The sequence below is a fragment of the Mesorhizobium sp. M0833 genome (genome assembly GCF_040319905.1).
GTDB lineage: Bacteria > Pseudomonadota > Alphaproteobacteria > Rhizobiales > Rhizobiaceae > Mesorhizobium.
The window spans coordinates 111,239-165,778 of the sequence record NZ_JAMYOQ010000012.1; the positions used below are offsets into that span (position 1 = coordinate 111,239).

Annotated in this window: 60 protein-coding genes (2 of these 60 only partly in view); 31 read left to right on the forward strand and 29 right to left on the reverse strand. The window is 62.3% G+C overall.

All coding sequences use genetic code 11. The features are described from left to right. Positions 1-354: the 5' portion of a peroxiredoxin gene (locus NKH98_RS16050; protein ID WP_352820831.1), read on the reverse strand. It extends 114 nt beyond the left edge of the window; the window shows 354 of its 468 coding nt (coding positions 1-354); the start codon lies at positions 352-354; the stop codon falls past the left edge of the window. Between the two features lie 96 nt (positions 355-450). Here NKH98_RS16050 and NKH98_RS16055 point away from each other — a divergent pair, with 96 nt between their 5' ends. After that, positions 451-3,825: an AsmA-like C-terminal region-containing protein gene (locus NKH98_RS16055; RefSeq protein WP_352899729.1), complete on the forward strand. Its 3,375-nt coding sequence runs from the start codon at positions 451-453 to the stop codon at positions 3,823-3,825. Positions 3,826-4,088: 263 nt separating this feature from the next. Here NKH98_RS16055 and NKH98_RS16060 read toward each other — a convergent pair whose 3' ends face one another. Then, on the reverse strand, positions 4,089-4,952 hold the full coding sequence (locus NKH98_RS16060) for a LysR family transcriptional regulator (protein WP_352899732.1): 864 nt from the start codon (positions 4,950-4,952) through the stop codon (positions 4,089-4,091). 98 nt (positions 4,953-5,050) lie between these two features. Here NKH98_RS16060 and NKH98_RS16065 point away from each other — a divergent pair, with 98 nt between their 5' ends. Beyond that, positions 5,051-5,713 (forward strand): FMN-dependent NADH-azoreductase, encoded by a 663-nt coding sequence (locus tag NKH98_RS16065; RefSeq protein WP_352899734.1) that lies wholly within the window; start codon positions 5,051-5,053, stop codon positions 5,711-5,713. 478 nt (positions 5,714-6,191) lie between these two features. Here the strand turns inward: NKH98_RS16065 and tyrS are convergent, their stop codons facing one another. After that, positions 6,192-7,445 (reverse strand): tyrosine--tRNA ligase, encoded by a 1,254-nt coding sequence (gene tyrS / locus NKH98_RS16070; RefSeq protein ID WP_352896650.1) that lies wholly within the window; start codon positions 7,443-7,445, stop codon positions 6,192-6,194. Between the two features lie 231 nt (positions 7,446-7,676). Between tyrS and NKH98_RS16075 the strand changes: the two genes are divergently transcribed. Both NKH98_RS16075 and NKH98_RS16080 read left to right on the forward strand, forming a co-directional pair. Beyond that, on the forward strand, positions 7,677-8,405 hold the full coding sequence (locus tag NKH98_RS16075) for a glycosyltransferase family 2 protein (protein ID WP_352477338.1): 729 nt from the start codon (positions 7,677-7,679) through the stop codon (positions 8,403-8,405). Continuing rightward, positions 8,398-8,730 carry a lipid-A-disaccharide synthase N-terminal domain-containing protein gene (locus NKH98_RS16080; RefSeq protein WP_023674681.1) on the forward strand — a complete coding sequence of 111 codons (333 nt, stop codon included), beginning with the start codon at positions 8,398-8,400 and terminating at the stop codon, positions 8,728-8,730. The genes NKH98_RS16075 and NKH98_RS16080 overlap by 8 nt, the downstream gene beginning before the upstream one ends. Before the next feature lie 39 nt (positions 8,731-8,769). Here NKH98_RS16080 and NKH98_RS16085 read toward each other — a convergent pair whose 3' ends face one another. Together NKH98_RS16085 and NKH98_RS16090 are read right to left on the reverse strand one after the other, a co-directional pair. Continuing rightward, complete coding sequence (locus NKH98_RS16085) at positions 8,770-9,438, reverse strand: FMN-binding negative transcriptional regulator (RefSeq protein ID WP_352896652.1); 669 nt, start codon at positions 9,436-9,438, stop codon at positions 8,770-8,772. A gap of 6 nt (positions 9,439-9,444) precedes the next feature. Beyond that, positions 9,445-10,119: an alpha/beta hydrolase gene (locus NKH98_RS16090; RefSeq protein ID WP_023674683.1), complete on the reverse strand. Its 675-nt coding sequence runs from the start codon at positions 10,117-10,119 to the stop codon at positions 9,445-9,447. Between the two features lie 255 nt (positions 10,120-10,374). On the opposite strand from NKH98_RS16090, the gene NKH98_RS16095 reads away from it, so the two are divergent. From NKH98_RS16095 to sufA, 8 genes are all read left to right on the forward strand, one after another. Continuing rightward, positions 10,375-11,553 (forward strand): cysteine desulfurase family protein, encoded by a 1,179-nt coding sequence (locus NKH98_RS16095; protein ID WP_352896654.1) that lies wholly within the window; start codon positions 10,375-10,377, stop codon positions 11,551-11,553. 187 nt (positions 11,554-11,740) lie between these two features. After that, positions 11,741-13,258, forward strand: coding sequence for a Fe-S cluster assembly protein SufB (gene sufB, locus NKH98_RS16100; RefSeq protein WP_254817626.1), 1,518 nt, complete (start codon positions 11,741-11,743; stop codon positions 13,256-13,258). A gap of 295 nt (positions 13,259-13,553) precedes the next feature. Further along, complete coding sequence (locus NKH98_RS16105; protein ID WP_352703036.1) at positions 13,554-13,895, forward strand: GIY-YIG nuclease family protein; 342 nt, start codon at positions 13,554-13,556, stop codon at positions 13,893-13,895. Between the two features lie 102 nt (positions 13,896-13,997). Beyond that, the gene (gene sufC, locus NKH98_RS16110) at positions 13,998-14,753 is read left to right on the forward strand and encodes a Fe-S cluster assembly ATPase SufC (RefSeq protein ID WP_254817628.1); all 756 of its coding nucleotides are present in this window, start codon (positions 13,998-14,000) and stop codon (positions 14,751-14,753) included. Positions 14,754-14,796: 43 nt separating this feature from the next. Then, the gene (gene sufD, locus NKH98_RS16115) at positions 14,797-16,065 is read left to right on the forward strand and encodes a Fe-S cluster assembly protein SufD (RefSeq protein WP_352899740.1); all 1,269 of its coding nucleotides are present in this window, start codon (positions 14,797-14,799) and stop codon (positions 16,063-16,065) included. A 124-nt stretch (positions 16,066-16,189) separates the two neighbouring features. Then, positions 16,190-17,431, forward strand: coding sequence for a cysteine desulfurase (locus tag NKH98_RS16120; RefSeq protein ID WP_352899813.1), 1,242 nt, complete (start codon positions 16,190-16,192; stop codon positions 17,429-17,431). A 5-nt stretch (positions 17,432-17,436) separates the two neighbouring features. Further along, positions 17,437-17,832, forward strand: coding sequence for an SUF system Fe-S cluster assembly protein (locus NKH98_RS16125; RefSeq protein WP_352477345.1), 396 nt, complete (start codon positions 17,437-17,439; stop codon positions 17,830-17,832). 109 nt (positions 17,833-17,941) lie between these two features. After that, on the forward strand, positions 17,942-18,322 hold the full coding sequence (gene sufA / locus NKH98_RS16130) for a Fe-S cluster assembly scaffold SufA (RefSeq protein WP_006206001.1): 381 nt from the start codon (positions 17,942-17,944) through the stop codon (positions 18,320-18,322). A gap of 35 nt (positions 18,323-18,357) precedes the next feature. On the opposite strand, the gene NKH98_RS16135 is transcribed toward sufA, so the two are convergent. Then, complete coding sequence (locus NKH98_RS16135; protein ID WP_352477346.1) at positions 18,358-18,855, reverse strand: GFA family protein; 498 nt, start codon at positions 18,853-18,855, stop codon at positions 18,358-18,360. Positions 18,856-18,945: 90 nt separating this feature from the next. On the opposite strand from NKH98_RS16135, the gene NKH98_RS16140 reads away from it, so the two are divergent. Then, entirely contained in the window at positions 18,946-19,269 is a 324-nt protein-coding gene (locus tag NKH98_RS16140; protein WP_254817632.1) for a TfoX/Sxy family protein, read from the forward strand. Positions 19,270-19,303: 34 nt separating this feature from the next. Here NKH98_RS16140 and NKH98_RS16145 read toward each other — a convergent pair whose 3' ends face one another. Further along, entirely contained in the window at positions 19,304-20,236 is a 933-nt protein-coding gene (locus tag NKH98_RS16145; protein ID WP_352899743.1) for a carbohydrate kinase family protein, read from the reverse strand. Positions 20,237-20,513: 277 nt separating this feature from the next. Here NKH98_RS16145 and recA point away from each other — a divergent pair, with 277 nt between their 5' ends. The 3 genes from recA to NKH98_RS16160 all read left to right on the forward strand — a co-directional run bounded on the left by recA (position 20,514) and on the right by NKH98_RS16160 (position 25,376). Continuing rightward, entirely contained in the window at positions 20,514-21,611 is a 1,098-nt protein-coding gene (gene recA, locus NKH98_RS16150) for a recombinase RecA (protein ID WP_023674696.1), read from the forward strand. 260 nt (positions 21,612-21,871) lie between these two features. Continuing rightward, a complete protein-coding gene (gene alaS, locus NKH98_RS16155) occupies positions 21,872-24,538 on the forward strand; it encodes an alanine--tRNA ligase (protein WP_352506438.1) in 2,667 nt (888 codons plus the stop codon). Positions 24,539-24,596: 58 nt separating this feature from the next. Beyond that, on the forward strand, positions 24,597-25,376 hold the full coding sequence (locus NKH98_RS16160) for a PhzF family phenazine biosynthesis protein (protein WP_352506568.1): 780 nt from the start codon (positions 24,597-24,599) through the stop codon (positions 25,374-25,376). A 128-nt stretch (positions 25,377-25,504) separates the two neighbouring features. Here the strand turns inward: NKH98_RS16160 and NKH98_RS16165 are convergent, their stop codons facing one another. Genes NKH98_RS16165 through NKH98_RS16175 form a run of 3 tightly spaced genes read right to left on the reverse strand, consistent with a single transcriptional unit; the run spans position 25,505 to position 27,943 of the window. Next, entirely contained in the window at positions 25,505-26,086 is a 582-nt protein-coding gene (locus NKH98_RS16165) for a demethoxyubiquinone hydroxylase family protein (RefSeq protein ID WP_352899746.1), read from the reverse strand. A 15-nt stretch (positions 26,087-26,101) separates the two neighbouring features. After that, positions 26,102-26,722: a glutathione S-transferase family protein gene (locus tag NKH98_RS16170; protein ID WP_352899749.1), complete on the reverse strand. Its 621-nt coding sequence runs from the start codon at positions 26,720-26,722 to the stop codon at positions 26,102-26,104. Between the two features lie 9 nt (positions 26,723-26,731). Next, entirely contained in the window at positions 26,732-27,943 is a 1,212-nt protein-coding gene (locus NKH98_RS16175; protein ID WP_352506435.1) for an NADP-dependent isocitrate dehydrogenase, read from the reverse strand. 206 nt (positions 27,944-28,149) lie between these two features. Between NKH98_RS16175 and NKH98_RS16180 the strand changes: the two genes are divergently transcribed. The 4 genes from NKH98_RS16180 to NKH98_RS16195 all read left to right on the forward strand — a co-directional run bounded on the left by NKH98_RS16180 (position 28,150) and on the right by NKH98_RS16195 (position 30,976). Beyond that, positions 28,150-29,016 (forward strand): RNA methyltransferase, encoded by an 867-nt coding sequence (locus NKH98_RS16180; protein ID WP_352690855.1) that lies wholly within the window; start codon positions 28,150-28,152, stop codon positions 29,014-29,016. A 78-nt stretch (positions 29,017-29,094) separates the two neighbouring features. Beyond that, positions 29,095-29,739 (forward strand): DUF805 domain-containing protein, encoded by a 645-nt coding sequence (locus tag NKH98_RS16185; protein ID WP_352506433.1) that lies wholly within the window; start codon positions 29,095-29,097, stop codon positions 29,737-29,739. 159 nt (positions 29,740-29,898) lie between these two features. Further along, a complete protein-coding gene (murI, locus tag NKH98_RS16190) occupies positions 29,899-30,711 on the forward strand; it encodes a glutamate racemase (RefSeq protein WP_352477507.1) in 813 nt (270 codons plus the stop codon). A 76-nt stretch (positions 30,712-30,787) separates the two neighbouring features. Further along, on the forward strand, positions 30,788-30,976 hold the full coding sequence (locus NKH98_RS16195) for a DUF3008 family protein (protein ID WP_023674705.1): 189 nt from the start codon (positions 30,788-30,790) through the stop codon (positions 30,974-30,976). A gap of 90 nt (positions 30,977-31,066) precedes the next feature. On the opposite strand, the gene NKH98_RS16200 is transcribed toward NKH98_RS16195, so the two are convergent. After that, positions 31,067-31,279, reverse strand: coding sequence for a hypothetical protein (locus NKH98_RS16200; protein ID WP_023674706.1), 213 nt, complete (start codon positions 31,277-31,279; stop codon positions 31,067-31,069). 380 nt (positions 31,280-31,659) lie between these two features. Here NKH98_RS16200 and rpsD point away from each other — a divergent pair, with 380 nt between their 5' ends. The 4 genes from rpsD to NKH98_RS16220 all read left to right on the forward strand — a co-directional run bounded on the left by rpsD (position 31,660) and on the right by NKH98_RS16220 (position 34,591). Beyond that, the gene (rpsD, locus tag NKH98_RS16205; protein ID WP_352506432.1) at positions 31,660-32,277 is read left to right on the forward strand and encodes a 30S ribosomal protein S4; all 618 of its coding nucleotides are present in this window, start codon (positions 31,660-31,662) and stop codon (positions 32,275-32,277) included. A gap of 158 nt (positions 32,278-32,435) precedes the next feature. Next, positions 32,436-33,317 (forward strand): tRNA 2-thiocytidine(32) synthetase TtcA, encoded by an 882-nt coding sequence (gene ttcA / locus NKH98_RS16210; protein ID WP_352506567.1) that lies wholly within the window; start codon positions 32,436-32,438, stop codon positions 33,315-33,317. After that, positions 33,307-34,134 (forward strand): inositol monophosphatase family protein, encoded by an 828-nt coding sequence (locus tag NKH98_RS16215; protein ID WP_352506431.1) that lies wholly within the window; start codon positions 33,307-33,309, stop codon positions 34,132-34,134. The genes ttcA and NKH98_RS16215 overlap by 11 nt, the downstream gene beginning before the upstream one ends. A gap of 49 nt (positions 34,135-34,183) precedes the next feature. Next, positions 34,184-34,591 carry a UCP034077 family protein gene (locus NKH98_RS16220; RefSeq protein ID WP_254817643.1) on the forward strand — a complete coding sequence of 136 codons (408 nt, stop codon included), beginning with the start codon at positions 34,184-34,186 and terminating at the stop codon, positions 34,589-34,591. Between the two features lie 18 nt (positions 34,592-34,609). Here NKH98_RS16220 and NKH98_RS16225 read toward each other — a convergent pair whose 3' ends face one another. Then, positions 34,610-35,809: a multidrug effflux MFS transporter gene (locus NKH98_RS16225; protein WP_352899816.1), complete on the reverse strand. Its 1,200-nt coding sequence runs from the start codon at positions 35,807-35,809 to the stop codon at positions 34,610-34,612. A gap of 207 nt (positions 35,810-36,016) precedes the next feature. Continuing rightward, positions 36,017-36,352: a Grx4 family monothiol glutaredoxin gene (gene grxD, locus NKH98_RS16230; RefSeq protein WP_023674712.1), complete on the reverse strand. Its 336-nt coding sequence runs from the start codon at positions 36,350-36,352 to the stop codon at positions 36,017-36,019. 162 nt (positions 36,353-36,514) lie between these two features. Between grxD and NKH98_RS16235 the strand changes: the two genes are divergently transcribed. Then, complete coding sequence (locus tag NKH98_RS16235) at positions 36,515-37,321, forward strand: phosphodiester glycosidase family protein (protein WP_352477360.1); 807 nt, start codon at positions 36,515-36,517, stop codon at positions 37,319-37,321. A 12-nt stretch (positions 37,322-37,333) separates the two neighbouring features. Here NKH98_RS16235 and NKH98_RS16240 read toward each other — a convergent pair whose 3' ends face one another. From NKH98_RS16240 to NKH98_RS16250, 3 genes are all read right to left on the reverse strand, one after another. After that, positions 37,334-37,567: a BolA/IbaG family iron-sulfur metabolism protein gene (locus tag NKH98_RS16240; RefSeq protein ID WP_023674714.1), complete on the reverse strand. Its 234-nt coding sequence runs from the start codon at positions 37,565-37,567 to the stop codon at positions 37,334-37,336. A gap of 86 nt (positions 37,568-37,653) precedes the next feature. Then, positions 37,654-39,891, reverse strand: coding sequence for a phosphoribosylformylglycinamidine synthase subunit PurL (gene purL, locus NKH98_RS16245; protein WP_352804903.1), 2,238 nt, complete (start codon positions 39,889-39,891; stop codon positions 37,654-37,656). A gap of 148 nt (positions 39,892-40,039) precedes the next feature. After that, positions 40,040-41,452, reverse strand: a complete 1,413-nt coding sequence (locus tag NKH98_RS16250) for an aminotransferase-like domain-containing protein (protein WP_352506428.1) — start codon at positions 41,450-41,452, stop codon at positions 40,040-40,042. A gap of 92 nt (positions 41,453-41,544) precedes the next feature. Here NKH98_RS16250 and NKH98_RS16255 point away from each other — a divergent pair, with 92 nt between their 5' ends. Continuing rightward, entirely contained in the window at positions 41,545-41,790 is a 246-nt protein-coding gene (locus tag NKH98_RS16255; RefSeq protein ID WP_352738039.1) for a DUF1127 domain-containing protein, read from the forward strand. Here NKH98_RS16255 and NKH98_RS16260 read toward each other — a convergent pair. Genes NKH98_RS16260 through purC form a run of 6 tightly spaced genes read right to left on the reverse strand, consistent with a single transcriptional unit; the run spans position 41,770 to position 45,318 of the window. Continuing rightward, the gene (locus NKH98_RS16260; protein ID WP_502894264.1) at positions 41,770-42,456 is read right to left on the reverse strand and encodes a Pr6Pr family membrane protein; all 687 of its coding nucleotides are present in this window, start codon (positions 42,454-42,456) and stop codon (positions 41,770-41,772) included. The two genes, NKH98_RS16255 and NKH98_RS16260, sit on opposite strands and share 21 nt — an antisense overlap. Positions 42,457-42,460: 4 nt before the next feature. Continuing rightward, a complete protein-coding gene (locus NKH98_RS16265; protein ID WP_352896679.1) occupies positions 42,461-42,871 on the reverse strand; it encodes a hypothetical protein in 411 nt (136 codons plus the stop codon). 2 nt (positions 42,872-42,873) lie between these two features. Further along, entirely contained in the window at positions 42,874-43,539 is a 666-nt protein-coding gene (locus tag NKH98_RS16270; RefSeq protein ID WP_352477367.1) for a glutathione S-transferase family protein, read from the reverse strand. Positions 43,540-43,570: 31 nt separating this feature from the next. Continuing rightward, complete coding sequence (gene purQ / locus NKH98_RS16275; RefSeq protein WP_023674723.1) at positions 43,571-44,239, reverse strand: phosphoribosylformylglycinamidine synthase subunit PurQ; 669 nt, start codon at positions 44,237-44,239, stop codon at positions 43,571-43,573. A gap of 1 nt (position 44,240) precedes the next feature. After that, positions 44,241-44,483, reverse strand: a complete 243-nt coding sequence (gene purS / locus NKH98_RS16280; RefSeq protein WP_254817733.1) for a phosphoribosylformylglycinamidine synthase subunit PurS — start codon at positions 44,481-44,483, stop codon at positions 44,241-44,243. 40 nt (positions 44,484-44,523) lie between these two features. Further along, positions 44,524-45,318, reverse strand: coding sequence for a phosphoribosylaminoimidazolesuccinocarboxamide synthase (gene purC / locus NKH98_RS16285; RefSeq protein ID WP_023674725.1), 795 nt, complete (start codon positions 45,316-45,318; stop codon positions 44,524-44,526). A 270-nt stretch (positions 45,319-45,588) separates the two neighbouring features. Between purC and NKH98_RS16290 the strand changes: the two genes are divergently transcribed. Both NKH98_RS16290 and NKH98_RS16295 read left to right on the forward strand, forming a co-directional pair. Next, positions 45,589-45,909 (forward strand): DUF1476 domain-containing protein, encoded by a 321-nt coding sequence (locus tag NKH98_RS16290; RefSeq protein ID WP_352506423.1) that lies wholly within the window; start codon positions 45,589-45,591, stop codon positions 45,907-45,909. A 118-nt stretch (positions 45,910-46,027) separates the two neighbouring features. Next, a complete protein-coding gene (locus tag NKH98_RS16295) occupies positions 46,028-46,801 on the forward strand; it encodes an HpcH/HpaI aldolase family protein (RefSeq protein WP_352899755.1) in 774 nt (257 codons plus the stop codon). On the opposite strand, the gene NKH98_RS16300 is transcribed toward NKH98_RS16295, so the two are convergent. After that, a complete protein-coding gene (locus NKH98_RS16300) occupies positions 46,798-47,346 on the reverse strand; it encodes an RBBP9/YdeN family alpha/beta hydrolase (RefSeq protein WP_352649238.1) in 549 nt (182 codons plus the stop codon). The genes NKH98_RS16295 and NKH98_RS16300 overlap by 4 nt on opposite strands. Before the next feature lie 271 nt (positions 47,347-47,617). Between NKH98_RS16300 and NKH98_RS16305 the strand changes: the two genes are divergently transcribed. Then, positions 47,618-48,430 (forward strand): VOC family protein, encoded by an 813-nt coding sequence (locus NKH98_RS16305; protein ID WP_352899758.1) that lies wholly within the window; start codon positions 47,618-47,620, stop codon positions 48,428-48,430. A gap of 5 nt (positions 48,431-48,435) precedes the next feature. Here the strand turns inward: NKH98_RS16305 and NKH98_RS16310 are convergent, their stop codons facing one another. Genes NKH98_RS16310 through NKH98_RS16325 form a run of 4 tightly spaced genes read right to left on the reverse strand, consistent with a single transcriptional unit; the run spans position 48,436 to position 51,612 of the window. Then, positions 48,436-49,008: an RBBP9/YdeN family alpha/beta hydrolase gene (locus tag NKH98_RS16310; protein WP_352899761.1), complete on the reverse strand. Its 573-nt coding sequence runs from the start codon at positions 49,006-49,008 to the stop codon at positions 48,436-48,438. Continuing rightward, positions 49,008-50,315 (reverse strand): adenylosuccinate lyase, encoded by a 1,308-nt coding sequence (gene purB, locus NKH98_RS16315; RefSeq protein ID WP_352477371.1) that lies wholly within the window; start codon positions 50,313-50,315, stop codon positions 49,008-49,010. The genes NKH98_RS16310 and purB overlap by 1 nt, the downstream gene beginning before the upstream one ends. A gap of 59 nt (positions 50,316-50,374) precedes the next feature. Beyond that, positions 50,375-50,875 (reverse strand): hypothetical protein, encoded by a 501-nt coding sequence (locus NKH98_RS16320; protein WP_352477372.1) that lies wholly within the window; start codon positions 50,873-50,875, stop codon positions 50,375-50,377. 11 nt (positions 50,876-50,886) lie between these two features. Continuing rightward, positions 50,887-51,612, reverse strand: a complete 726-nt coding sequence (locus NKH98_RS16325) for a DUF2259 domain-containing protein (protein WP_352899763.1) — start codon at positions 51,610-51,612, stop codon at positions 50,887-50,889. A 244-nt stretch (positions 51,613-51,856) separates the two neighbouring features. Between NKH98_RS16325 and NKH98_RS16330 the strand changes: the two genes are divergently transcribed. Next, positions 51,857-52,111 carry a DUF2171 domain-containing protein gene (locus tag NKH98_RS16330; RefSeq protein WP_352899765.1) on the forward strand — a complete coding sequence of 85 codons (255 nt, stop codon included), beginning with the start codon at positions 51,857-51,859 and terminating at the stop codon, positions 52,109-52,111. 45 nt (positions 52,112-52,156) lie between these two features. Here the strand turns inward: NKH98_RS16330 and NKH98_RS16335 are convergent, their stop codons facing one another. Both NKH98_RS16335 and NKH98_RS16340 read right to left on the reverse strand, forming a co-directional pair. Continuing rightward, positions 52,157-53,176, reverse strand: a complete 1,020-nt coding sequence (locus NKH98_RS16335) for a P1 family peptidase (protein ID WP_352899821.1) — start codon at positions 53,174-53,176, stop codon at positions 52,157-52,159. Positions 53,177-53,190: 14 nt separating this feature from the next. After that, positions 53,191-54,264, reverse strand: a complete 1,074-nt coding sequence (locus NKH98_RS16340) for a branched-chain amino acid ABC transporter substrate-binding protein (RefSeq protein ID WP_352477374.1) — start codon at positions 54,262-54,264, stop codon at positions 53,191-53,193. A gap of 180 nt (positions 54,265-54,444) precedes the next feature. On the opposite strand from NKH98_RS16340, the gene NKH98_RS16345 reads away from it, so the two are divergent. Next, positions 54,445-54,540: the beginning of a flavin reductase gene (locus NKH98_RS16345; RefSeq protein ID WP_254817660.1), read on the forward strand. Its footprint extends 399 nt past the window's final position; only the first 96 of its 495 coding nucleotides appear in the window; its start codon is at positions 54,445-54,447; its stop codon lies off the right edge, out of view.

A 54,540-nucleotide genomic window follows, 5' to 3' on the forward strand; every position in this document is an offset into this window, starting at 1 on the left:
TCCCATATAGGTGCGGCCGTAGAGCTTCTTTTCCACCCACAAATGGTAAGCCTCGATCACTTTGCGCTCTTCGTCGGCGACAAGATCGACGCTCAGATCGTACTTCGCCTTGAATTTGTCGTGTTTCTTGGCGCTGTCCGGCGAGAGCCCGATGACGACAGCGCCGGCCTTTTCGAACTCTGGCTTCAACTGCGAAAAGCCAATCGCCTCGTTGGTGCAGCTAGTGGTGTCGTCCTGTGGGTAGAAATAGAGTACGATGGGTTTTCCCAGCACTGCGGCGAGGCTGAGTGAACCGCCGCCGTCGCGTGGAAGATCGAATTGCGGCGCAACATCGCCCACGTCGAGGTCAGCCATACCGATGCCCTTGTTTGAAGTTACGCGCCAGGCTGCACCGATATAATGTCGAGCGGGGATTCGTCCACGATCGAATTCGTTTCAACGGAAGATTGCGTGGATCAGGAGCTACCGCAGCACGAGAAGATCAGGTTCAGGCGTGACGAGATCACCGACCTGGGAACCTTTCCGTCCGCGTGCCGCGTCCCGCCGCTCGGCCAGGCGTCGATTGGTCGCGGCGTCCGTTTGATGGCGCGGCTGTTTGCCGGCCTCGTCGCCCTTGTGCTGCTGGCTGCCGCCGGCGTCTACGCGATCGGCGTGTCCGGCTTCGGCTCGGAGCGGCTTCGCGCGGAAGCCGAAACGGCAATCGAGAAATTGGCAGGCTTCGATGTCGACGTTGCCGTCGGGCCGGCCCGGCTGACGCTTGACGGGTCGAGCTTCATTGCGCTGCAGGTCAGCGACGTCAGCCTCAAGACCGCCGACGGAACACCGATGGCCGACGCCGGCCGGGTCCGCTTTGGCATCCGGCTGATCCCGTTGCTTTCGGGCGAGGTGCGGCTGACCAGCGCCCGGATTTCCGACGCGCACATCGTCATGGCGGCAATGCCGTCCGGCGGTAACTGGACGGCGGAGCTGCGCAACCAGGACGGCCTCATCGATCCGGAAAAACTTTCCGCCGCCGTCTTCGCCAACCTCAACCGTGCGCTTGATGCGGTGCGCGAGGATTCGATGCGCCAGATCGATCTGCGCAACGTCGAGCTGGCACTGCCCGAGGCCGGATCGGTCGAGTCGGTCACCATCGCCGACGCCTCAGTCTCGCAATCGGGACCGGGAAGCATGGAGTTTTCATCCGACGCGGATGTCGACGGCAGGGCGCTCACCATCGCCGCTTCCGCCACCCGCGATCCGGCGACGCGACGCATCACCACGCTGGACGCCAGTATCCAGGCAGCGGACGCCGACACTGCGGCAGGTGGCAAATTGGGTGCGATCGCCTTGAAGCTGGCGGGGTCGGAAGGGACCGGCGACAACGGTTCGCGGCTGACCGCTGCCCTGTCGCTGACCGGATCGGTGCTCGATCTCGGTTCGCGCGGCCTGCTTCCGGCCGATATCGATCTCGATGCGACGCTCGTCGCCGGGTCGAACAAGATCCAGGTCGACAGTTTGCTGCTGAAAACCGGCCGCTCGACCTTCGATTTCGCCGGTTCGATCGGGCCGAAGCCGGCTACCGGCACAGCCGGCGAGGAGCCATCCTATCGTTACGACCTGACCAGCGACGGTTCGACCCTGGCGCCTTCGGATTCGCCGGAGCCGGCGCTCAGCTTCATCGCCCGTATTGCCGGCGTCTACCAGCCGACGAGCCAAAAGCTGATCGCCGAGCAGATCGGCGTCCGGTCCGGACCCGGCAGCGAAGTGCTGGGCACGGCTTCGGTTTCATTCGTCGCCAACCAGGCGCCGGGCATATCGGTGGCGCTCAATGTCCACGACATGCCGGTCTCGCACGTCAAGCAATTATGGCCGTGGTTTTCGGCGCGCAATGCCAGGCTGTGGGTGCTTAAGAACCTGTTCGGCGGCCGCGTCGTCGATGGCAGCCTGCAGTTCCAGGTCGTACCCGGACGGCTCGGCAACGGCGTGCCGCTTTCCGCCAATGAAGTGTTCGGCCGGTTCCAGGTCGAAGGATCGCGCTTCGATACGGCCGGCCGCATTCCGCCGATCCGCGATGCCGTCGGCGTCGTCGGCTTCCACGGCAACGACGTCGACGTCGCGCTGTCGTCGGGCAGCGTCTATATACCGAGCGGCCGCACCGTGGCGGCAAGCAACGGCACGCTCACCGTCAAGGCGGCGAACCATCCGCCGGTGATCGGCGCGCTCGACATCGATGTCGCCGGCGAGGCGCCGGCAATCGCCGAACTGGCATCGTTTGACCCGATCAACGCCATGCGCCATGTCGGCCTGCTGCCGGACGACCTGTCCGGCACGGTGACCGGCCACGTCAAGGCTGATATTCCGCTGCAGTCCGGTGTCGACTCGTCCAAACTTGATTGGCTGGTGGCGCTCGACTACAAGGACCTGTCGCTGACCAAGCCGTTCGAGGGCCAGACGGTCAGCCATGCCGACGGCTCGATCACGGTCGCGCCCGACCGGGCGGTGATCTCGGCCAAGGCACTGCTCAACGGGATTCCGGCCGAGCTCGACCTGATTGAGCCGCTGAGGGATGGCGGCCCGCCGCGCAGTCGTAAAGTAGCGCTGGTGCTCGACGACAAGACGCGCGCCACCGCCATGCCTGGCCTGTCGACGCTGCTTTCCGGAACCATCAAGGTGGCGATCGACAAGAGCGGCGCCGGCAACCAGAACGTGTCGGCCGACCTGACCAATGCCAGGCTGGACATTCCCTGGGCCGGCTGGAGCAAGGGCCCCGGCATTCCCGCCAAGGTCGTCTTCGCCATGGCGAAGACCGGTGACACCACGACGCTGTCCAATTTCGAACTCGACGGCAAGACCTTCTCCATCGACGGCAGCGCCGTGCTGGTCAACGGCGCCTTGTCCTCGGCCCGGTTCAGCAAGGTCACGTTGAACAGGGGCGACGACGTCGCCGTCTCGGTGAAGCGGTCGGGCAAGGCCTATGCGGTCGAGGTCAGCGGCAGCGCGTTGGACGCACGCTCGCTGATCAAGCAATTCACGTCCGATGTCGATACCGCGACCAAGACCACCGGCGTCGATGCGATCTCGGTCAGCGCCGACGTCAGCTCCCTGACCGGCTTCCACGACGAGGTGCTGTCGAATTTGAAGCTCGATTACAGCGCCGCCGGCTCCAGAGTGAACGGGCTCAAGGTGAGCGCCACCGCAAGTTCGGGAGCCGCGATCACCGTCAGCAACACGACCGGCGGCGGCCTGCGAACGCTCAACATGAAGTCGGCCGACGCCGGCGCCATACTGCGCTTCCTCAACATCTACGAGCATATGGAAGGCGGCTCGATCACGTTGGCGCTCACCGGGGCCGGCGACGGGCCGATGAAGGGCCAGGTCGACGCCAGGAATTTCGTTGTCGTCAACGAGCCGAAGCTCGCCTCGATCGTGTCGACGACGCCGGCCGGCGACAGCCGCAGCCTCAACGAGGCGGTCAAAGGCAATCTCGACACGTCGAGGGTGAAATTCGAGCGCGGCTTCAGCGAGATCGACAAGGGCAGTGGCTATCTGAAGCTGCGCAACGGCGTGCTGCGCGGCCCGCGCATCGGCACCACCTTCCAGGGCACGCTCTACGACCAGAACAACAACATGGACATGACCGGCACGTTCATGCCGGCCTACGGCGTAAACCGCATCTTCGGCGAACTGCCGCTGATCGGCGCGCTGCTCGGCAACGGCCGCGACCGCGGCCTGATCGGCGTCACCTACAGGCTCAAGGGCAACGCCAACAAGCCCAACCTGGAGGTCAATCCGCTATCGGTGATAGCGCCCGGGATTTTCAGGTCGATCTTCGAGTATCGGTGAGGTCAAAACCCAATTACCTCGAGCGACCGAGTTTTGATCTCAAGCGGCCGCTCGTCCGCCCGCGAATTCACGCCCATGATCCAAAGGCGACTGACGTCAGCCCGGGCTTAAATGGCCGCTTTGCGCCGCAATCTCGGCCATTGAGGTGACTGTTACCATTGCCTGACAGCAGACATAGTTAGTGACCATGATGGAGGTCGCGGTTGCGCCATTTCTGGACATTCGGAACTAGCCATAAAGCAGACGTCGGTGCGAGTTCAGGATCACTCCTCGCCAGCGTGCCTTCGAGGAACGGCATTCATGATGGCCTCCGCCAGTTCTTCGAGGACGGAGGTATCGCCGTTCGATGCGGCAAATAGCCTGAACTCCGCTTCTGGTAACTCTGGCAGACCGTAGATTTCGGGTACCCTGACCAGGCCGTTTCTCAGCTGACTGGCAATCATCGGCGCTACAGCAAAGCCTGAGATGGCAGCCGCCCTCAGGCTGGAGTTGCTTGCGCAGATCATCACCGTGCGCTGGCTGATCCCGGCCTTGGCAAGCCGTTCAAGAGCAACTTCCCTGTAGGGGCAAGGTTCCGGCAACACAGCCAACGGCAGCGGGTCCGGAAGATTCACGCCGGTACGATCCGCCCATGCCCAGACAAGAGGCTCGCGCCACAGGAGGCGCCCCATCTCCTCACCCTCACATTGTGATCCGAGCACCAGTTCGATGTTGCCCTCCTTCATCTTCGAGAGGAGCGCACTCGGAATCCCGACTTGCACCTCGACCTGCAATCCGGGGCGATCAGCGCCGAATGCCTGCAAGGCGCGAAGGATGGGGACCTGTGCGAAGTCTTCCGAGAGGCCGACGCGAACCCTGCCGTGAAAGGGTGCCTGCGCCAGATCGGCCAAAGCATCCCGGTTAAGGGCGAGCATCGCCCGGGCATAGGCGAGCAGGCGCTCGCCATCGGGTGTCATCTCCAGCGAGCGCGTCGTCCTGTTGAGTAAGGGCTTTCCGACCTGCTCCTCGAGACGGCGCAGGTGCCCACTGACGGCCGACTGCGTAAGGTTCAGTCGCGCTCCTGCCCGACTGAAGCCGCCCTCGTCGAACACGGCGACGAACGTCCTGAGCAGGACCAATTCCAACATATATTCTGATCCATTATTAATATCATCGATAATCTCAATTTCTATATCGAATTGAAATATGACGCAATGTGGTTCGTCACAATGAGCAAGGGTGGTCCATGACCAAGCTACTGCATATCGTTTCCTCGCCCCGCAAGGAGCGTTCCGCCTCGCGTGAGGTCGCCGACGCCTTTGTTCAAACCTATCGTGCTCGGCGACCCGACTTGGAGATTTCAACGCTCGACCTATGGGATGTCGACCTCCCCGAATTCGGTGAGGACGCGATGTTGGCCAAATATGCGGGGCTCAGCGGCACGCCGCTTACCCCTTCTCAACAGCAGGCATGGGCCACATTGCAAGAGTTGGCGCAACAACTGCACTGGGCGGATATTGTCCTGCTGTCGACGCCTCTGTGGAATTTCAGCATTCCCTACAAGCTCAAGCACTTCATCGACCTAGTATCGCAGAAGGATATCCTTTTCTCGTTCGATCCTGAACACGGGTTCGGAGGACTGCTCAGGGATAAGATCGCAGTGGTCGTCTATGCGCGAGGTCTCGACTATGCGTCGCAATCCATCACTCCGGCGCAGCGCTTCGACTTTCAAAAACCTTATATACAAGCGTGGTTGCGCTTCATCGGTATCGAAGATGTCCGCAGTCTAATCATCCAGAAGACCCTCTTTGGACCCGATATTGATCATGCGGCTCGCCAGGATGCGCGAGAGGCCGCGTCACGGCTGGCGGAAGACCTCCTGTCACGCACAACAGAGGCGATTGCATGATTATGAAGCGCTTGCTGCGGACAAGCGCGTTGATAACCCGTTCTGACCCCAGCTTGCACGTGCATCCCCGTCCACCGGGCGTAACAATTTTGGAGAACGGACGTCCGCAACGTCGCCTAAGCCGGGGCAGGCGCACCGATTCTACCTACGTCCGCTTTCAGGCAATGGATCAGTCCCGGCAAGGACCGTTTTGGATCAGATCAGGAGGCTGCTCGCGCGGAACTTAATGTCAGCTTGTATAGATCTCGCTTCTACGAGCAGCCGGTCCGCTTCCGGCCCCGAACAAGACGTTCGTCGAAGCGCCGCAGAACGTCCGCAATTTGCGCTACCTGCTCCTTCCGATCGATGAGACGAATGGCATCTCGGCCATTTCTCGGGAGCTAGCTGATTAACCTCGGCCGTGATTCCGAACCTAAGGTCCAGCGCCGCAAGATGAAACCGGTTTCGGAAAAGATCTAACAGGAAGGGCGGGCCCTGGTCAGACCGGCCGCACCAGAACGTGCTTCTTCTTGCCGAGCGACAGCTTTGCGACGTTTTCCTGGCCCACATCCTGCAGCGTCACCATCCGGCGGTCGTCTGACACCGGCTGGTCGTTGAGGCGCACGGCGCCGCCCTGGATATGCCGCCGCGCCTCGCCGTTGGACGCAGCCAGCCCGGCGGTGACGAACAGCGACAATATGCCGACGCCGGCTTCAAGTTCGGCCCTGCCCACCTCGACTGTTGGCAGTGTTTCGGCGAGCGCCCCTTCTTCGAACGTCTTGCGCGCCGTTTCGCTGGCCTCCTCTGCCGCCCCGCGGCCATGCAGCATGGCGGTGATTTCGGTGGCGAGGATCTTCTTGGCTTCGTTGATCTCCGAGCCGCCGAGCCGTTCGAGGCGCGCGACCTCGGCGAGCGGCAAGGTCGTGTAGAGCTTGAGGAAACGGCCGACATCGGCATCCTCGGTGTTGCGCCAATATTGCCAGAACGCGTACGGGCTCAACATCTCCGCATCGAGCCAGACCGCGCCCGAGGCCGACTTGCCCATCTTGGCGCCAGAGGAGGTGGTGAGCAGCGGCGTCGTCAGCGCATAAAGCTGCGCGCCTTCCATGCGATGGCCGAGATCGATACCGTTGACAATGTTGCCCCACTGGTCGGAGCCGCCCATCTGCAGCCGGCAACCGAGGCGCTTGTAGAGCTCGACGAAGTCGTAGGCCTGCAGGATCATGTAGTTGAATTCGAGGAACGACAGCGACTGCTCGCGATCCAGCCGGAGCTTGACCGAATCGAAGGCCAGCATGCGGTTGACCGAAAAATGCCGGCCGACATCGCGCAGAAAATTGACGTAGTTGATATCCATCAGCCAGTCGGCATTGTTGATCATGACGGCGCCGTTCGGGCCGCTGCCGAATTTGAGGTAGGGCGTGAAGTTGCGGCGGATGCCGGCGAGATTGTTCTCGATATCCTGCGGCGTCAAAAGCTTGCGCGCCTCGTCCTTGAACGACGGATCGCCGATCATCGAGGTGCCGCCGCCCATCAGCGCGATCGGCCGGTGGCCGGTCTGCTGCAGCCAGTAAAGCATCATGATCTGGATCAGCGACCCGGCATGCAGGCTCCTCGCGGTGGCGTCGAAGCCGATATAGGCGCTCACCGTTTCCGTGGCGAAAAGCTGGTCGAGGCCGGCATCGTCCGAGGTCTGGTGGATGAAACCGCGCTCGCTCATGGTGCGCAGGAAATCGGATTTGAAGGCGGACATTTTCTTTCCCGAAAAGCTTCCGGCCGAACGCGGCCCGGCTATGCATGAAGGCGGGCGTTTAGCACTCAAGCGCGATCAGCAAAAGTGGAATCCGGTTTTGCGTCCGCGCGGATACCGTGCGGCCTGCTTGCGTCGTTGTTTCGGCTGGCGTAATGAGGCGCCGCGCCAGCGGGGCTATTCCTCTGGACCGCGCGGCATCGATCGAATGCCATATCCTGTGACAGAGTCGAGATGCCGGAGATATCCATCGTCATTCCTTGCCGGAACGAGGCGGCGAACCTGCCGCTTCTGCTCGACGAGATCGGCACTGCCATGGCCGGGCGGGACTTCGAGGTCATCGTCGTCGACGATGGCTCGACAGACGATACGCCTTCGGTGCTTGCCGCAGAGGCAGCGCTTCGCCGGTTTCCGCTGCGCCATCTCAGGCATGAAAAATCCGCCGGACAATCGCTCTCGGTGCGCTCAGGCGCCTGGGCGGCGCGTGGCGATATCGTCGCCACCATTGACGGCGACGGTCAGAACGACCCCGGTTACATCCCGGTGTTGATCGACGCGCTGCGGCAGGCTGGTCCCGAAGTCGGGGCCGCGCAGGGACAGCGTCTGAAGCGCCGCGACAGCAAGATCAAGCAACTGGCGTCGCGTTTTGCCAACGGGCTGAGAAAAGCCATCCTGCACGACGAGACGCGGGATACCGGCTGCGGCCTCAAGGCGATTCACACCGACATTTTGCGGAAATTGCCCTTCTTCGACGGCACCCATCGCTTTGTTCCAGCGCTGGTCATCCAGGAGGGCTACCGCGTCGTCCATTGCGATGTCGTCGACCGCTCCCGCCGTCACGGCAAATCGAATTACGGCATCTTCGATCGCGGCCTTCAGGGCGTGCTCGATCTTGCCGGCGTCTGGTGGCTGCGCCGCAGGCGCCGCAGAATGCCCAAAGTAGAGGAAATCAGGCATGGGTAACGTGCTTCAGGAATTGGCGACCTGGCTTCACGATGTTTTCGTCAAGCAATTCGATGCCTGGGTACTGCTCGGCTTCGTCGCCCAGTTCTTCTTCACCATGCGCTTTCTGGTGCAGTGGGTGGCGTCGGAAAAAGCCAAGCGCAGCGTCGTGCCGATTGCCTTCTGGTTCTTTTCGCTGTTCGGCGGCGGCCTGCTGCTGATCTACGCCATCCAGCGTCAGGATCCGGTGTTCATCGCCGGCCAGGCCATGGGCCTGTTGATCTATATCCGCAATCTCTGGCTGATCGCCAACGAGCGCAAGGCGGCGATGACCAAGGTCGATTGAGCCCGCCACCGCCTGAACCGGTCGAGCAAGCAACCCAGATTACTTGCCGTCCAGCCCGCCGTAGGACCTTACCAGATGGACCATGTCGGCCGAGTTGGCGGTCTCGCTCTCGAGCCCCTCGGCGACACCGATGCGGTCGGCGGCCGGGCGGTTCTGGCTGACTTTCCACTTGCCGCTGATTTCGGTGATTTCGATTTCCAGGCCGACGATGCCCTTGATCTGTGACTGGATGAAGGGTGCCGGCGCGTCGGTCACCGCCCATGGCGCCGAGCGGCTGCCCTCCTGCGACATCGTCAGATCGGAAATCTGCTCGGCCAGCCAATCCTGGTCTTCGATCACCGTGACGATGCCGCGCACCTGGACGATGGCGTAGTTCCAGGTCGGTACCACCTTGCCGGTTTCACGCTTGGTCTCATACCAGGACGGCGTCACATAGGCATCGGCGCCCTGGAAGACGACCAGCACCGGCGCCAGGGGATTGTCGGCCAAAAGCCGCCATTGCGGATTGGCCTTGGCCAGATGGGCGCGCAGCCTGCCGTTCGGCGGCACATCCGCGTTGAGCAGGGAGGGCGCGTCTAGAAGAAAGGGAATTGCGTTGGCGATCGGCCCCTCGGCGCCGTTCGAGACCAGCAGGCCAAGCGGATGCGACCGGATCAGCCCGTGCAGGACGTCCTGCCGGGTTTCCTGGAAGTGGGGCGGTTGGTACATCGCCGACTATCTCAGCCGCTTCGGCCGTGGGTCGGACAGTTCCCCGGCCAGCCGGCGGTCGAGGTAGTCCGCGCATTCCTCGATCAGAAGCTCCGCATGGTTGGCAAAGAAATGGTTGGCGCCGGGCAAGGTCTTCTGGGTGATGGTAATGCCTTTTTGCGTGTGCAGCTTGTCGACCAGGCCCTGCACGTCCTTGGGCGGCGCGACCTTGTCGGCGTCGCCGTGGATGATCAGGCCGGACGACGGGCATGGCGCCAGGAACGAGAAATCATAGGTATTGGGCTGGGGCGCGACCGAGATAAAGCCCTCGATCTCCGGCCGGCGCATGAGAAGCTGCATGCCGATCCACGAGCCGAACGAATAGCCGGCAACCCAGCAACTCTTGGAATCCGGATGCAGCGACTGCACCCAGTCGAGCGCTGCCGCAGCGTCGGACAACTCGCCGGTGCCGTGGTCGAACTCTCCCTGGCTGCGGCCGATGCCGCGGAAATTGAAGCGCAGCGTGGTGAAATTGCGCTTCTGGAACATGTAGAAGAGGTCGTAGACGATCTTGTTGTTCATCGTGCCGCCGAACTGGGGGTGCGGGTGCAGGACGATGGCAATCGGCGCGCTCTTTTCCTTCGAGGGCTGATAGCGACCCTCCAGACGGCCGGCCGGACCGGTGAAAATGACCTCAGGCATGAAATACTCCACTTGGCATAAATTGCGCGGCGCTCGGAACAACTTTTCCTCTGGCCCCAGTTTTCCCTAGGCCTTGACGCAGGGCGAGCGTCTTTCTAGAAGCTAGTTTAGAATTGTTCAAAACTGGGCGGCCAAAACTGTGGCTCGGCCACCCGCGCCGCAAGCCGCGTAAATAGGACGTCTTGCCTTGCAATTTCAAGGAAAATAACGCGCTATCTTCGCGGAACGGCTTTTGAAGGGACCAGTTGGACGGAAATGGCCGGAGCACGCGCCTATCTCGACTACAATGCCAGCGCGCCGCTGCTTGCCGCCGCGCGCGCGGCGGTGGTCGCTGCGCTCGACGTCGCCGCCAACCCGTCCTCCGTCCATGCCGAGGGCCGCGCTGCGCGGCGGCTGATCGAGGATGCCAGGCGCAAAGTGGCGCGACTGGTCAACGCCAGGGCCGCGCATATCGTATTCACCTCCGGCGCGACGGAAGCGGCCTCGACGCTGCTGGCGCCGGACTGGCAGATGGGGCGCGGTGCTGTCCGTATGAGCCGGCTCTATGTGTCCGAGGCCGATCATCCTTGCCTGCTGAACGGCGGGCGTTTCCCAGCGGCACAGGTGACACGGATCGGCGTCGACGCCGACGGCGTCGTCAGGCTCGACGTTTTGGCCGAGGCTCTCGCCCAGCATGACAAGGCCGAAGGCTTGCCGCTGGTGGCCATCCACGCTGCCAACAATGAAACCGGCGTGATCCAGCCGGTCGGCCGCATCGCCGAAATCGTCAAGGCGGCGGGTGGCATCCTGGTTGTCGATGCCGTGCAGGCAGCCGGCCGCATTCCGCTCGATATCTCGGCGGGTTACGGTGATTATCTGATTCTTTCCTCGCACAAGATCGGCGGCCCCAAGGGCGTCGGCGCAATGGTCGCGGCGTCGGATCTGATGATGCCGAAGCCGCTGGTCAGCGGCGGTGGCCAGGAAAAAGGCCATCGCGGCGGCACCGAAAACCTGGCGGCGATTGCCGGGTTTGGTGCGGCCGCTAGCGAAGCGTCTGCCGGCTTGCAAACGATCGAAGCGGTGCGGCAGCGTCGCGACGAAATCGAGGCGATCGTTAAAACGCTTGTTCCGGACGCCGAAATCTTCGGGACCGGCGCTGCAAGGCTTGCCAATACCACATTCTTCGCTATTCCCGGCATCAAGGCCGAGACGGCGCAGATCGCCTTCGACCTTGCCGGTGTGGCGCTGTCGGCCGGATCGGCCTGTTCGTCGGGCAAAGTCGGGCCGAGTCACGTGCTGAAAGCCATGGGTTACGGCGATAGCGTTGGCGCGTTGCGCGTGTCCATCGGCCACGCGACCAGCGCCGAGGATATCGAGCTGTTTCGCGCGGCGCTGGCGACGATCGTTGCACGGCAAGCCGGTAGGGAAAAGGCGAACAGGGAAAAGGCCGCCTGAGCGCGGCGAAGGAATATTTGGGCCTTGTGGCCTGGTAGAGCCGTGCGTTCGAATTTGGCCGGGTGAATTTCCGGCATGAACGCACTATATGAAACTTACGCCGCCGCGGGTGCCCAAGGGTGCTCGTTCGCGGTGCCATAGTTTGAAAACTGCCGGGCCTTGACCCCGGCGTGGATGGAGAACGCTGATGCCTGCTGTGCAGGAGACGATCGATCGAGTTCGAAAGATCGATGTCGACCAGTATAAATACGGATTCCAGACCGAAATCGCGATGGACAAGGCCCCCAAGGGCCTGAGTGAAGACATTATCCGCTTCATTTCGGCCAAGAAGGACGAGCCGTCCTGGATGCTGGAATGGCGCCTGGAAGCCTATCGCCGCTGGCTGACGCTGGACGAGCCGAAATGGGCGCGCGTCCACTATCCCAAAATCGATTTCCAGGACATTTATTATTACGCGGCGCCCAAGAGCACGCCCGGCCCGACTTCGCTCAGCGAGGTCGATCCCGAACTGCTGAAGGTCTACGAGAAGCTCGGCATTCCGCTCAGGGAACAGGAAATTCTCGCCGGCGTGCAGAAGACCGATGCCTCGGAACTCGAGGAAGCCAGCGACAACGTCTACAAGTCCGGCCGCGTCGCCGTCGATGCGGTGTTCGATTCCGTCTCGGTCGTGACCACTTTCAAGAAGGAACTGGCGCAGGCCGGCGTCATCTTCTGCTCGATCTCGGAAGCGATCCGCGAGCATCCGGAGCTGGTGAAGAAATATCTCGGCTCGGTGGTGCCGACCACCGACAATTTTTACGCCACGCTGAATTCAGCCGTGTTCACCGACGGTTCGTTCGTCTTCGTGCCCAAGGGCGTGCGCTGCCCGATGGAATTGTCGACCTATTTCCGCATGAACGAGAAGAACACCGGCCAGTTCGAGCGCACGCTGATCATCGCCGAGGAGGGGGCTTACGTCTCCTATCTCGAAGGCTGCACGGCGCCGCAGCGTGACGAGAACCAGCTTCACGCCGCGGTGGTCGAACTGATCGCGCTCGACGATGCCGAGATCAAATATTCGACGGTGCAGAACTGGTATCCCGGCGACGCCGAAGGCAAGGGCGGCATCTATAATTTCGTCACCAAGCGCGGCGACTGCCGCGGCCATCGGTCGAAGATTTCGTGGACGCAGGTCGAGACCGGTTCGGCCATCACCTGGAAATATCCGAGCTGCATCCTGCGCGGCGACGATTCCAGCGGCGAGTTCTATTCGATCGCGGTGTCGAACGGCTACCAGCAGGTCGACAGCGGCACCAAGATGATCCATCTCGGCAAGAACACGTCGAGCCGCATCATCTCCAAGGGCATTGCCGCCGGCTTCTCGCAGAATACCTATCGCGGCCAGGTCTCGGCGCACCGCAAGGCGACCAACGCCCGCAACTTCACCAACTGTGACTCGCTCTTGATCGGCGACCAGTGCGGCGCGCACACCGTGCCCTACATGGAAGCCAAGAATTCGACCGCGCAGTTCGAGCATGAGGCGACGACGTCGAAGATTTCCGAGGATCAGAAATTCTACGTCATGCAGCGTGGCATTCCGGAAGAAGAGGCGATCGCGCTGATCGTCAACGGTTTCGTCAAGGACGTCATCCAGCAGCTGCCGATGGAATTCGCCGTCGAGGCGCAGAAACTGATCGGCATCAGCCTCGAGGGGAGCGTGGGGTGATGAGCTCTGGCTTTGCGTTGTCATCTCTGAGCTTGGCACTGTCATCCTCGGGCCTTGCGCCGTCACCCTCGGATTTGGCGCCGTCGTCACTGAGTTTTGCGCCGTCATCCTCGGGCTTGTCCCGAGGATCCGCTGTCCAACAGAGGTGTGGCGCGATCCGTATTGAGAGGCCGGTAGATCCTCGGGACAAGCCCGAGGATGACGGAGCGAAACTCAGTAACGTCGGCGCAAAGTTCAAAGATGACCGCACAGATTTTAAGGATGGCGGTGCCTTGCGTAGGTCGTCAGCAGGAAAATGACCGGCTTTGTTTACATGATGTCCGATAAGCCGCGTGGAGTTATCTACACTGGCGTAACCAGTGATTTGCATGCGCGAGTGTGGGAACACCGTAATGATGTGCACCGGGGTTTTACCTCGAAATACAAGGCAAAGAATCTGGTTTGGTTTGAGCGGCACCCGAATATCGTTCTCGCGATTCAGCGCGAAAAGTCTTTGAAGCGCTATCTCCGCGAATGGAAGACGAATCTGATTGAAGGTCTAAACCCGACTTGGCTGGATTTGTATGAGAGCATTGATGAGATTGAGAATGTCTATCAGCCTCATCCGAGCACGATGATGTGGAGTAACTACAATTAAAAGACCGGTGGATGTTTGAGTACTGCGGCCGGGCGCCGAAGCCTTGAAGCAGTTGTTAAATCGAGTTTAGCCGGGCAGACGGCTACGGATAGGACGAATGGAATGCTTGAAATCAGAAACCTCCATGCCCGTATCGTCGATGACGGCACCGAGATCATCCGCGGCCTGAATCTTTCGGTGAAGGCCGGTGAGGTCGCCGCCATCATGGGGCCGAACGGCTCGGGAAAATCGACGCTGTCCTATATCCTTGCCGGGCGCGAGGATTATGAGGTCACCGAGGGCGACATCCTCTACAACGGCCAGTCGATCCTCGACATGGATCCGGCCGAGCGCGCTACCGCCGGCATCTTTCTCGCCTTCCAGTACCCGATGGAGATACCGGGCGTGGCGACGATGGAATTCCTGAAAGTGGCGATGAACGAGCAGCGCAAGGCGCGCGGCGAGGAACCGCTGAAGATCCCGGAATTTCTGAAGCGCGTGAAGGAAGCTGCCGCCTCGCTCAACATGGACATGGCGATGCTGAAGCGGCCGCTCAATGTCGGCTTTTCCGGCGGCGAGAAGAAGCGCGCCGAGATCTTGCAGATGAAGCTTCTCGAGCCGAAGCTTTGCGTCCTCGACGAGACCGATTCCGGCCTCGATATCGACGCGCTGAAGATCGTCGCGGACGGCGTCAACACGCTGCGCTCGCCGGACCGCGCCATCGTCGTCATCACCCACTACCAGCGCCTCCTCCAATACATCGTGCCCGATACGGTGCACGTGCTCTACAGGGGACAGGTGATCAAGTCGGGCGACAAGTCGCTGGCGCTCGACCTCGAGGCCAATGGCTATGCCGGCGTGATCGGGCAAGCCGCGTGAGATGCCAGCAGGCCCGGAAGGCAAGCCAAACAAGGCGATACTGATGAATATGCACACGACACCCCAGCGGACACCGGCCGAAACGGCGCTGATCGACGCCTTTGGCGAGCGGCTCTCGCTGCTGCCCGGCGACGGCGCGGTCATGCTGAAGCGCGACGACGCCATCGAGGCGATCAAGAGTGGCCTGCCGACGCGGCGCATCGAATCCTGGCACTATACGGACCTGCGCCGGCTGCTGATTTCGGTGCCGGACTTCGATCCGGCAGCGGTCGCGAAAGCCATTGCGCCGATCGTCGAGGGCTCCAGCGTTTTGCCGGTGCTGAACGGCGTTTCGAGTATGAAACTGCCCGATATCGAAGGCGTTGCCGTGCAGCGCCTGTCGGAGAAGCTGACCGACGGCAGCGCAGCATCTGGGCTTGAGTCTTATGGCAGCGACGACGCCATCGGCGCGCTCAACACCGCCTTTGTCGCCGACGGCTATTTCGTCGACATCGCCGACGGTGCTCAACTGGATAAGCCGGTCGAATTGCAGAATTTGCAGGCCGGCGGACAGTCGCATGTGCGGCTGACCGTCCGCGTCGGCACCGGCGCCAAGGCTGTCGTCGTCGAGCGCCAGACGGGCGAGAGGGCGGCACTGGTCAGCTCGGTCAGCCAGCTTGTGCTTGGCGAGGGCGCCGAAGTGACATGGCTGGTCGTGCAGGAGCAGCCGGATACGGCGACGCATCTCGCCCAGTTCAAGGCGCATCTCGGCAAAAATTCGAAACTGACGCTGTTCGTCATGAATGCCGGCGGTAAGCTTGTCCGCCAGGAGGTCGTTGTGAAGACGACCGGCGAGGGCGCCGAATTCACGCTGCGCGGCATTAATCTTTTGGCCGGCGACACCCATACCGACGTCACCATGGTGCTCGACCATGCCGTGCCGCACACCGCCTCGACCGAAGTCATCCGCAACGTGGTGACCGGCAGAGCGCGCGGCGTTTTCCAGGGCCGCATCAATGTCCACCAACATGCGCAGAAGACCAACGCCAAGATGGCCTGCAACACGCTGCTTCTGTCGGATGACGGCGAGTTCTCGACCAAGCCGGAGCTTGAAATCTTCGCCGACGACGTCGTCTGCGGCCATGGCGCGACCGTCACCGAGATCGACCACGGCCATCTGTTCTATCTGATGGCGCGCGGCATCGACGAGAAGACCGCGCGCGGCCTGCTGGTCAAAGCCTTCGTCGCCGAAGTGATCGAGGAACTGGACGACGAGGCCATCGTCGAGGCGCTGGAAGCACGGCTCGACAACTGGTTCGTGGCGCACGGGTGAGTGGCTTAAGATTCCGGCGTCATCCTCGGGCTTGTCCCGAGGATCTGCCGCGTGGGACCAGGAACTGGCAAAATCCGAGGGCTAGTAGATCCTCGGAACAAGCCCAAGGATGACGGTCGAGACGATGGACCAGAAAGTCGAAAACATTCCTTACGACGTCGAGGCGATCCGCCGCGACTTCCCGATCCTGTCGCGGCAAGTCTACGGCAAACCGCTGGTCTATCTCGACAATGGCGCCTCGGCGCAGAAGCCGCAGGCCGTGCTCGACGCTATCCAGCACGCCTATTCCCAGGAATATGCCAACGTCCACCGCGGCCTGCATTTCCTGTCCAATGCCGCGACCGACGCCTATGAGAAGTCTCGCGAGACGGTGCGCCGTTTCCTCAACGCACCGAGCACCGACAACATCGTCTTCACCTCGAACACCACGGCGGCGATCAACACGGTCGCCTACGGTTTCGGCATGCCCAATATCGGCGAAGGCGACGAGATCGTGCTCTCGATCATGGAGCACCATTCCAACATCGTGCCGTGGCATTTCATCCGCGAACGGCAGGGCGCGAAACTGGTCTGGGTGCCGGTCGACGATCTCGGTGTCTTCCACATCGAGGAATTCGAGAAGCGGCTGACCGACCGCACAAAACTGGTTGCCATCACCCATATGTCGAACGCGCTGGGCACGGTGACGCCGATCAAGGAGATCGTGCGCATTGCCCATGCCCGCGGCATTCCGGTGCTGGTCGACGGCAGCCAGAGCGCCGTGCACATGCCGATCGACGTGCAGGACCTCGACTGTGATTTCTTCGTCCTCACCGGCCACAAGCTTTATGGCCCGTCGGGCATCGGCGTGCTCTACGGCAAGAAGGATATTCTGGAGCGCATGCGCCCGTTCATGGGCGGCGGCGAGATGATCGAGGAGGTGACGCAAGACATCGTCACCTACAACGACCCGCCGCACCGTTTCGAGGCCGGTACGCCGCCGATCGTGCAGGCGATCGGGCTTGGTGCTGCGCTGGAGTACATGGAAAAGATCGGCCGTGAGCGCATCGCAGCGCACGAGGCCGATTTGAAGGACTATGCGCATCAGCGACTGCGCGCCATCAACTCGCTGCGCATCTTCGGCGATGCGCCTGGCAAGGGCGCCATCATCTCGTTCGAGCTGCAGGGCATCCACGCTCATGACGTGTCGATGGTTATCGATCGGCAGGGCGTGGCGGTCCGCGCCGGCACGCATTGCGCCCAGCCGCTGTTGAAACGCTTCGGCGTAACATCCACATGCAGGGCATCGTTCGGCATGTATAATACCAGGGCCGAAGTCGACGCTTTGGCCGATGCGCTGGAGAAGGCGCGAAAGTTCTTCGGGTGACGATTATGGATGATGCCAGCCACACCGCCGAGAGCACAGTTCCGGATTCCACCACCAACGCGGCGGTTTCCGGGTCAACGATTCCTGCCGACGAACTGGCGCGGCTGACCGACGATATCGTCTCGGCACTGAAGACGGTCTACGACCCGGAAATCCCGGCCGACATCTATGAGCTCGGCCTCGTCTACAAGATCGACATCGAGGACGACCGCTCGGTCAAGATCGACATGACGTTGACTGCACCCGGCTGCCCGGTGGCCGGCGAAATGCCGGGTTGGGTGGAAAATGCCGTCGGCGCCGTCGAAGGCGTTTCCGGTGTCGAGGTCAACATGACCTTCGACCCGCCCTGGTCGCCTGACCGCATGTCGGAAGAGGCACAGGTGGCGGTTGGCTGGTACTAGCATCCGACCAGACAGAGACTGGCGCACTTGCGCCGGGTACAAAACTTCACCATTTTAGGTGAGGAATCATTCGGCAGGCCTTGAACCTGCAAGAATGGAGAAGGAAAACATGGGACGCTTTGCCGTCATCACGATGACCGAAAAGGCCGCCGACCGGGTGCGCGAGATCGTCGCCACGCGTGAAAACGCGCATGGCATTCGCCTTGGCATCAAGAAGGGCGGCTGTGCCGGCATGGAATATACGGTCGACCTGGTGACCGAACCCAACACCAAGGACGATCACATCGAGCGCGACGGCGCCCATGTCTATGTCGCGCCCGAAGCAGCACTTTTCCTTTTCGGCACCGAGATGGATTTCGAGCAGACGACGCTGCGCACCGGCTTCACCTTCCGCAACCCAAACCAGAGTTCGGCCTGTGGCTGCGGCGAATCGGTCGAACTGAAGCCGGCCGATTTGAAGGCCTTGGCTGAAGCGCGCGCTTCGGCCTGATTTTTCCTTCTCCCCCGTTCACGGGGAGAAAGAACCTAATCCACCCACATTCCTGTTCGTTTGTGCCAGTCGGCAATCGATTCTTCCGGGTAGACGTCGAAGACCTTGTCCCCTTTGCCGATCTCCGGCTCGACCCAGTTCGCCTTGTATTTCAGCATGAGATGCACCTTCTCCGGCGGCTTTGGCAGGTCTGTGTCGATCGCCGAGGCGAAGGGGTGCACCAGCTCCGGCCAGGTCGGGTCGTAGAGCCAGAGCGCCGTCCCGCATTTCGTGCAGAAGTTCCGCTCGCCCGTCGAGGTTTCGCGGTGCGGGTGCTCGTCGTCCTCGATCTCGGCGCGGTAGACGCCGAGATGGCGCTTGCCCCGGATTTTCAACGTCTTGTAATCGGCGCCGAGATTGATGGCGAAACCGCCACCGCCCTGCTGCTTGCGGCAGATCGAGCAGTAGCACAGCATGAACGGCACCGGCGTGTGGCTTTCCACCTCGAAACGCACGGCATTGCACCGGCAGGACCCTTTGAGCAGAAGCGGCATGAGAAACTCCGACGAAACTGGTTCCGAACTTGTCAGGATGGTGCCGGTTGCGGCGATGACAAGGGGAAATCCGGATGACATGATCGCCGCATGGACAATGAGCGCATCGAAGAGCTTTTCGAAGGCCTTGGCCCGGTTAGCATCCGCAAGATGTTCGGCGGCAAGGGCATCTATTTCGACGGCGTGATCGTCGCCGTCGTCATCCGTGACGAATTGATGCTGAAGGCCGACGCGGAAAGCGCGCCTGAATTCGAAGCGGCCGGCTGCCGGCAATGGACCTATACCGGCTCACGGCACGGCAAGCTGGTGTCTATGCCGTATTGGAGCGTTCCCGACAGTGCCTTCGATGATCCGGATGAGATGGCGATCTGGGCACGCCGCGCCTACGAGGCAGGACGGCGCGCCGGAAAATAGGCTGCGTTATGCTTCGGCAATTCCGCGCCGCACTTCATGCCAGGTCCCGCGCCTCGGGCACGAGCGCCAGCGCCTCGACAAAGCTGGCACTGGTGAAGGCGGCGCTCTCGATGGCGAGCGCCGCGGCGGCGACGCCTTCACGCAACGCTTCGCGCAGCGTCAGGCCGCGCAGCAGGGTGGCGACCGTGGCGCCGGCCAGAGCGTCGCCGGCGCCGGTGGCATCGGTCCGCTTTTGCAGTGGCGGAGGCAGGACCGAAAAGGCGCCGGTTTGGTCGAAACCGAGCACCGGTCCGTCGCCGGCGGTCACCACGCCGCTCTTCAGGCCGGCGCGTCTCAGCCCGTCGACGACGCCTTGATCGTCAGCATCGATGTCAACGCCGGCGATCACGCCGGCCTCGTGCCGGTTCATGAAGGCCAACGCTAGAAGTCCGAGCACCGGCGTCAGCCGCGCCGCTCTGCTGGGCGAGACGGCAAGCGCAAACACCGGCTTGCCGGCGGCGAGTGCCGCCAGCCGCTCCAACGCGGAAGACGGCAGGTTGGCGTCGCACAGCACCGCGTTGGCCGAACCGATCGCTTCACGCACCTTGGCGCGGCGGATTTGCTTGGGAAGCGCCAGCTCGTAGAGCACCATGTCGGCAAGGCCGGCGATCAGCCCGCCATCGCTATCGATCAGCATCGTATGGCTTGGCGTCGCCCGGTCGAGGAACACCGCCGACAGGTCGGCAATGCCGGCCTCGGTGACGGCGCGCAAGACCGTGTCGCCAAGGGCATCGCCGCCGCGCACCGAAAGCAGCGAGGCCGAGGCGCCGCGTCGCACCGCCCAGCGCAAGGCGTTGAAGACGGCGCCGCCAACCTGCTCGCGCATCGTGCCGGGGTTCAAGGCGGCTGGCACGAAGGCGCCGGCAACCCGGCCGCGCCGCTCGATATAGGCGCCGCCCACGGCCAGGATCGTCGGGGAGTTCATCATGCCGGCAAAATGCCCTTTGCTGTTGCGCGGGAGGAGACTAGGTCGCTGGGCGGAACCCTGCAATCGCGGGTGCGATTCGGTTGGTGACGGCAGCGGCGCCGCATGCGAGGCGGGAGGCATTGGGAAGCAAATTTACGAAACAAAAATAGAACAAATATGGATATCCGTTATTTTTCAAATCCTTGCCGCTCATTGACAAATGAGAACAAACGAGGTACATTCTTTTAAGGATTGCGGGATTGTCCGGCCTCCATTGACGACCACGGGGTGATGTATCATGGCTCAGAATTCTTTGCGGCTTGTAGAGGACAAAGCGGTGGACAAATCAAAGGCTCTGGATGCGGCGCTGTCGCAAATCGAGCGTGCCTTCGGCAAAGGCTCGATCATGCGGCTCGGCGCAAACGAGCAGGTCGTCGAGATCGAAACAGTGCCGACCGGCTCGCTTGGGCTGGACATCGCGCTTGGCGTCGGTGGCCTGCCGCGCGGCCGCATCGTCGAGATCTACGGGCCGGAAAGCTCGGGCAAGACGACGCTGGCGCTGCACACGGTGGCCGAAGCCCAGAAGAAGGGCGGCATCTGCGCCTTCGTCGATGCCGAGCACGCGCTCGACCCGGTCTATGCCCGCAAGCTCGGCGTCGATCTCGAAAACCTATTGATCTCGCAGCCCGATACCGGCGAGCAGGCGCTGGAGATCTGCGACACGCTGGTGCGCTCCGGCGCCATCGACGTGCTGGTGGTCGATTCGGTGGCGGCGCTGACGCCGCGGGCGGAAATCGAAGGCGAGATGGGCGATTCGCTGCCCGGCCTGCAGGCGCGCCTGATGAGCCAGGCACTGCGCAAGCTCACCGCCTCGATCTCGCGCTCCAACACCATGGTCATCTTCATCAACCAGATCCGCATGAAGATCGGCGTCATGTTCGGGTCGCCCGAGACGACGACCGGCGGCAATGCGCTGAAATTCTATGCTTCGGTCCGCCTCGACATCCGCCGCATCGGCTCGGTCAAGGATCGCGACGAGGTCGTCGGCAACCAGACCCGCGTCAAGGTGGTCAAGAACAAGCTGGCGCCGCCCTTCAAGGTGGTCGAGTTCGACATCATGTATGGCGAGGGCGTCTCCAAGACCGGCGAGCTGGTCGATCTCGGCGTCAAGGCCGGCGTGGTCGAAAAGTCGGGCGCCTGGTTCTCCTACAATTCGCAGCGTCTTGGCCAGGGCCGCGAAAACGCAAAACTGTTCCTGCGCGATAATCCCGACACGGCGCGCGAGATCGAGCTGGCGCTGCGACAGAATGCCGGGCTGATCGCCGAGAAATTCCTTGAAAACGGCGGCTCCGAAAGCAGCGACGACGGTTTCGAGGACGACGCTGGGGTGATGTAGGGCAGGCGACGCCTCGCGGAGCCTCAGCCGGGTTTCGATTTGATGTTTTGATTTTGAGTTTGCGTAATCGATGCGTTTCGAACCGCCGGCCCCGTGCCGGCGGTTTGCGTTTGACGGCGGGGCAGAAGCCATTTCAAAGCGCTGGTGAAAGCGGGGATTTGAGCCCGTTTGGTGTTTCTGGACAGGCTGCGGTGCGACCGCTAAAAGGCCATGTCTATTTTCCGCCGGCAGCCGGCGGTTCTCTCGAAAAGGCAGTATTCATGAGTGGCGTCAACGAGATCCGGTCGGCATTTCTCGACTATTTTCGCAAGGAAGGTCACGAGGTCGTCGCGTCAAGCCCGCTGGTGCCGCGCAACGACCCGACGCTTATGTTCACCAATGCCGGCATGGTGCAGTTCAAGAACGTTTTCACCGGTCTGGAGAAGCGGCCCTATTCGCGCGCCACGACTGCCCAGAAGAGTGTTCGCGCCGGCGGCAAGCACAACGACCTCGACAATGTCGGCTACACTGCGCGCCACCTGACCTTCTTCGAGATGCTCGGCAATTTCTCCTTCGGCGACTATTTCAAGGAGCGCGCCATAGAGCTTGCCTGGAACCTGATCACCAGGGAGTTCGGGCTGAAGAAGGACAAGCTGCTGGTCACCGTCTACCACACCGACGACGAGGCGGCCTCGTACTGGAAGAAGATCGCCGGCCTTTCGGACGATCGCATCATCCGCATCGCGACTTCGGACAACTTCTGGGCAATGGGTGACACCGGGCCTTGCGGGCCGTGTTCGGAGATATTCATCGACCGTGGCGAGCATATCTGGGGCGGTCCCCCCGGCAGCCCCGAGGAGGATGGCGACCGGTTCCTCGAATTCTGGAACCTGGTGTTCATGCAGTATGAACAGGTGACGAAGGAAGAGCGCGTCGACCTGCCGCGTCCGTCGATCGACACGGGCATGGGCCTCGAGCGCATGGCCTCCATCCTGCAAGGGGTTGAAAGCGTCTTCGAAACCGACCTGTTCCGCCACCTGATCGACGCTGCATCGTCGGCGCTCGGCAAAGGTCCGGATGCGGACACCGTCGCATCGTTCCGGGTCATCGCCGACCATTTGCGTTCGTCCTGCTTCCTGGTCGCCGACGGCGTGCTGCCGTCCAACGAAGGACGCGGCTACGTGCTTCGTCGCATCATGCGCCGCGCCATGCGCCACGCGCAGTTGCTCGGCGCCCGCGATCCGCTGATGTGGCGCCTGGTGCCGGCGCTGGTCCGCGAGATGGGGCAAGCCTACCCGGAACTGGTGCGCGGCGAACAGATGATCACCGAGACGCTGAAGCTTGAGGAAACTCGTTTCCGCAAGACGCTGGTGCGCGGCTTGGGCTTGCTTTCGGAGGCGACGGAAAAGCTGGCCTCCGGCGACATGCTGGATGGCGAGACAGCGTTCAAGCTCTACGATACCTATGGCTTTCCGCTCGATCTGACGCAGGACGCGCTGCGCCGGCGCAACATCTCGGTCAACCTTGCCGGCTTCACCGAGGCAATGGAGCGGCAGAAGGCGGAGGCACGCAAAAGCTGGGCTGGTTCCGGCGAGGCCGCAACCGAGACGGTATGGTTCGCGGTGCGTGAGGAGACCGGCGCCACCGAATTCCTGGGTTATGAGACCGAGCAGGCGGAAGGCCTTATCGAGGCGCTGGTCAAGGACGGCAAGACCGTCGACAGTGCCGGCAAAGGCGACGCCGTTGCCGTGGTTGTCAACCAGACGCCGTTCTATGGCGAGTCCGGTGGCCAGATGGGCGATGCCGGCGTCATTTCGGGCGACGGGTTCTCGATCGAGATATCCGATACCCAGAAGAAGGCCGATGGGCTTTTCGTCCATCTCGGCAGGGTGGCCAATGGCACTGTCAAGACTGGCGCGACCGTCGAGCTGAAGGTGGACCACGCGCGGCGCTCCAGGCTGCGCGCGAACCATTCCGCCACACATCTGATCCATGAGGCGCTGCGCGAGGTGCTGGGTACCCATGTGGCGCAGAAGGGCTCGCTGGTCGCGCCCGAGCGTCTGCGCTTCGACATTTCGCACAACAAGCCGATCTCGCCGGACGAGATCGAAGAGGTCGAGCGCATGGCCAACGAGATCGTCGTTCAGAACGGCCCGGTGATCACACGACTGATGTCTGTCGACGACGCCATCGCCGAGGGCGCCATGGCGCTGTTTGGCGAGAAGTATGGCGATGAAGTGCGCGTCGTTTCGATGGGCACGGGCTTGCATGGCGCCAAGGCCAACCGGCCTTATTCGGTCGAGCTATGCGGCGGCACGCATGTCAGGGCGACCGGCGATATCGGCCTGGTGCGCATCGTGTCCGACAGCGCGGTCGCTGCCGGCGTGCGCCGCATCGAGGCGTTGACCGGCGAGGCCGCCAGAAAGCATCTCGACGAACAGGACAAACGGCTGAAGGCGGCCGCCGCCGCGCTGAGGATTTCGGCGGCCGATGTGCCGGCCCGCGTCGAGGCGCTGCTCGACGAGCGCAAGAAGCTCGAAAAGGAGCTGACAGAGGCGCGCAAGAAGCTGGCGCTGGGCGATCGCTCGCCAGCTGGTGTGCCTGCGGAAAACGAAACCATTGCCGGTGTCGGTTTTCTCGGCAAGGCGGTATCGGGCGTCTCGCCAAAGGATCTGAAACCACTGGCCGATGCCGGCAAGAAGTCCCTCGGCTCCGGCGTGGTCGTCTTTGTCGGCGCCGGCGAGGACAACAAGGCGAGCGTCGTCGTCGCCGTTACCGATGATCTGACCGGCCGCTTCAGCGCCATCGATCTGGTGCGCGTCGCGTCCGCGGCATTGGGCGGGCAGGGCGGCGGCGGGCGACCCGATATGGCCCAGGCCGGCGGCCCGGACGCCTCGAAGGCCGAAGACGCGATCGCTGCGGTGAAGGCGGCGCTGGAAGCTGCGTGAATCTGCACCAGTAAGGCCAGGCCGAAGTGGCAGCGGGGATGATGTGGCAACGTTGACCATGTATCAAGTCGACGCTTTTGCCGAACGGGCTTTCCAAGGCAACCCCGCTGCCGTTCTCATTTTGGAGGACTGGCTATCGGACGACGTGATGCAGGCCATCGCAAACGAGAACAATCTTGCTGAAACCGCGTTTGCGCGGCCGAGTGGCGAGGGTTGGGATTTGCGCTGGTTCACGCCGGTTCATGAAGTCGACTTCTGTGGCCATGCTACACTTGCGGCCGCCCATGTGCTGACTACGGAATACGATGGTCAGGGCGAAATGGCCTTCGCCACCCGGGTGGGCGAGCTGCGGGTTTCCCGGCGGGAAGGCGCCTATCAGCTCGATCTGCCGTGTTTTCCGCCGCGGCCCGTCGAGGACGAACTGACCTCGGCGCTGCAAGCGATATTGCCTCAGCGGCCGGTTGCGAGCTTCCGCAATTTCGAGAACCTGTTTGTCGAGCTTGCCGACGAGACAACCGTGCGATCTTTCGTTCCCGATCTGCTCAGGATCGGACGTTTTCATCCTCTCGGCCTGGTCATTACCGCGCCTGGGCAAGCCCATGATTTCGTCTCGCGTTATTTCGTACCCGGAGCTGGCATTCCCGAGGACCCGGTGACTGGCTCCATTCATGCGACATTGGTGCCGTACTGGGCTGAAAAGCTCGGCAAGACGCATGTATCGGCATTCCAATGCTCGCAGCGCGGCGGGCATTTGCTATGCGAACTGGCCGGAGATCGCGTGCTGATCACAGGCCGTGCGAAGACCTTCATGAAGGCGGAAATCTACCTTCCCGATTGAGCGGCTCGCCAATTCGGTGGCTGCTTCGCCTCAGCCAAGATCACGGTATGGCGCTTGGGCCGGGGCGGCGGCCAGATGGCGCAGGCCAGTGGCCTGGAAGAAGCGCCGCTGGAACGGCATAGCGCTCATCAGGGATGCCTTGATGCCTTCAGGGCACGCGTCATTCGCGTCGAGTCGCCCCAGGTCGACAGCCAAATCAGGCAGTCGGTGGTAACGGAGATCGCTGCGCGCAGGCAGTTCAGCAACGGTCCAGGCGACCTCAACTGCTCTTCGGCGTGACGGAGATGGGCAAGCTCTTCTTCGCGGATGGACAGGATGATGCCGTGCAACTCGTGATCGCGTCCGGTTAGAAAGAACAGCTGATCATCGAGATGTCGGTGCACCGCCGCTTCGACCGCTGCGGTGCAGGCCCAGATGCCTTGCGGGCCGAGCAGGGCAGTGAGGAAGCCTAGCAGCCAGCCGCCCCAACTCCAGAATTGCATCACGCGCCACGGTCGGGAATGTCGCAGCGGCATGGCTGCATGGAAAGCCGCGCAATGGCTGCGCTCGTGCCCAAGCATCTGCGACAAAGACGGCACGCAGTCCGGCCAGAAACGCTTCGCGACAAGAATCTGTGCAGAGTAGATTCTGATCGCGCCGTATTCGCCGGCGTGGTTGACTCTGACTATTCTGGCCACCGTCAGTACGTCCTGGTGGGAGAGTTCAGTCATGAATGCGCCCGAGAGTTAAGTCAGCCTGCCGGCAACGCTCGCACGCGCAGCAATGCGGGTCCACCAATCCCGAAGCTCGGCAGACTCGGCCAGCAGGGCTTGCCCCTCGGCGACCTTGACGAAATAGCTGATGATTGGCGCAGCGTGCAGGTCGGCCAGCGTCAGGTCCGTCCCCAACAGCCAAGGCCCTTCGGCTTTCAGCGACGACAGCGCCTGCAATGCCGTTCTCGCCTGCCGCAACCCGTTGGCGATCACGGCTTCGTCGGGTGGCGTTTTCTCCAGCCGCTCGACCGCGACATCCCAGACCATGGCCCTGTAGGCGTAGGCGTCGAGCAGGCCGGTGATCTGGTTCATGCGTGCTCGAGGCCGGGCTCCGACCGGCTGCAGCGCCGGGCCGTCAAAGGCTTCGTCGACATAACGCGCAATCGCGCCGGTCTCGTAGAGGCAAAAGCCGTCATGTTCGAAGGCCGGGATGCGGCCAAACGGCTGGTGCTCGAAGTACCAGCCGGGAATGCCGTCCGCGGCAAAGACGTCGACGGGCACCAGCTCGTAGCCGACGCCCTTTTCCTCGAGCACCAGCCGCACGATGCGCACATAGACGCTGTAGTCCGCGCCGTAGACGACGGGCTTGCCCATGTCGCGGGCTCAGGCCATCGCCTTCTGCAAATTCTCGTCGATCTTGTCGAGGAAGCCGGTGGTCGAAAGCCATGGCTGGTCGGGGCCGATCAGCAGCGACAGATCCTTTGTCATGAAGCCGGACTCGACCGTCTGGATGCAGACCTTTTCCAGGGTCTCGGCAAAGCGCTTCAGTTCGGCATTGTCGTCGAGCTTGGCGCGGTGCGTGAGGCCGCGCGTCCAGGCGAAGATCGAGGCGATCGAATTGGTCGAGGTCTCCTCGCCCTTCTGGTGCTGGCGATAGTGGCGGGTAACGGTGCCGTGCGCGGCTTCCGCCTCGACGGTCTTGCCGTCCGGCGTCATCAGCACCGAGGTCATCAGGCCGAGCGAGCCGAAGCCTTGCGCCACCGTGTCGGACTGAACGTCGCCGTCATAGTTCTTGCAGGCCCAGACATAGCCGCCCGACCATTTCAGGCTGGAGGCCACCATGTCGTCGATCAGCCGGTGCTCGTACCAGAGCTTCTTCGCCTTGAATTCGGCTTCGAACTCCGCCTCGTAGACCTCCTGGAAGATGTCCTTGAAGCGGCCGTCATAAGCCTTGAGGATTGTGTTCTTGGTCGAGAGGTAGACGGGGTAATTACGCAGCAGGCCATAGTTCAGCGAGGCGCGGGCGAATTCGCGGATAGATTCGTCGAGATTGTACATGGCCATGGCGACGCCGGGGCCGGGTGCGTCGAACACATCGTGCTCGATCACCTGGCCGTCCTCGCCGACGAATTTGATCGTCAGCTTGCCCTTGCCGGGAAAGCGGAAGTCGGTGGCGCGGTACTGGTCGCCAAAGGCGTGGCGGCCGACGATGATCGGCTTGGTCCAGCCGGGCACCAGCCGCGGCACGTTCTTCATGATGATCGGCTCGCGGAAGATGGTGCCGCCGAGGATGTTGCGGATGGTGCCGTTCGGCGACTTCCACATCTTCTTCAGCTTGAATTCCTCGACGCGCTGCTCGTCGGGCGTGATCGTCGCGCATTTCACGCCGACGCCGTATTTCTTGATGGCGTTGGCCGAATCGATGGTCACCTGGTCGTTGGTGGCGTCGCGGTGCTCGATGCCGAGGTCGTAATATTCGAGCTTGAGGTCGAGATAAGGGTGGATCAGCTTGTCCTTGATGAACTGCCAGATGATGCGGGTCATCTCGTCGCCGTCGAGTTCGACGACCGGGTTCGCCACCTTGATCTTCGCCATGAAAAGAATGCCTCGCTTTTGGGGAACGGAACGGCCTTGCCCGCACGGCTGCCGGCCCTGGGATGCGGCCCGTATATCAAAGGCTTTTTGGCCGCGCAAACGGCGAACCGCGCCGTAGTGCCGGCATTCTTTGCCAAAGCTTCATTTTCGCCGCCAAATGTGGCAGGAGACTGCGAAATGCCGCAAACAGCAGTTCACTGACAACCATGGCCGCTACCCAGGATCCCGACACCCCTCTTGCCTCCGGAACGCCTGCGTCCGGACCGGCGATCATCCTGGTCGAGCCGCAGCTCGGCGAGAATATCGGCATGGTTGCGCGCGCCATGGCCAATTTCGGGCTTGCCGAGCTGCGGCTCGTCAATCCGCGCGACGGCTGGCCGAGCGACAAGGCGCGTGCCGCCGCAAGTCGCGCCGACCACCTCATCGATGCCGTCACGGTGTTCGACGACCTGGCCTCGGCGGTCGGCGATTTGAACTTCGTCTTCGCCACCACGGCGCGCGCGCGCGACAATTTCAAGCCGGTGCGCGGTCCGGTCGAGGCGGGCAGGGCGCTGCGGGCGCGGCAGCGGGCCGGCCAGCGCACCGGCATCCTGTTCGGCCGCGAGCGCTTCGGCCTCTATAATGACGAGGTCGGCCTTGCCGACGAGATCGTCACCTTCCCCGTCGATCCAGCCTTCTCCTCGCTCAACATCGCCCAGGCGGCCCTGCTGATGTCCTATGAATGGATGAAGTCCGGCCTGGAAAACGAGACCATGACCAACTTTTCCGGCCCTGAAATGCCGCCGGCTGCCAAGGAAGAATTGCACGGCCTGTTTGCGTATCTGGAAGGTGCACTGGAGGCGCGCGGCTATTTCCGCCCGGCAGCGAAGAAGCCGAAGATGGTCGACAATTTGCGCGCAGTGCTGACCCGCCCCGGCTTTGCCGAGCCGGAGCTCAAGGTGCTGCGCGGAATAATATCATCGCTGGACAGGTTCTCGCCGGCCATGCCGCGCGGCGACGGATCGCCCGGCGACGATCCAAGGCGGCTCCCGGCGGCCGCGGCACGCGCTGCGAGGGCGAAAGACAAAGACTAGGCGCGCAAATGCAGCTGTCTTACCAGTAACCGAATTTTATTTGGTTTGATCCATGGTTTTCGAAACGATGGATCTCGGATGTTTAGCTCAAATATCGGTCGTCTTCGCTTTTTCTTCTATTCCGTGACTCTGCTGGTTGCGGAAATCGCGACCTTTGTGCTGTGTGTCGTGCTGACCATCGGCATCGAGGGCTTGGCCAATTCGAAACCAGGTCCTTCCAGGGAAGGGCTGGCCGCGGCCGTTCTCGTCGCCTCGCTGGTGATCGTTCTGTTCCGCGCGAATTTCGCCTGGCGTCGAAGCCGCGACGCGCAAGGGTCCGGTTGGATCCTTTGGTCGTATATCGTGTTCTCGACGCTGTTCGCGATCCTGCAGGCCGGCACTGTTCTTGTCGTAAAATTCGACGGCGAAGATTCGCATTCCGGTCTTAACCTGCTGGGATTAGCTCTTGTCGGGCTGTGGGCCGTCATCTTGGCGGCCAGGCCGGCGGGCGGTCGCTCTTCCGATATAGCGTCATCCCTGAGTTTCGACGATTTCGACCCGCCCGGGCCGCTACGCGGCACCGCGGCGCTCCATTCAGCGTCAGCCGCCGGCGTGACGGCCCAGGCTCCGCCCTACGCCATGCGCGCCGCACCGGTGCCGTCGAACCATCGCGCATCTCAACCTGCATCTCCGGCAATCGGCCGGCCGCGGGCCGGCGGCTTCGGCAAGCGGGGCCTTGTGTGACCCGTCTCGCCGCATCAAGGCCATGATGGTTCCACATAGAAGCGGCCGGGACAAAGCATCATTGGCCGAAGCAAAATGCATAGGCCGGCCTTCTCTCGTGATCTCGTTTTGTAATTCCCCAGCCCTTAGTGATTCCCAGCCCTTAGTGACTCAATGACCATGACCGATCCGTCGAGCGCCCGTCCGATCCTGATGTTCGATTCCGGCATTGGCGGCCTCACCGTGCTGCGTGAGGCGCGCGTCCTGATGCCTGACCGCCGCTTCATCTATGTCGCCGACGACGCGGCGTTCCCCTTCGGCGCCTGGGAGGAAACGGCGCTGAGAACACATATTCTGGAGTTGTTCGCTAGGCTGCTCGAACGGTTTTCGCCGGCCATTTCGGTCATCGCCTGCAACACCGCCTCGACACTGGTCATCGATGCGTTGCGCGAGCGGTTTCCCGGCCACCCTTTCGTCGGCACCGTGCCGGCCATCAAGCCGGCGGCGGAACGCACGCGCTCAGGCCTGGTTTCGGTGCTGGCGACGCCCGGCACCGTCAAGCGCCAGTACACGCGCGACCTGATCAGCAAGTGGGCGCAGAAATGCCACGTCCGCCTGGTCGGCAGCGACAGGCTGGCTGGATTGGCCGAAGCCTATATGCGCGATGGTTTTGTCGACGAGGACGCCGTGCGCGCCGAGATCGCGCCGTGCTTCGTTGAGCATGACGGGCTGCGCACCGACATCGTCGTGCTTGCCTGCACCCATTATCCTTTTTTGGCCAACCGCATGCGCAAGACAGCACCTTGGCCGGTCGACTGGCTCGACCCGGCCGAGGCGATCGCACGCCGCGCGCTGTCGCTGCTTGCCGATACCGAGGCCGCTTATCGCAGAGAGGCACTGCCGGAAGGGGCCGACCTTGCGTTCTTCACCTCGAACAGCGCCGATTTTCCGACGCGCCGGCTGATGCAGGGATTTGGCCTGGCGATATCCTGACCGCAAGCAATTTTCGCTTTGGGAACATCACACCAGACAATGCGTTTTCCTCTCATCGGAAACGGGAGAAACCATCATGCCAGCCACCTCAAAAGCCCAGCAGAAAGCGGCCGGCGCGGCATTGTCAGCCAAGCGCGGCGAGACCAAGAAGGGCGCGCTCAAAGGTGCGTCGAAGGGAATGTATAAATCCATGAGCGAAAAACAGCTCGAGGAATTCGCCGAGACCAAGCGCAAAGGCCTGCCGGAAAAGAAGTCGAAACACTGATCGACTGACCATTCTGGCGGCGGATGCCGGTCAATAAAAGGCCCGCGGCTGAGCCGCGGGCCATGAAGTCTCAACGGGCGAGGGCGAAAATTACCAGTTCCAGCCCCACCCGCAGCGCCGCACTTTGTAGCGGATGACCTTGCGATGACCGTGACGCCACACCACCTTTTTCTTGACCACGATGCGGCAGACCTGGTGATGCCTGTGCCCATGCCAATGCCGGGCCTGCGCTGGCTCGGGCGCGACCGCCATCGTGCCGGCCATCACCGCGGCTCCTACCAACGTAAGGAAGAACTTCTTCATGCGAATTCCTGCTCCTCTGACTTCAGTCCCTTCCTGATGCCGCTGGCGCAACCTCCCGCCACATCCGGCACGTTCTACAACCGTAACACTATCCGGTTCGGCGACTCGCGCCAGCCAGAAGCTTGACAGCGGTTAAATCTCCGTTTAACCAGCCCACCAACACCGGGCCGCAATGCCCGGTGGTTTTCTTTATGTGTGCAAGACGTTTGGGCAGCCGGTTTTACTTTCCCTATGTCTTGTTTGAAATGACGTGTCCCGTGGGTTTTCCGTCGCGTTGCGTGGAAAACCCTGTCAGGTCTCGAAAACGGAGGCCAGAGGAGGGCGCGTTTCCTTCACCCGGACCATAAGGTTCCGGGTGTGTTGTTTTGAAAGGGAATGCGATGAGCAAGCGCGAATCCGCGAAGTACAAGATCGACCGCCGTCTTGGCGAAAACATCTGGGGCCGCCCGAAGTCCCCGGTCAACAAGCGTGAATACGGCCCCGGCCAGCATGGCCAGCGCCGCAAGGGCAAGCTTTCCGATTTCGGCCTGCAGCTGCGCGCCAAGCAGAAGCTGAAGGGCCACTATGGCGACGTTTCGGAGAAGCAGTTCCGCAAGGTCTATGAAGAGGCGGACCGCCGCAAGGGCGACACCTCGGAGAACCTGATCGGCTTGCTCGAATCGCGCCTCGACGCCGTCGTCTACCGCTCCAAATTCGTGCCGACCATCTTTGCGGCGCGCCAGTTCGTCAATCACGGCCACATCAACGTCAATGGCAAGCGCGTCAACATCGGCTCGTACCGTTGCAAGCCGGGCGATGTCATCGAAGTGCGCGAGAAGTCGAAGCAGCTGGTCATCGTGCTGGAATCGGTGGGCCTGGCCGAGCGCGACGTGCCCGATTACATCGAGGCCGACCACAACAAGATGACCGCGACTTTCACGCGCATCCCCGGCTTGGCGGACGTTCCGTTTGCCGTGCAGATGGAACCGAATCTGGTCGTCGAATTCTATTCGCGCTGATCGGCGCGTTCGTCACGACAAAACCGAAGGCCGCCCCTCCAGGCGGCCTTTTCTTTCTTCGTCCTTTTCAGGGACGTGAGTCGGAAATCGATTTCGATTTTCGATCCGATGCGCTACTGCGGGCGGCAACAGGACTTTAGGGCCGACGCGCCGTGAACATGCAGCCAGACGCCAAAACGCTTGACCCGATCGCCGAGGCCGAAGGCGGCTTTCATCCGCTGTTTGCCGATGTGCCGTCCTCCGTCGAGTTCAACAAGCTGCGCAAGCGGCTGTTGCGGCTTGCCCGCCAGGCGATCGACGATTTCGCCATGGTGAGACCCGGCGACCGTTGGCTGATCGCTCTGTCGGGCGGCAAGGATTCCTACGGCTTGCTTGCCGTGCTGCTTGATCTCAAATGGCGCGGGCTGCTGCCGGTCGAGCTGTTGGCCTGCAATCTCGACCAGGGCCAGCCGAACTTTCCCAAGCACATATTGCCCGATTATCTCGACAGCTATGCCATTCCGCATCGCATCGAATATCAGGACACCTATTCGGTGGTCACCGACAAGCTGGCCGAGGGCAGCACTTATTGCTCGCTGTGCTCGCGGCTGCGGCGCGGCCATCTCTATCGCATTGCCCGCGAGGAGGGCTGCTCGGCGCTGGTGCTCGGCCACCACCGCGAGGACATACTGGAAACCTTCTTCATGAACCTGTTCCATGGCGGGCGCCTGGCCGCCATGCCGCCGAAGCTGCTCAATGACGAAGGCGATGTCATGGTGCTGCGGCCGCTCGCCTATTGTGCGGAAGCCGATCTCGAGAAATTCGCCGGCGCCATGAAATTCCCGATCATTCCGTGCGATCTGTGCGGTAGCCAGGAAGGTCTGCAGCGCAACGCCATGAAGGCGATGCTCGACGACATCGAGAAGCGCATGCCCGGCCGCAAGGACACGATGATCCGCGCCATGACCAATGTGCGGCGTTCGCATCTGCTCGACAGGAAACTGTTCGATTTCGCCGCCCTCAACGAAACCCTCACCACTAGGCGTCCCGATGACATTTGAAGATAGCGCGATCGACTGGCTTGCCGACCTTCTGTCGGAAGCCGCCGTCGCCGAGATCATGCCGCGCTTTCGCCGTTTGAGCGAGGGCGACGTCCGTCGCAAGACCTCGGCCGCCGATCTCGTCACCGAGGCCGACGTCAATGCCGAACGGCTCATCACCGCCAGCCTGCGCCAGCGTTATCCCCACGCAATGATCGTCGGCGAGGAGGCCTGCTCCGACGACCCGACGCTGCTCGACGGTCTCGGCGATGCCGAACTCGCCTTCGTCATCGACCCGGTCGACGGCACTTTCAACTTCGCCTCCGGCGTGCCGCTGTTCGGCGTCATGCTTGGCGTCGTGGTCAAGGGCAAGACGGTCGCCGGCATCATTCACGACCCCGTCGGCAAGGATTGGCTGATCGGCGTTAGTGGCGCCGGCAGCCATATCCGCCATGCCCATGGCAATCTGGAAAAGGTCCATGTCGCCAAACCGGCGCCGATGTCGGAAATGACCGGTGCGGTCTCATGGCACTATGTGCCCGAGCCGGACCGCTCACGTTTGGCGCGCAACCAGACTAAGTCGCTATCGCAGTTCAATTATCGCTGCGCCGCCCACGAATACCGCCTGCTGGCCAGCGGCCACGGCCATTTCGTCGTCTACAACAAGCTGATGCCTTGGGACCACTTGGCCGGCGTGCTGATCCATGCGGAGGCCGGCGGCCATGCCGCGCGCTTCGACGGCAGCGCCTATCTGCCGTCGCATGTCGGGGGTGGCTTGCTGGTCGCGCCGGACCGTGAGAGCTGGCGGGAGCTGCGCCGCGAGCTCTGGGCGGAATAGCTCTTCGCTGCCAAAGGTGTCCAATCTTGTGCGAAACCGGAGATCTCGAATGAAACCTCGGTCCGCAATTGTTGCAACGGCCTTTGCCCTTGCCTTGGTTGCCGGTGTCAATGAAGCAAGAGCTGGGGAACGCGCATGTCGCAGTCCCGACTCCGTCGACACCATAGACGAGATGTTCTCCGCAATCTTCGCCTGTTGGAAGCCGCCGCCCGGAACCGCGGGCATGACCCTGACGCTGCAGTTCTCAATTCGCCGAAACGGCACGCTTATTGGCAAGCCGCGCGCCACTTTCTCCCATCTAGGGGACGATGGTCCGCTCAACCGGGCCTTTGTGGCTTCCGTCCTCGAGGCGCTCGACAAGGCTCTTCCACTGCCCGTTTCCGACAGTATGGGTGGAGCAATCGCAGGACGTACGCTGTTCCCTCGCTTCACCGCGGTCAGTGAGGGTGCATCATAGGCGCACGCGCAATGTGTATTAAACCGGCGGGTTATGCGGCTGGAATAGTCTGCCGCGCTCGGCCAGCAGGATCATCAGCAGCGCCGCCACCGACACGCTGCAGAACCCGGCGGCCAGCGGCGTCACCGTGCCGTTGAAGGCTTGGCCGATTAGCGTGCCGAGAATGCCGCCAAGAAATGTCTGCATGAACCCAAGGATCGACGACGCAGTGCCGGCCAGGTGCCCCAGCGGCTCCATAGCGAGCGCGTTGAAGTTCGCGCCGAGCGCGCCGAACGGGACCATGGCGCAGGCAAAGAAGGCAATGAAGAGCCATAGCGGCATCTTCATTTCGATGGAAACGACCAGCCAGGCAAGGCTGATTGCCAGAAACAGCAGCAGCGCGCTTTGCGACAGGCGGCGCATGCCGATACGGCCGACGAGGTGCGAATTGAGGTAGTTCGAAAACGCAAGCACGCCGGCAACCCCCGCGAAGATGACCGGGAACATCTCACCGACATTGAACACGCTGACATAGATCTGCTGGGCCGAGGCGATGAAGCCGAACATGGCGCCGAAGATGAAGGTGCTGGCGAAGGCGTAGCAGAGCGCGATGCGGTTGGTGAGAACGATGCGGAAGCCGCCGATGATGGAGGACAGCGTCAGCGGCCGGCGATATTCGGGATGTAATGTCTCGGGCAGGCGCAGCAGCGACCAGGCGGACACGATCAGCGCGCCGGCTGCCATGGTGACGAAGATCACATGCCAGGTCGCAAACAGCATGATGAACTGGCCGATACCGGGCGCGACCACCGGAATGGCCATGAACACCATGAAGATCAAGGACATGACTTCGGCCATGCGCCTTCCGTCGAACGTATCGCGCACGATCGAGACGGCAATGACGCGCGTCGCCGCCGCGCCGATGCCTTGCACGGCCCGGCATAGCAGAAGCGTGGCGAATGACGGGGCGATTGCCGCAGCGCCGGCCGCGACGACGTAGATCACCAGCCCTGCGACAAGAGGCGCGCGGCGCCCGAAACGGTCCGAGATCGGCCCGAAGAACAGCTGTCCGCCCCCAAAGCCAAGGATATAGGCGGTGACCACATATTGCCGGTGGTTTTCATTTTCGACGCCAAGCGAAGCGCCGATCTGCTGCAGCGCCGGCAAAATAATGTCGATGGCCAGCGAATTGAGCGCCATCAGCGCCGCGCACAGCGCAATGAATTCCCAGCGCGGAATGGGCAAGGTGCTTGCCTTTTGCTGCGCTTGTGCTTGCTGATCCACGGCCAGTCCGATCCTCAACGAAAATGCGCCGGCTGGCCGACGCATCCATTCGTTGATTGCCCCGATGTCGGGCAGAACTTTTTGCCAAGGTGGGGGCTGCCCCGGCGCTTATCGCTTGACCCCCGAAAATCGCAGTCGGAAGGTCATACGCAGAAACAGAAGTCAGGCGGCGCCTTTGACGCTGACGCCTTTTTCGACGAGGAAGGTCTGCAATTCGCCCGCCTGGAACATCTCGCGGATGATGTCGCAGCCGCCGACGAACTCGCCCTTGACGTAGAGCTGCGGGATGGTTGGCCAGTTGGAGTAGTCCTTGATGCCTTGCCGCAGTTCGGCCGACGTCAGCACGTCGACGCCCTTATAGTCGGCGCCGATATAGTCGAGGATCTGCACGACCTGGCCGGAAAATCCGCATTGCGGAAAGCCGGGGGTGCCCTTCATGAAGAGAACGACGTCGTTGCCCTTCACCTCATTGTCAATGTAATCGTTGATGCCGCTCATGGAATACCCTTTCATGCCTGTGGGAGTCAGGCTCGAACATTACCCTTCAAATAAACCCATGGGTTGCGCGAAACAAGATGTTTGCCGCCTTGCCATGCAAATGGCGCAAAGGAAGGTCTGATCTTGGGCCAAGCCGTTGGCCACCATTTGTCCCGAGGCGTGATGAAAAGACGGTATCTCGCCGGGGTCGTCCTCGCCGTTCTGTTCGCCGCACTGTCCTTGATCTGGTGGGCCAAGTCGCCGAGGCAGCCACCTCTCGTCGTCGGCGGTGGATTACCGGCGCCGTGCCGCGACGCGAGCTTCGAGGCGGTCGCCTATGTCGTCTGCGAAATCGATCTGCGCCGCTATGACATCGGTGTGTTCCACGCAGGCATTGACGGCAAGGCTTTCGGTTCACTGGACAAATTCGACAAGGCGATGGCGGATCAGGGCCGGCCGGTGCTGCTCGCCATGAACGCCGGCATGTATCACCAAGACCTGACTCCGGTCGGCCTTCTCGTCGAGGACGGCCGGGAGAAGGCGCCGATCAACCTCGCCGACAGCGAAGGCAATTTCTTCCTGAAACCGAACGGCGTCTTCCTGGTCCGGAAGGATGGCAAGGCGGCGGTCATCGAGACAAGCGCCTATGTTGCGACCAGACTGGACGTGATGTTTGCCACGCAATCCGGCCCGATGCTGGTGATCGACGGCCGGCTTCATCCCCGCTTCGAGCAAAACGGCACATCGCGCTATATCCGCAATGGCGTCGGCGTGCGTGACGAAAACACTGTCGTGCTGGCGATCTCGCGCTCTGAGGTCAGCCTCGGCAGCTTCGCCCGACTGTTTCGAGACGCGCTCGATTGTCCCAGCGCGCTTTTCTTCGACGGGGCCGTTTCGGCGCTGTCGAACGGCGAGCGGATGATTGTGGGTGGAAACTATCCAGCCGGGCCGATCATCGCCGTGACCGGTAAGAAGCTTGCGAGCCGGTAACTGCAAGAGAGCTCAGTCCGGCACGCTGGTCTGCAGGGCAAGCGCGTGCAGCACGCCGCCCATGTTGCCCTTCAGCGCGTCATAGACCATCTGGTGCTGCTGGACGCGGCTTTTCCCGCGAAAGCTTTCGGCCACAACCTCAGCCGCATAATGGTCGCCGTCGCCGGCCAGGTCGCGAATGGTCACCTTGGCGTCCGGAATGCCTTCCTTGATCAGCCGTTCGATGTCGTGGGCGTCCATTGCCATATGAGGATTCCTTGTTCAGGTCGTGATCTCATAGATATGGTCGAAAAGGCGGATGAACCACACCGAAACGGCCCCGCTTGATCACATCACGGGTCCACGACCTCATTTGCCATGAAGCGAGGGAACCAGGATTCGTGGGCGGCGGTCAATTCGCTGACCGGTATCGCACGCGCCTCGCCCAGCTTCAATTCGCTGCCGCCGGTCGAGCCGATCCACGGTGCAAAAATGCCGAGTTTGCTTTGTTGTTCGCGAATGGCGTCCCATTCCTCGCTCTGCGGATCGATCGACAGCGTCAGCAGGTAGCGGCCCTGATCCTCGCCGAACCAGACGGGGATCGGATCCGTACCGATCAGGCCGGGAATGGTCGCGCCGATGCTGGAGGCCATCGCCATCTCGGCCAGCGCCACCGCGATGCCGCCGTCGGAAACGTCATGCGCCGCGGTAACGACACCGGAGCCGATCAGCGCCCGCACATGGTCGCCGACCCGCTTCTCGTGATCGAGATCGACCGGCGGCGGCGGGCCGTCGGCGCGGCCATGGATGTCGCGCATATAGGCGGACTGGCCAAGATGCGTGCCCCACATGGTCGGCGCGCCGACCAGCACGATCATCTGGCCTTCGGCGGCAAAGCCGATCCGCACCATTTTCGACCAGTCGGCAATCAGCCCGACGCCGCCGATGGTTGGTGTCGGCAGGATGCCTTGGCCGTTGGTCTCATTGTAGAGAGAGACGTTGCCGGAGACGATCGGAAAGCCAAGCGCCCGGCAGGCATCGCCGATGCCTTTCACGGCACCAACCAGCTGGCCCATGATCTCCGGCCGTTCCGGATTGCCGAAATTGAGGTTGTCGGTGGCCGCGAGCGGCAGAGCGCCGGTGGCGGTAAGATTGCGCCAGCATTCGGCAACGGCCTGTTTGCCGCCCTCGTAAGGGTCCGCCTCGCAATAGCGCGGCGTCACGTCGGAGGAGAAGGCGAGCGCTTTGGTCGGGTGGCCATCGACGCGCACCACACCGGCGTCGCCGCCGGGAAGCTGCAGGGAATTGCCCTGGATCAGCGTGTCGTACTGCTCCCACACCCAGCGGCGCGAGGAAAGGTCCGGTCCCCCCAGCAGCTTGAGCAGTGCGTCGGCCACATCGGCTTGAGGTGCATCGCCGGCCAGCGGCGCCGGCTTCTTCGGTTCGACCCAGGGACGGTCATATTCCGGCGCCTGGTCGCCGAGATCCTTGATCGGCAGGTTGGCAACCTCGTCGCCCTGGTGCAGCACGCGGAAGCGCAGATCGTCGGTGGTCTTGCCGACGATGGCAAAGTCTAGGCCCCATTTGTGGAAGATCGCCTCGGCCTGTTTTTCCTTTTCGGGGCGCAGCACCATCAGCATGCGCTCCTGGCTCTCCGAAAGCATCATCTCATAGGCGCTCATGCGCTCTTCACGCACCGGCACCTTGTCGAGATCGAGCTCGATGCCGAGGTCGCCCTTGGCGCCCATCTCGACCGCCGAGCAGGTGAGGCCGGCCGCACCCATATCCTGGATGGCGATAACGGCGCCGGACGCCATTAGTTCGAGGCAGGCTTCGAGCAGGCATTTTTCGGTGAACGGATCGCCAACCTGCACGGTGGGGCGCTTCTCGTCGATCTTGTCGTCGAACTCAGCCGAGGCCATTGTGGCGCCGCCGACGCCGTCGCGGCCGGTCTTGGCGCCGAGATAGACCACCGGTAGGCCGACGCCCTTGGCCTCGGACAGAAAGATTGCGTCTGTCTTCGCGAGGCCCGCGGCAAACGCATTGACCAGGATATTGCCATTGTAGCGGGCGTCGAAATTGACCTCGCCGCCGACCGTCGGCACGCCGAAGGAATTGCCATAGCCGCCGACGCCGGAAACGACGCCGGCAACGAGGTGCCTTGTCTTGGGATGATCCGGCGCGCCGAAGCGCAGCGCGTTCATCGCCGCGATCGGTCGCGCGCCCATGGTGAAGACATCGCGCAGGATGCCGCCGACGCCGGTCGCAGCGCCCTGATAAGGCTCGATATAGGAGGGGTGGTTATGGCTCTCCATCTTGAAGACGACGCAGGCGCCGTCGCCGATGTCGACCACACCGGCATTCTCACCCGGGCCCTGGATGACTTGCGGCCCGGTGGTCGGCAGCGTGCGCAGCCACTTCTTCGAGGATTTGTAGGAACAATGCTCGTTCCACATCGCCGAAAAAATACCAAGTTCGGTAAAGCTCGGTTCGCGCCCGACCAGGTCGAGGATGCGCTGGTACTCGTCGGGCTTCAGCCCGTGCGCGGCAATGAGTTCAGGAGTAATCGGCACGGAATTGGAAATGGTCATGATCGGCAATTGTGTCCTTGAGATCGAGTCCCGTCTTATCGCAAGCTTTGCAGCCGATACACCCCGTCGGATGACTAAAACGATGGAAAGCAACAGCTGACGGCAAGTAGCGAAAGATCGCCACTCGACCCGCCGGTTTCAAGCCGGTTCAGGAAAAGCTGTCGTAGCCGGCGCGGCCCTCGTCCAGAAGCCGCCGGATCACCGCGACGCCGTGCGCGATATCGTCCCGCTGTCGCGGCTGCGAGATGCCAAACCGCACGCCATGAAAGGCCTGTTCGGAACGCCCTGCCTTGAACTCATCCTCGTCGTCGATGAGCACGCCATGTTCGAGGCAAGCCTGTTTGAAGGTGCCGGACAGCCACGGGTCGGGCAAAGTGAGCCAGACGAACGGCACATTGTCCAGCGCCTTGAAGTCGAAGCCGTCGAGTGTCTCGCGCACGATCGCGATGCGCGCACCGATCTCGGCAATGCTGCGCTTGCGCATCTCGGCGGCCTGACCGGACAGCACCAGCCGGCTGCCCACCTCCGCCAGCAGAAAGGGCAGGCCGCCCGTCATCATCTTATGGGCGACCCGGATGCGGTGACGGTAGGCCGGCGGGCAAGCGAGCCAACCGCCGCGAACACCCGCCGCGACCGATTTCGACAGGCCGCCGGCAACGATGGTCCGTTCGGGAGCATATTCGGCCATTAAAGGCGTTGGGTCATCGGTCAGTCCACCATAGAGATCGTCCTCGATCAGGACGACGTTATATTGACGGGCGACATGCGCGATTGCTTCGCGGCGCGATGCCGACAGCGTTGTCAGCGTCGGGTTCTTCGCCGTCGGCATCAAAAAAATCATCTTCGGATGCTTTTGTGCGCAGACGCGCTCGAAATCCTGGGGATCTATGCCCTCGTCGTCAGCCGCCACCAGCGCGGTCCGGCGACCGATCAGGCCGGCACTGCGGGAGATCTGCGAATAGGTGAGGTGCTCGAAGACGACATAGTCGCCGGGGGCGGTGAGTCCCGCAATGGTTGCCATCACCGCGGCGTGGGTGCCGAGCGTGGGAACGATTGCATCCGCCGCCGGGCGATAGGAATTGCGCGACAACCAGCGCCTCCCCGCTTCCAACCAGCGGTCCGGGAAATCACGAGTATAGCTTGAAATCTCATGCGGATGGTCTTGCGCCGTGCGTGTCAACACGTCGGCGACGATGGCACCCTGGCCGACATCCGGTGCGGCCGTGCTATCGAAGCGCAGCTTGTCGCCGGGCGCATCCATATAGCGTGTGCCTTGTTCGACCGGCCCCAGGAAATCCGGCTTTGCGCTCTCCGACTGTTGAGCGATAACATAGGTTCCGCGGCCGACCTCGCCGCTGACCAGTCCCCGCTCGCGCAGCAATTGATAGGCCCTGCCGACCGTGCCGACGGTCGTGCCGATGTCGTATGCCAGATCGCGCTGCGGCGGCAGCTTTGCCCCTGCACCGATCAGGCCGCGGTCGATGTCCGTCTCGATGGAATCGGCAAGCCGCTGATAGAGCGGGCCGGTGCGGGCGGTCAGGTCCGGAAGCCAAGTTGTCATGGTGACAATTTTTTACATTGCACCGAAATGGGAGTCAATACATATGAAGCGGGCCGCACGAAAGGCACAATTGCAATCTTGGCAGAAAGACAATGGGTACAATAGAGACAATCCGCTACGCGGCAGTTGAATTGACCGGAAGCCGCTCGTCGGGCCGGAGATCCTATGTTCGCCGGATCGTGCAAGTGGTCACGTCATTCGTCCGATGGATCGATGGTCTGCTGGAGCGCCGGCGCAGTCGGCTGGTCCTGCTCGAGATGACCGACGATCAGCTCAAGGACATCGGTATCTCGCGCTGCGATGCCCATCGTGAAGGTCTAAGGCCGTTCTGGGACTGATGCGTTCGAGCGCTTCAGCGGACGCTCGCCGTCCTGAGCCGCGCGACGCCGCGGTCCACAAGCACCGCCACAATACGCCACAATACATAGCACGAGAAAAAGCCCCGTGATGGCCACGGCCGAGACGGCGACGCTGGTCGCGCCGTTCTTGGCGACGTTGAGGAACGGGTAGGGCACTTCGCCCGATATTGGCGCCCGCGCCAGTACATAGGCCAGATACGCGATCGGATAGATCATCCACCAGGAGATGTCACGCCACCGCGTCGAGCCGTCGGCGCCCGCCACAAGCCACCACAGCACGAACAACACCGGCGTCACATAGTGCAAGAGCACATCGCAGAGCAGGAACAGCCCTCGCGGCTGCCAAAGCTGCGCCAAGACCGTTGCATAAACGATGAGAACCAGCGTTATGGCGACGGCTACGCCCGCCCGCATCCGTGGGGCGGCAAAAGCCGGAAACCAGGCATAACCCGTTGACGACAGCAACGAGGCATGGACGAGCACCGCGCCGATATTGGTCAGGATGGTGAAGAAGCTGAAATAGAAGACCAGCGAGCCGACAAAGCCGCGGCCGGCTTCCATTGATGCCGGGACGGTGATGCAGAGCTGCAGGACGAGCCCGGCCAGGCCGACGACCAGACCGGTGATCTGCAGCAAGCGACCCATTGGGCTAGGCAGCAGCGCCACAGGCCGGATTGCCCGTCTGCCAGCGGGCAATGTCCGAGCCGATGCGGGCGCCGAGCGGTTCCGCCATCAATGGGCCGAATACGTCGACGCGGCTCGAATTGCCTTGCGCCTGCACGACCAGCAACGGCTTTCCGCCATAGTGTTTGGCCGGCACCAGCAGGAAGCGCGGTGTGCCGCTGAACGAATTCAGTTCGTTGGCCATCTGATAGGATTTGAACGCAGGGTCCTTGCTGGCGATCCAGCATTTGTGGGCAGCTATTGCCACCTGCTCCATGGCAAGCAGTGACGCGCTCTTGCCCGCCGGCGCTGGCGTGCTCTTCGGGCCTGACTGGCAGGAGGCGAGTACAAGACCGGCGGAAGCGGCGAGGGCGAGGCGGGCTAGTGTCGATCGCATGGTCAAGCGGCGCCCATCTCGAGTTCGGACAGAAAGATCTTCAGACCGTCCGTCATCTCACCCCAGACGCGCGACAGCGCCGGATGCTGCAAGGCGATTTGCTCATAGGCATCGAATTTCGGATAGGCATCAAGCAGGTCGGGGCGGCCGATCGTCGCCCTAAAATTGTTGAAGACGAAGCGGGTCGGCGTCAGCCACGCATCGGCGAAGGAGATGTCGTCGCCGAGCGCGAACGGGCCATGCGCCATGCGGGCCTCGATTGCTGCAAGCCCGTGATGCAATCGGGCGAACTGTGCCTTGATCTCGGCCTCGTTGCGCTGCGGCACGAAATAGAGCTCAAACAGCTTCATGGTGGGGGCGAGCACGTCAAGGTCGGTGATGCGAGCGAACATGCGCACCAGTGCCCGGTCCTTCGAATCCTTGGGCAGCAGCGCTGGCTCGGGAAAGCGCTCCTCCAGATATTCGGCAATCACCACCGATTCGACGATCGTTTCGCCCGAGCCGGTGATCAGCACCGGAATCCGGTTCAGCGGCGAGATGGCACGAAATGCCTCGGGGATGGGAAACCCAGGCGGCGGTGCAATGACCTTGAGCGGCACGTTCTTGATGTAGGCCAGCGCCCGCACGATCGACGAATAGGGCGACAACGGCCGCGAATACAGTTTCATGACCGTCGCTCCAGGAGGAAAATTGAAGGCTTCAAGCGGCGATGCCCAAGGCGCTTTCGAACAGCGCCCGGCCGTCGCTGCCGCCATGCGCCGCTTCGATCAGGTTCTCGGGATGCGGCATCAGGCCGAGCACGTTGCCCCGCCCGTTGACGATGCCGGCAATGTCGTTGATCGAGCCGTTGGGATTGGTGCCTTCGGCATAGCGGAACACCACCTGGCCTTCGCCTTCGAGGCGGGCCAAAGTTTCGGCGTCGGCAAAATAATTGCCGTCATGGTGCGCCACCGGCGCACGGATGATCTGGCCCGGCTGGTAGCGGCGGGTGAACATCGTGTTGGCATTGGCGATCTGCAGCTTCACCTGGCGGCAGACGAATTTCAGCGAGGTGTTGCGCATCAATGCGCCCGGCAGCAGGCCGGCCTCGACCAGGATCTGGAAGCCATTGCAGACGCCGATGACCGTGACGCCCTTGGCCGCCTTTTCGGCGACAGCCCGCATTACCGGCATGCGCGCGGCAATGGCGCCGCAGCGCAGATAATCGCCAAAGGAAAAGCCGCCGGGAATGGCGATCAGGTCGACATCGGGAATTTCGGTGTCCGTCTGCCAGACGGTGACCGGCGGCGTGCCGGAAATCTTGGTCAGCGCCGCGATCATGTCGCGGTCGCGATTGAGGCCGGGGAGCAGGACGACGGCTGATTTCACCTCAGGCGATCTCCACCGCGTAATTCTCGATCACCGTATTCGCCAGAAGCTTGTCGCACATGGCTTTCAGATCGGCCTCAGCCTTGGCCCTGTCGCCCTCGGCAAGCTCGACATCGAAAACCTTGCCTTGCCGCACCTGGCCGATGCCGCCGAAACCCATTGCGGACAGCGCATGCTCGATTGCCTTGCCTTGTGGGTCTAGCACGCCGTTCTTGAGAGTTACGGTAATGCGGGCCTTGATCACGCTGGACATGCTCCTGTTCATCTGTTGAGCTGGCAAGCTGTCAGTGCGGCTTGCCTTTGACACCGTCGGTCGATGCGACCAGCACCGGCCCGGCCGGACGCGGCGGTTCGTTCTCGTTCATGATGCCGAGGCGGCGGGCAACTTCCTGATAGGCTTCGACCAGCCCGCCCATGTCGCGGCGGAAGCGGTCCTTGTCGAGCTTGTCCTGGGTCGCCACGTCCCACAGCCGGCAGGAATCCGGCGAGATCTCGTCGGCGACGACGATGCGCATCATATCGCCTTCGAACAGGCGGCCGCATTCGATTTTGAAATCGACGAGCTGAATGCCGACGCCCATGAACAGTCCGGAAAGGAAGTCGTTGACGCGAATGGCCAGCGCCATGACATCGTCGATCTCCTGCGGGCTCGCCCAGCCGAAGGCGGTGATGTGCTCTTCCGAGACCATCGGATCGTCGAGCGCATCGGCCTTGTAATAGAATTCGATGATCGAGCGCGGCAGCACGGTGCCTTCCTCGATGCCGAGACGCTTGGCCAGCGAGCCGGCGGCGACGTTGCGCACCACCACTTCGAGTGGGATGATCTCGACTTCCTTGATCAGCTGCTCGCGCATGTTGAGCCGGCGGATGAAGTGGGTCGGAATGCCCATCCGGTTGAGATGATTGAAGATGTGCTCGGAAATGCGGTTGTTGAGCACGCCTTTGCCATCGACGATTTCATGCTTCTTCTTGTTGAAAGCGGTAGCGTCGTCCTTGAAGAACTGGATCAGCGTGCCAGGCTCCGGTCCCTCATAAAGGATCTTGGCCTTGCCTTCATAAATGCGGCGGCGATTTTTCATCTGATTTTTCTCTGGATTTGCGGGCAGGCGGCAAGCGACCAGTTCCTGTCCGTCTGCCTAAAATAAGATGGCGACGGTGGGGTTCAATGCCGGTGTCTATCCCAATCGCACTGTTTGCTCAATCGGCAAATCCTTTCAATCAACCGCTTTCGGGGACCGAAATGCCGCAGCGCAGCAAGCAATGTAGCATATTGACCGGCCGGCGCCCTTTTGGTTTGTGCTCCGGCAACACATATTGGCACGACGAATCGGATTTCACGGAGGGATGCCATGAGCAGCATGAAAGACCGCGAAGAGGGCTTTGAGCGCAAATTCGCATTCGACGAGGAACTTCGGTTCAAGGCAGCGGCACGCCGCAACAGAGCGCTCGGCCTGTGGGCTGCCGAAAAGCTCGGCAAGTCAGGCACCGATGCCGACGCTTATGCCAGGGAAGTGGTCGTCAGCGACATTGAGGAAGCCGGCGATCACGACGTTTTCCGCAAGATACGCAAGGATTTCGATGCGGCCGGCATTGAGCAGTCGGACCATCAGATCCGCCGCACCATGGATGAATTGATGGCGCAGGCGATCGAGCAGATCAAGAACACCTGATCCTTTTCGATACCGATCGAATGCTGGACCAATCGACCGCCCGGCCCAACCGGGCGGTTTTTCTTTGCCTTTGCGGTCATTTCCGGCTGAATTGTTGCAACCAAAGAGGAAATCGCCAATGTCCCTGAAGTCACGCCTTGCGGCCGACGAGACACTGTTCACCGCATGGTCAGGCGTGCCGGATGCTTTGACGGTCGAGATACTGGCCAGACAAGGATTCGACGCGGTTACGCTCGACATGCAGCATGGTGGCCATCACGAGGACAGCGTGCTGCGCGGGCTTGTGCCGGTGCTGGCCGCCAACAAGCCGGCTTTGGTGCGCATCCCGGTCGGCCGCTTCGACATGGCCAGCCGCGCGCTCGACTTCGGCGCCGAGGCTGTGATTGCGCCGATGGTGAATTCAGTGGCGGACGCAAGGCTGTTTGCCGCCGCCATGAAATACCCGCCGCTCGGCGAGCGCTCCTGGGGCCCCACCTATGCCTTTCCGCGCCATGGCAAGGGCGATCATGCCGACTGGCTGCGCGACAGCAACCAGCGCACCATGGCGTTCGCCATGGTCGAAACGCGCGCCGCGCTTGCTGCACTCGACGGCATTCTCGACACGCCGGGTATCGACGGCATCTTCCTCGGCCCGTCGGATTTCTCGATCGCCTGGTCGAAGGGGACCACCGTCAGTTCGACGCTGGGGAGCATGATGGAGACCGTCGCCTCGATCGCCGAGCGCACCCGCAAGGCCGGCAAGCATGCGGCGATCTATGTGATGGAACCGGCCATTGCCGGTCGTGTGGTGTCGATGGGTTACCGGCTGCTGGCGATGGGTTCGGAGCATTCGCTGATTTCGCTTGGGGCAAAGACCCTGCTGAGCAGCGTCAGGGATTCGATCGCTTCCTAGAGATCCGTCAGGAATTTCGCGAAGGTCATCGAACCTTCGGGCCAGGGGCCGAAGCCGGAATCCGCGTTGAGATGACCGGCATCGCCGGCGTCGATGAACAGCGAGCCCCAGGCCGCGGCAATGTCCTCGGCGACGCCAAAGGCGCAGAACGGGTCGTTGCGGCTGGCGATCACCACCGACGGAAATGGCAGAGGATCGCGCGGATAGGGACCGAAGGTCATCAGGTGCCTCGGCTTTATCTTTGGATTGGCGACATCGGGCGGCGCCACGAAGAAAGCGCCGGCGACCGGTCGCTCGAACCGAGACAATGCCTGAATGACCGCGGCGACGCCAAGCGAGTGAGCGACAATGACGACCGGCCGCTCGGCCTCGTTAACCGCCTTGGCGACACCGGCCGTCCAATCCTCGCGCACCGGCTTCGACCATTCCGTCTGTTCGACGCGGCGCGCTGTCGATAGTTTCGCCTGCCAGCGGCTCTGCCAATGATCGGGGCCGGAATTGGTGTAGCCCGGCACGATGAGAATATCTGCTTCCCTGACTTTCATGGCGCGCATGTAGCGAGAGGCGCTGTCGGGTGCAACCGGGTATAAACTCAACAGCGACATGCAAACGCACCTCTCATGAGCCCGGTCTGCTCGCTATTGTGAACACCTTGTTCGCTTCTTGCGCTCTTGTGTGAACGATAGCGATCGACAATCTGTCGCCAGGAAAGAATGGCTGTTCCGAGATTTTGGCACGGACACGGCGTAGAATGATTGATGGCGCCGGGTTCCTCCGTTGGAAGCTTGTCGAGCGCCGGCTGAACGGAGCACTTTGATGAGCGAACTGCCTTATGCCGCAACGACCCCGGTCAGCGTTGCCCGCGTCGGCCTGCGGGCGCGCGATGCAGAAAATCTCGCTGCCTACTATCGCAAAGTCGTCGGTTTGCAGGAACTGAGCCGCGCCGGCGGCACGATTACGCTCGGCGCAGTCAATCGCCCTTTGCTCGACATCGAAGCGGATCCGGCTGCGAAACCCGATGACCCGCGCACCGCCGGTCTTTTCCACACCGCCTTCCTGCTCCCTAGCCGGGTCGATCTCGGCCGCTGGATCAACCACGCCATCGCCGGCAAGATTGGCATCGAGGGCGCGTCCGATCATCTGGTCAGCGAGGCGCTTTATCTTACCGACCCGGAAGGCAACGGCATCGAGATCTATGCCGACCGCCGCCCCCAGGATTGGAAATGGAATGGCGACAAGATCGCGATGGCGACGGAGCGGCTGAACATTCCGTCGGTCATTGCCGAAGTGCCGGCCGGTGATGTCGGCTGGCAGGGCGCGCCGGAAAACAGCATTATCGGCCACGTCCATCTGCGGGTCGGCCGACCGGAAGAAGCCGAAGCATGGTGGCATCAGGAGTTCGGTTTCGACACCGTGGCAAAATACGGTGGCGCGGCGGTGTTCCTGTCGTCCGGCGGCTATCATCACCACATTGGCGCAAATGCGTGGCAGAGCGCGGGTGCCGGCCGCCGCGATCCCGCCCGCTCCGGCTTGGCCTGGGTCGAGATGCGTTCGGACAATGTGGCTGATGCAACGACCCGCGAGGATCCGTGGGGCACGGTGATCAGGACCGTTCCCGGCAAGGCGTAGTTCGGTTAGAGTTTCGCCTTTTCAAGCAAGCGGCCAAGCATCAGCAGGCCCGCCGGCCACAGGCCGAGGCCGGCCTCGTTTCCCATATGGCCGAGATCGCCGGCATCGGCGATATCCGCGCCCCAGGCTGCGGCAAAAGCGCTCGCCTTGTCGAAAGTGACGCGCGGGTCGCTGCGGCTCGCCACCACCAATGCCGGGAAGGGCAGGCGCTTCAGCGGCATCGGCGCGAACGGGCGCACCGCGTCGAATGAGGGATCGGTATCCTCGACATTGGTCGCGGCAACCAGGAATGCCGCCGCGACCTTGTCGAGTTGGCTTTGACTGGCACTAGCAGCCCACTTCACCGCCGTCGCCACCGCCAGCGAATGCGCAAGTAGCACGACGCGGCGCGGTGCGGCGGCCACCGCCGCATCCACCTGGCCGATCCAGTCCCCGGGCTTAGGCCGGTCCCACTCGGCCTGCAGCACGCGGCTCGAATTGGGGAACACCCGGCACCAATGCGACATCCAATGATCCGGCCCGGAGTTGCCGCGCCCGGGCAGGGCAAGGAAATCGAAATCTCCGGCCGACGAAATCATCAGGCCTCTCCGAACACTCGGCTGAAGATCGTATCGACGTGCTTGGTATGATAGCCCAAGTCGAATTTCTCGCGGATCTCGGCCTCGGGCAGGGCAGCGACAACGTCCTTGTCGGCCAAAAGTTCCTCAAGAAAATCAGCGCCTTGCTCCCACACCTTCATCGCGTTGCGCTGCACCAGCCGGTAGGCGTCCTCGCGCGAAACGCCAGCTTGCGTCAGCGCCAGCAGCACGCGCTGCGAATGCACAAGGCCACGGAATTTGTTCATGTTCTTCAGCATGTTGTCGGGGTAGACGAGCAGTTTGTCGACAACGCTGGTCAGCCGTGAGAGCGCGAAATCGAGCGTCACCGTCGCGTCGGGCCCGATCATGCGCTCGACCGAGGAATGCGAGATGTCGCGCTCGTGCCACAGCGCCACATTCTCCATTGCCGGCAATGCGAACGAGCGCACCATGCGGGCAAGGCCGGTTAGATTCTCGGTCAGCACCGGGTTGCGCTTGTGCGGCATCGCCGACGAACCCTTCTGGCCGGGTGAAAAGTACTCTTCTGCTTCGAGTACCTCCGTGCGCTGCAGATGGCGCACCTCGATCGCCAGCCGCTCGATCGACGAGGCGATCACGCCGAGCGTGGCGAAGAACATCGCGTGGCGGTCGCGCGGGATCACCTGCGTCGACACCGGCTCCGGCTTCAGTCCGAGTTTCTTGGCCACGTATTCTTCGACATATGGGTCGATATTGGCAAAGGTGCCGACCGCACCGGATATGGCGCAGGTGGCGATGTCCTCGCGCGCGTGCACCAGCCTCTCGCGGCAACGCGAGAATTCGGCATAGGCCTGCGCCAGCTTGACGCCGAAGGTGGTCGGCTCGGCATGGATGCCGTGGCTGCGGCCGATGGTAATCGTATCCTTGTGCTCGAAGGCGCGGCGCTTGAGCGCCGCAAGCAGCCCGTCAATATCGGCCAGGAGGATATCGCTGGCCCTGGTGAGTTGCACGGCGAAACAGGTGTCGAGAACGTCGGAGGATGTCATGCCCTGGTGGATGAAGCGGGCATCCGGGCCGACGAATTCGGCAAGATGGGTGAGGAAGGCGATGACGTCATGCTTGGTGACGCGCTCGATCTCGTCGATGGCTTCGACATCGAATTTCGCCGCCCCGCCTTTCTCCCAGATGGTCTTAGCGGCCTCCTTCGGGATGACGCCGAGCTCGGCCAATGCGTCGCAGGCGTAGGCCTCGATCTCGAACCAGATGCGGAACCGGGTTTCGGGCGACCAGATGGCCACCATTTCCGGCCGGGAGTAGCGAGGGATCATCAGTCGGTCCTGACTTGCGAGAGCATTTGCCCGCGTCCTAACAGAGGCAGGCAAAATGCTCAACGTTGCTGGCGCGCAAACCAGACACTGGCGACAGCGAGCGCAATGAAACCGAGCGGAAAATACAGCCGGATGCCAAGGACGACGAACTGGTAGAGTGCCGTCAACATCGTGAACACGAACTGGAAAACCCAGGTGATGGTGAACGCGGGCGCATGCCATTGGACATAGTAGGAGCGGTATTGCAGCCCAAAGAGGCCGCCGGTGAAGACAATCGTCGCTGCGAGAAGGCAGACGAAGGCGGCGGCGAGGGCGATCTCCCAGTGGCGTCCGAGCGAGACGAGCCGCGCCAGGAACAGCCCAATCGGGAAAGCGAGCGCACCGCCGGCTGCATAAAGCAGCGAGACGAAGCGGATCTTTGCCGGGGTCTCCCAATTGTACTGCAGCAAATTGAGCAGCGCGCTGGCGCCCATCGCCATGGCCCACAGCAAGGCACCGGCAAATGCCGTGCGCAGCGACGGCAGAGCGCGGCGGAGACGATACAGGGCGCGATAGCGCATGGCGGGGAACGTCACAGGCGACCGGTTACCGCGATCCAGCGATAGTCCGGCCCCTCGAACCCGTATTGGCGCACTGCGATCAGCACGGCATAGGCGCTGAGGCTATCCAGTGAAAATGTCTGAACCGCGCCGATCTGGTAGCCATTCGGACAGCCTCTGCTTTGCGGGATCGATTTGTCCTCGTGAATAATGCTCGTCTGACCGCCGTCCTTCGCATCGATGCGCAGCAGGCGAAAGCCATTGATCTCGCCCTGGCTCTGGCAGCGCTCGGTGTCATTCATGCCGATCTGGTCGAGCCGGAACTCGAGCGGCTCGTCGACCGGCGAAAAGATCGGGCGCGGATTGACCACCATGCGGAAGGGATCGGCGGAAAGCTCGGTCACGGGGTTGAAGCCGGCGGTGATGCCGCGATTTGCCTTCAGTTCCGCTTGACTGACGATCGCTTCGCCCTTTTGCCGGGCCTGCAGCCGCGCCGCGTCCACCGCGGCATTCTCGTCGTCGAGCCGGACACGGATCGGCGAGCCCTTCAGGAAACTGTCGTCGGCCGTGTCGATATAATAGCGGTTTGCATAGGGAAATCCCGATCCGTCCTGGACGCCGTATTGCTCGAAGGCAAAGACCCCGCCATCGCGGCTGAAGCCGAGGATCTCAAGCTCGGCGACATCGCCTGCGTGGGCGGCGGCCAAAGTTGCAAGCTGGGCAAGCAGGCAGACGGCAAACAGAGCAAGATTTCGCATGGGGAATTCCATTCAGGCGGTGGACGTCGTTAAATTCCTATCACGATGCCGTCAAAAGATCGTGCTGACTGAAACACAAAGTCGATGCATCCAATCCGGCTGTCGTTTGTTATTGTCGGCAGCTTCACCGCATCGTGCCTTCCGAAAATCAGGATCGATTTCGGAAGGTACGGCACATTGAGTCAAAATGTTTAGAGCGTCCTTTGCGCGTTCAAAAGCGCGCGGCGCTATAAGGGAGACCCCCATGACAGATGCAGCCAAGATTCGCGAACGTATGGAAGTGATCGGCGCCGACGGGGTCCATGTCGGTACTGTCGACAAGGTTGACGGAGATCGCATCAAGCTGACCAAGCGCGACAGCGGTGAGGGCGCTCACAGGGGTCATCACCACTTCATTCCTCTCAGCCTTGTCGCCGAGATCGAGGGCCAAAAGGTGCGGCTGTCGGCAAACTCCGACGTTGCGGTCACGTTCGAGGAAGAAAAATCCGACCCCACTTGATCATAAGTCCAGTCCGGTTACGGCAAATCCGAATAAGCGGCGCGGTCAGCGCGACGACCAGACCGGGAACAGATCGCCCTCGGCCGGCTTCGCGGCAAAGACGCCGCGGCTGATGGCGCGCGCCATCGTGGCGCCGGCCGCGGCGTAGAGATCGATCGCATCGTTGGGCCTGAGCTCGATGCCGCTCTTGCCTGTTGCCAGCGCGAAGACCAGATCGCCGTCTGCGGGCGTGTGCGTCGGCCAAATGGCCCGGACAAAGCCGTCATGCGCTGATATCGCCAGGCGTTTGGCGGCGGCCTTCGTGAGTACCGCGTCGGTGGCGATCACGGCGATGGTCGTATTGGCGCCGGTTTCCGCCTGCTCTGCGGCATGCTTGTCACGGAACTTCAGCAGGATCTTTCTGGCATCGTCAGGCATTGGGTGGGGAAAGCCTAAGCCGCCGAACTCGTCGCCGATCTCGAACGGCGCCGCCCAGAAATGGCGGGTCCCGGCGACCGTCACCGAGCCCGTCGGGTTGACGGCGGCGAGCGCGCCGATGGTGACGCCGCTGTCCAGCACTGTCGAGGCCGAGCCGAGCCCGCCCTTCAGGCCGGAGCTCAAAGCCCCACTACCAGCGCCGGCAGTGCCGAGCGCAAAGTCGATCGCGGCGGCTTGCGCGGCTTCGTAGCCAAGGTCGCGGTAAGGCGGATACCGGCCCCAATCCTTGTCACCGCCATTGCGCAGGTCGAACAGGATCGCCGCCGGCACGATCGGCACCCGAAAGCCGCCGACCTCGACGCCGATGCCTCTTTCGCGCAAGGCCGCCTGCACCCCCGACGCGGCGTCAAGGCCAAAAGCCGAGCCGCCCGAAAGCACCACGGCATGGATGGCGTGGATCGAATTGTGCGGCTCGAGCAGGTCGGTTTCGCGGGTGCCTGGCGCACCGCCCAGGATTTGCACGCCGGCCACGGCCGGTTCGTCGCAGATGACGGTGGTCACACCGGATTTCAGCTTCGCATTCGCCGCATTGCCGACACGCAGGCCGGCGACGTCGGTGATGAGATTGCGCGGACCCGTACGGAACATCCCCGTGCTGGACATCATTGGCTCTCCGCCGGCACGAAACGGCCGCCGTCGAAACGGTAGGCTCGATAAGGATTTTGCGTCAGGTCACCTTTTTCGTCAAAGCGGATCGGTCCGATCGCCGTGGCGAAGTCATGCGCGGTCAGCACGTTGGCCAGTCTCTCGCCGGAGCTTTGCGTCAATGCCGAAGCCGACTTGGCGATCTCGACCGCGGCATAGGCGGGCAGGGTGTAACCTTCCGGCACGATGTTTTGCCCGGCAAAGCTCTGCAGCACCTTGGGGTCGGCGACATCGGCCCATTCGGGCGGCGCGATCATCAGCGTGCCGATGGCATAAGGCACATCGCCGAGCGGCGCGCGCAACGCTTCGCCGCCCGCAAACACCATGCCGGTATTTAGCTGGCCAGCATCCCGGCCCATAATGGCGACATCATCGCCGTCGCCGCCGGCAAAGACATGCGTTGCGCCGGCTTTCTTAAGTCGGCCGATCAGGCCGATCTGGTTGTCGAGCTGCGGCCGGAACGTGTCGACGAACACCGGCTTCAGGGCCGCTTGCTCGGCGGCTGCCCGAAACGTCTCGGCCATTTCGCGGCCATAGATCGTGCCGTCGTCGACGATGGCGAACAGCTCGGTCTGCCATAGGCGGGTGAGGATGGCAGCGACGGCATTGCGCTCGTCGTCGCCGCGCGGCCCGAGACGATAGATCGGCCATCCCGTCTTGGCGCGCCGGTCGGTCAGGCTTTCCGTGCGAACGCCGACTGTGATCACCGGTATGCCGGCATCCTTGAGGATCGGCAGAGCCGCCTCGATTGCGTCGGTGCACAAAAACCCGATGACGACGTTGACCTTGGCCGCGGCGAACTCCCGCGCGGCGGCGGCGCCACCATCGGCCGTGCAGGCGTCATCGATCGTCGTGATTTCGGCGTCGTTCGCTTCAGCCGCCATTGTCGCGCCTGCCTCGATCTGTTTGCCGAGGATCGCCGACGGCCCCGACAGCGGTGCCGCGACGCCGACCAGCAGCCTCTCGGCGCTCGCACCCCCGGCGACCGAGAGCCAGGCCAGCACCGCTATTGTGGTTGTCCAAGGTCGCATGCGAGCGAAGAATTCCTCCGCGCCGGTCGCGTGTTCTGCCGGCGCCAATGCCGTCAAGACCTAAAGGCTGGCCAGCTTTGGCGCAACACGGGAATCCAGGATATACGTCAAGCACTTCGCTTGTGGGCTGCAATATCCCCCCATATATAACGGTTGGTTCTGACTAGTGGAAAATCATCGGTGCTGAAGAAGAATGACATCGGGCCGCAGGCCTACCGCGACGCGATGGCCCATTTTGCCGGTCATGTGCATGTAGTCACCACCGATGGCCCCGCC

Coding starts and splice junctions, on each gene's coding strand:
- NKH98_RS16260 (WP_502894264.1), bottom strand. CDS start 42,456: ATGGGTCGCTTGCTGCAGATCACCGGTCTGGTCGTCGGCCTGGCCGGG.
- NKH98_RS16310 (WP_352899761.1), bottom strand. CDS start 49,008: ATGATTTCGTCGGCCGGAGATTTCGATTTCCTTGCCCTGCCCGGGCGC.
- NKH98_RS16095 (WP_352896654.1), top strand. CDS start 10,375: ATGGCCGGAGCACGCGCCTATCTCGACTACAATGCCAGCGCGCCGCTG.
- NKH98_RS16330 (WP_352899765.1), top strand. CDS start 51,857: ATGACAGATGCAGCCAAGATTCGCGAACGTATGGAAGTGATCGGCGCC.
- NKH98_RS16090 (WP_023674683.1), bottom strand. CDS start 10,119: ATGCCTGAGGTCATTTTCACCGGTCCGGCCGGCCGTCTGGAGGGTCGC.
- NKH98_RS16300 (WP_352649238.1), bottom strand. CDS start 47,346: ATGAAAGTCAGGGAAGCAGATATTCTCATCGTGCCGGGCTACACCAAT.
- NKH98_RS16160 (WP_352506568.1), top strand. CDS start 24,597: ATGTATCAAGTCGACGCTTTTGCCGAACGGGCTTTCCAAGGCAACCCC.
- NKH98_RS16135 (WP_352477346.1), bottom strand. CDS start 18,855: ATGCCGCTTCTGCTCAAAGGGTCCTGCCGGTGCAATGCCGTGCGTTTC.
- NKH98_RS16305 (WP_352899758.1), top strand. CDS start 47,618: ATGAGCGAACTGCCTTATGCCGCAACGACCCCGGTCAGCGTTGCCCGC.
- NKH98_RS16105 (WP_352703036.1), top strand. CDS start 13,554: ATGACCGGCTTTGTTTACATGATGTCCGATAAGCCGCGTGGAGTTATC.
- NKH98_RS16080 (WP_023674681.1), top strand. CDS start 8,398: ATGGGTAACGTGCTTCAGGAATTGGCGACCTGGCTTCACGATGTTTTC.
- NKH98_RS16175 (WP_352506435.1), bottom strand. CDS start 27,943: ATGGCGAAGATCAAGGTGGCGAACCCGGTCGTCGAACTCGACGGCGAC.
- NKH98_RS16215 (WP_352506431.1), top strand. CDS start 33,307: ATGACATTTGAAGATAGCGCGATCGACTGGCTTGCCGACCTTCTGTCG.
- ttcA (WP_352506567.1), top strand. CDS start 32,436: ATGCAGCCAGACGCCAAAACGCTTGACCCGATCGCCGAGGCCGAAGGC.
- NKH98_RS16185 (WP_352506433.1), top strand. CDS start 29,095: ATGTTTAGCTCAAATATCGGTCGTCTTCGCTTTTTCTTCTATTCCGTG.
- NKH98_RS16290 (WP_352506423.1), top strand. CDS start 45,589: ATGAGCAGCATGAAAGACCGCGAAGAGGGCTTTGAGCGCAAATTCGCA.
- NKH98_RS16165 (WP_352899746.1), bottom strand. CDS start 26,086: ATGACTGAACTCTCCCACCAGGACGTACTGACGGTGGCCAGAATAGTC.
- NKH98_RS16295 (WP_352899755.1), top strand. CDS start 46,028: ATGTCCCTGAAGTCACGCCTTGCGGCCGACGAGACACTGTTCACCGCA.
- NKH98_RS16120 (WP_352899813.1), top strand. CDS start 16,190: ATGGACCAGAAAGTCGAAAACATTCCTTACGACGTCGAGGCGATCCGC.
- NKH98_RS16250 (WP_352506428.1), bottom strand. CDS start 41,452: ATGACAACTTGGCTTCCGGACCTGACCGCCCGCACCGGCCCGCTCTAT.
- NKH98_RS16265 (WP_352896679.1), bottom strand. CDS start 42,871: ATGCGATCGACACTAGCCCGCCTCGCCCTCGCCGCTTCCGCCGGTCTT.
- NKH98_RS16170 (WP_352899749.1), bottom strand. CDS start 26,722: ATGGGCAAGCCCGTCGTCTACGGCGCGGACTACAGCGTCTATGTGCGC.
- NKH98_RS16180 (WP_352690855.1), top strand. CDS start 28,150: ATGGCCGCTACCCAGGATCCCGACACCCCTCTTGCCTCCGGAACGCCT.
- NKH98_RS16240 (WP_023674714.1), bottom strand. CDS start 37,567: ATGGCAATGGACGCCCACGACATCGAACGGCTGATCAAGGAAGGCATT.
- alaS (WP_352506438.1), top strand. CDS start 21,872: ATGAGTGGCGTCAACGAGATCCGGTCGGCATTTCTCGACTATTTTCGC.
- sufB (WP_254817626.1), top strand. CDS start 11,741: ATGCCTGCTGTGCAGGAGACGATCGATCGAGTTCGAAAGATCGATGTC.
- NKH98_RS16065 (WP_352899734.1), top strand. CDS start 5,051: ATGACCAAGCTACTGCATATCGTTTCCTCGCCCCGCAAGGAGCGTTCC.
- NKH98_RS16220 (WP_254817643.1), top strand. CDS start 34,184: ATGAAACCTCGGTCCGCAATTGTTGCAACGGCCTTTGCCCTTGCCTTG.
- purL (WP_352804903.1), bottom strand. CDS start 39,891: ATGACCATTTCCAATTCCGTGCCGATTACTCCTGAACTCATTGCCGCG.
- NKH98_RS16085 (WP_352896652.1), bottom strand. CDS start 9,438: ATGTACCAACCGCCCCACTTCCAGGAAACCCGGCAGGACGTCCTGCAC.
- grxD (WP_023674712.1), bottom strand. CDS start 36,352: ATGAGCGGCATCAACGATTACATTGACAATGAGGTGAAGGGCAACGAC.
- tyrS (WP_352896650.1), bottom strand. CDS start 7,445: ATGTCCGCCTTCAAATCCGATTTCCTGCGCACCATGAGCGAGCGCGGT.
- murI (WP_352477507.1), top strand. CDS start 29,899: ATGACCGATCCGTCGAGCGCCCGTCCGATCCTGATGTTCGATTCCGGC.
- NKH98_RS16270 (WP_352477367.1), bottom strand. CDS start 43,539: ATGAAACTGTATTCGCGGCCGTTGTCGCCCTATTCGTCGATCGTGCGG.
- recA (WP_023674696.1), top strand. CDS start 20,514: ATGGCTCAGAATTCTTTGCGGCTTGTAGAGGACAAAGCGGTGGACAAA.
- NKH98_RS16340 (WP_352477374.1), bottom strand. CDS start 54,264: ATGCGACCTTGGACAACCACAATAGCGGTGCTGGCCTGGCTCTCGGTC.
- NKH98_RS16195 (WP_023674705.1), top strand. CDS start 30,788: ATGCCAGCCACCTCAAAAGCCCAGCAGAAAGCGGCCGGCGCGGCATTG.
- NKH98_RS16235 (WP_352477360.1), top strand. CDS start 36,515: ATGAAAAGACGGTATCTCGCCGGGGTCGTCCTCGCCGTTCTGTTCGCC.
- sufA (WP_006206001.1), top strand. CDS start 17,942: ATGGGACGCTTTGCCGTCATCACGATGACCGAAAAGGCCGCCGACCGG.
- purC (WP_023674725.1), bottom strand. CDS start 45,318: ATGAAAAATCGCCGCCGCATTTATGAAGGCAAGGCCAAGATCCTTTAT.
- NKH98_RS16335 (WP_352899821.1), bottom strand. CDS start 53,176: ATGTTCCGTACGGGTCCGCGCAATCTCATCACCGACGTCGCCGGCCTG.
- purB (WP_352477371.1), bottom strand. CDS start 50,315: ATGATCCCTCGCTACTCCCGGCCGGAAATGGTGGCCATCTGGTCGCCC.
- NKH98_RS16320 (WP_352477372.1), bottom strand. CDS start 50,875: ATGCGCTATCGCGCCCTGTATCGTCTCCGCCGCGCTCTGCCGTCGCTG.
- NKH98_RS16255 (WP_352738039.1), top strand. CDS start 41,545: ATGGGTACAATAGAGACAATCCGCTACGCGGCAGTTGAATTGACCGGA.
- NKH98_RS16200 (WP_023674706.1), bottom strand. CDS start 31,279: ATGAAGAAGTTCTTCCTTACGTTGGTAGGAGCCGCGGTGATGGCCGGC.
- sufC (WP_254817628.1), top strand. CDS start 13,998: ATGCTTGAAATCAGAAACCTCCATGCCCGTATCGTCGATGACGGCACC.
- NKH98_RS16060 (WP_352899732.1), bottom strand. CDS start 4,952: ATGTTGGAATTGGTCCTGCTCAGGACGTTCGTCGCCGTGTTCGACGAG.
- NKH98_RS16140 (WP_254817632.1), top strand. CDS start 18,946: ATGGACAATGAGCGCATCGAAGAGCTTTTCGAAGGCCTTGGCCCGGTT.
- sufD (WP_352899740.1), top strand. CDS start 14,797: ATGAATATGCACACGACACCCCAGCGGACACCGGCCGAAACGGCGCTG.
- NKH98_RS16075 (WP_352477338.1), top strand. CDS start 7,677: ATGCCGGAGATATCCATCGTCATTCCTTGCCGGAACGAGGCGGCGAAC.
- NKH98_RS16325 (WP_352899763.1), bottom strand. CDS start 51,612: ATGCGAAATCTTGCTCTGTTTGCCGTCTGCCTGCTTGCCCAGCTTGCA.
- rpsD (WP_352506432.1), top strand. CDS start 31,660: ATGAGCAAGCGCGAATCCGCGAAGTACAAGATCGACCGCCGTCTTGGC.
- NKH98_RS16125 (WP_352477345.1), top strand. CDS start 17,437: ATGGATGATGCCAGCCACACCGCCGAGAGCACAGTTCCGGATTCCACC.
- NKH98_RS16145 (WP_352899743.1), bottom strand. CDS start 20,236: ATGATGAACTCCCCGACGATCCTGGCCGTGGGCGGCGCCTATATCGAG.